Source organism: Microcoleus sp. MON2_D5 (assembly GCF_036701905.1).
Taxonomy (GTDB): Bacteria; Cyanobacteriota; Cyanobacteriia; order Cyanobacteriales; family Microcoleaceae; genus Microcoleus.
Genome location: NZ_JAUBRM010000010.1, coordinates 1 through 57,671, shown reverse-complemented (window position 1 = coordinate 57,671; position 57,671 = coordinate 1). Strand labels below are relative to the sequence as shown.

Annotated in this window: 46 protein-coding genes and 1 tRNA gene (1 of these 47 running past the window's edge); 29 read left to right on the top strand and 18 right to left on the bottom strand. The window is 45.6% G+C overall.

Features of this window, described 5'->3' with window-relative positions:
• Positions 1–182: the end of a hypothetical protein gene (locus QUA47_RS05755; RefSeq protein ID WP_333430025.1), read on the top strand. 403 nt of this gene lie to the left of the window's left edge; only the last 182 of its 585 coding nucleotides appear in the window; the start codon falls outside the window, past its left edge; its stop codon occupies positions 180–182.
• A 262-nt stretch (positions 183–444) separates the two neighbouring features.
• On the opposite strand, the gene mnmA is transcribed toward QUA47_RS05755, so the two are convergent.
• Positions 445–1,536 (bottom strand): tRNA 2-thiouridine(34) synthase MnmA, encoded by a 1,092-nt coding sequence (gene mnmA, locus QUA47_RS05750; RefSeq protein ID WP_333280780.1) that lies wholly within the window; start codon positions 1,534–1,536, stop codon positions 445–447.
• Positions 1,537–1,659: 123 nt separating this feature from the next.
• Between mnmA and QUA47_RS05745 the strand changes: the two genes are divergently transcribed.
• Entirely contained in the window at positions 1,660–3,312 is a 1,653-nt protein-coding gene (locus QUA47_RS05745) for an NAD(P)H-hydrate dehydratase (RefSeq protein ID WP_333430024.1), read from the top strand.
• Positions 3,313–3,580: 268 nt separating this feature from the next.
• Positions 3,581–4,111, top strand: coding sequence for a peptidoglycan-binding protein (locus QUA47_RS05740; RefSeq protein WP_333280774.1), 531 nt, complete (start codon positions 3,581–3,583; stop codon positions 4,109–4,111).
• A gap of 510 nt (positions 4,112–4,621) precedes the next feature.
• Here QUA47_RS05740 and QUA47_RS05735 read toward each other — a convergent pair.
• The 4 genes from QUA47_RS05735 to QUA47_RS05720 all read right to left on the bottom strand — a co-directional run bounded on the left by QUA47_RS05735 (position 4,622) and on the right by QUA47_RS05720 (position 8,834).
• On the bottom strand, positions 4,622–5,095 hold the full coding sequence (locus QUA47_RS05735; protein ID WP_333220319.1) for a TerB family tellurite resistance protein: 474 nt from the start codon (positions 5,093–5,095) through the stop codon (positions 4,622–4,624).
• A 114-nt stretch (positions 5,096–5,209) separates the two neighbouring features.
• Positions 5,210–7,111: a M61 family metallopeptidase gene (locus QUA47_RS05730; RefSeq protein WP_333430023.1), complete on the bottom strand. Its 1,902-nt coding sequence runs from the start codon at positions 7,109–7,111 to the stop codon at positions 5,210–5,212.
• A complete protein-coding gene (locus tag QUA47_RS05725) occupies positions 7,108–7,788 on the bottom strand; it encodes a Crp/Fnr family transcriptional regulator (RefSeq protein ID WP_333430022.1) in 681 nt (226 codons plus the stop codon). The genes QUA47_RS05730 and QUA47_RS05725 overlap by 4 nt, the downstream gene beginning before the upstream one ends.
• 161 nt (positions 7,789–7,949) lie before the next feature.
• On the bottom strand, positions 7,950–8,834 hold the full coding sequence (locus QUA47_RS05720; RefSeq protein ID WP_333430021.1) for an inositol monophosphatase family protein: 885 nt from the start codon (positions 8,832–8,834) through the stop codon (positions 7,950–7,952).
• A gap of 317 nt (positions 8,835–9,151) precedes the next feature.
• Between QUA47_RS05720 and QUA47_RS05715 the strand changes: the two genes are divergently transcribed.
• Complete coding sequence (locus QUA47_RS05715; protein ID WP_333430020.1) at positions 9,152–10,204, top strand: glycosyltransferase family 4 protein; 1,053 nt, start codon at positions 9,152–9,154, stop codon at positions 10,202–10,204.
• Between the two features lie 289 nt (positions 10,205–10,493).
• Here QUA47_RS05715 and QUA47_RS05710 read toward each other — a convergent pair whose 3' ends face one another.
• The 3 genes from QUA47_RS05710 to QUA47_RS05700 form a co-directional block, all read right to left on the bottom strand.
• Positions 10,494–12,419 carry an alpha-amylase family glycosyl hydrolase gene (locus tag QUA47_RS05710; protein WP_333430019.1) on the bottom strand — a complete coding sequence of 642 codons (1,926 nt, stop codon included), beginning with the start codon at positions 12,417–12,419 and terminating at the stop codon, positions 10,494–10,496.
• Between the two features lie 668 nt (positions 12,420–13,087).
• On the bottom strand, positions 13,088–13,951 hold the full coding sequence (locus tag QUA47_RS05705) for an Npun_R2479 family HD domain-containing metalloprotein (protein ID WP_333402929.1): 864 nt from the start codon (positions 13,949–13,951) through the stop codon (positions 13,088–13,090).
• A gap of 330 nt (positions 13,952–14,281) precedes the next feature.
• Entirely contained in the window at positions 14,282–14,491 is a 210-nt protein-coding gene (locus QUA47_RS05700; RefSeq protein ID WP_333430055.1) for a Mo-dependent nitrogenase C-terminal domain-containing protein, read from the bottom strand.
• A 461-nt stretch (positions 14,492–14,952) separates the two neighbouring features.
• Between QUA47_RS05700 and QUA47_RS05695 the strand changes: the two genes are divergently transcribed.
• On the top strand, positions 14,953–15,768 hold the full coding sequence (locus QUA47_RS05695; RefSeq protein ID WP_190663493.1) for a cobyrinic acid a,c-diamide synthase: 816 nt from the start codon (positions 14,953–14,955) through the stop codon (positions 15,766–15,768).
• Positions 15,769–15,927: 159 nt separating this feature from the next.
• Here QUA47_RS05695 and QUA47_RS05690 read toward each other — a convergent pair whose 3' ends face one another.
• A complete protein-coding gene (locus QUA47_RS05690; protein ID WP_006631735.1) occupies positions 15,928–16,971 on the bottom strand; it encodes an AI-2E family transporter in 1,044 nt (347 codons plus the stop codon).
• A gap of 419 nt (positions 16,972–17,390) precedes the next feature.
• Here QUA47_RS05690 and gshA point away from each other — a divergent pair, with 419 nt between their 5' ends.
• The 7 genes from gshA to QUA47_RS05655 all read left to right on the top strand — a co-directional run bounded on the left by gshA (position 17,391) and on the right by QUA47_RS05655 (position 28,155).
• A complete protein-coding gene (gene gshA / locus QUA47_RS05685) occupies positions 17,391–18,542 on the top strand; it encodes a glutamate--cysteine ligase (RefSeq protein WP_333430018.1) in 1,152 nt (383 codons plus the stop codon).
• Between the two features lie 240 nt (positions 18,543–18,782).
• Positions 18,783–19,244 (top strand): tRNA (cytidine(34)-2'-O)-methyltransferase, encoded by a 462-nt coding sequence (locus tag QUA47_RS05680; RefSeq protein ID WP_190663490.1) that lies wholly within the window; start codon positions 18,783–18,785, stop codon positions 19,242–19,244.
• 582 nt (positions 19,245–19,826) lie between these two features.
• Entirely contained in the window at positions 19,827–22,301 is a 2,475-nt protein-coding gene (locus QUA47_RS05675) for a peptidoglycan DD-metalloendopeptidase family protein (protein WP_333430017.1), read from the top strand.
• A gap of 138 nt (positions 22,302–22,439) precedes the next feature.
• Positions 22,440–22,512: transfer RNA gene (locus QUA47_RS05670), tRNA-Met, on the top strand.
• 127 nt (positions 22,513–22,639) lie between these two features.
• Complete coding sequence (locus QUA47_RS05665; protein ID WP_333430016.1) at positions 22,640–23,239, top strand: peroxiredoxin; 600 nt, start codon at positions 22,640–22,642, stop codon at positions 23,237–23,239.
• 112 nt (positions 23,240–23,351) lie between these two features.
• Positions 23,352–23,891, top strand: coding sequence for a redoxin domain-containing protein (locus QUA47_RS05660; protein ID WP_333430015.1), 540 nt, complete (start codon positions 23,352–23,354; stop codon positions 23,889–23,891).
• A gap of 214 nt (positions 23,892–24,105) precedes the next feature.
• Positions 24,106–28,155, top strand: coding sequence for a hypothetical protein (locus tag QUA47_RS05655; protein WP_333430014.1), 4,050 nt, complete (start codon positions 24,106–24,108; stop codon positions 28,153–28,155).
• Positions 28,156–28,259: 104 nt separating this feature from the next.
• Here the strand turns inward: QUA47_RS05655 and QUA47_RS05650 are convergent, their stop codons facing one another.
• Positions 28,260–30,728, bottom strand: a complete 2,469-nt coding sequence (locus QUA47_RS05650; RefSeq protein WP_190662089.1) for an ATP-dependent Clp protease ATP-binding subunit — start codon at positions 30,726–30,728, stop codon at positions 28,260–28,262.
• A gap of 436 nt (positions 30,729–31,164) precedes the next feature.
• On the opposite strand from QUA47_RS05650, the gene QUA47_RS05645 reads away from it, so the two are divergent.
• Positions 31,165–36,510 carry an AAA family ATPase gene (locus tag QUA47_RS05645; RefSeq protein WP_333430013.1) on the top strand — a complete coding sequence of 1,782 codons (5,346 nt, stop codon included), beginning with the start codon at positions 31,165–31,167 and terminating at the stop codon, positions 36,508–36,510.
• A gap of 134 nt (positions 36,511–36,644) precedes the next feature.
• Here the strand turns inward: QUA47_RS05645 and QUA47_RS05640 are convergent, their stop codons facing one another.
• Both QUA47_RS05640 and QUA47_RS05635 read right to left on the bottom strand, forming a co-directional pair.
• Entirely contained in the window at positions 36,645–37,283 is a 639-nt protein-coding gene (locus QUA47_RS05640; RefSeq protein WP_333430012.1) for a ThiF family adenylyltransferase, read from the bottom strand.
• 31 nt (positions 37,284–37,314) lie between these two features.
• A complete protein-coding gene (locus tag QUA47_RS05635) occupies positions 37,315–38,151 on the bottom strand; it encodes a hypothetical protein (protein ID WP_242718939.1) in 837 nt (278 codons plus the stop codon).
• Between the two features lie 224 nt (positions 38,152–38,375).
• Between QUA47_RS05635 and QUA47_RS05630 the strand changes: the two genes are divergently transcribed.
• Positions 38,376–38,744: a hypothetical protein gene (locus QUA47_RS05630; RefSeq protein ID WP_242718941.1), complete on the top strand. Its 369-nt coding sequence runs from the start codon at positions 38,376–38,378 to the stop codon at positions 38,742–38,744.
• Positions 38,745–38,986: 242 nt separating this feature from the next.
• Entirely contained in the window at positions 38,987–39,331 is a 345-nt protein-coding gene (locus QUA47_RS05625) for a hypothetical protein (protein ID WP_333280719.1), read from the top strand.
• A 169-nt stretch (positions 39,332–39,500) separates the two neighbouring features.
• Here QUA47_RS05625 and parA read toward each other — a convergent pair whose 3' ends face one another.
• Positions 39,501–40,085, bottom strand: a complete 585-nt coding sequence (gene parA, locus QUA47_RS05620; RefSeq protein ID WP_242718946.1) for a ParA family partition ATPase — start codon at positions 40,083–40,085, stop codon at positions 39,501–39,503.
• 122 nt (positions 40,086–40,207) lie between these two features.
• Complete coding sequence (locus QUA47_RS05615) at positions 40,208–40,774, bottom strand: hypothetical protein (protein WP_333430011.1); 567 nt, start codon at positions 40,772–40,774, stop codon at positions 40,208–40,210.
• Between the two features lie 122 nt (positions 40,775–40,896).
• Here QUA47_RS05615 and QUA47_RS05610 point away from each other — a divergent pair, with 122 nt between their 5' ends.
• The 3 genes from QUA47_RS05610 (at position 40,897) to QUA47_RS05600 (ending at position 43,972) form a co-directional block, all read left to right on the top strand.
• Positions 40,897–41,910 carry a hypothetical protein gene (locus QUA47_RS05610; RefSeq protein ID WP_333430010.1) on the top strand — a complete coding sequence of 338 codons (1,014 nt, stop codon included), beginning with the start codon at positions 40,897–40,899 and terminating at the stop codon, positions 41,908–41,910.
• 448 nt (positions 41,911–42,358) lie between these two features.
• Entirely contained in the window at positions 42,359–43,459 is a 1,101-nt protein-coding gene (locus QUA47_RS05605) for a glycosyl transferase (RefSeq protein ID WP_333430009.1), read from the top strand.
• 96 nt (positions 43,460–43,555) lie between these two features.
• The gene (locus QUA47_RS05600; protein WP_333216950.1) at positions 43,556–43,972 is read left to right on the top strand and encodes a secondary thiamine-phosphate synthase enzyme YjbQ; all 417 of its coding nucleotides are present in this window, start codon (positions 43,556–43,558) and stop codon (positions 43,970–43,972) included.
• Here QUA47_RS05600 and QUA47_RS05595 read toward each other — a convergent pair.
• Complete coding sequence (locus QUA47_RS05595; protein ID WP_333216952.1) at positions 43,959–44,474, bottom strand: heme-binding protein; 516 nt, start codon at positions 44,472–44,474, stop codon at positions 43,959–43,961. The genes QUA47_RS05600 and QUA47_RS05595 overlap by 14 nt on opposite strands.
• 421 nt (positions 44,475–44,895) lie before the next feature.
• Here QUA47_RS05595 and QUA47_RS05590 point away from each other — a divergent pair, with 421 nt between their 5' ends.
• Both QUA47_RS05590 and QUA47_RS05585 read left to right on the top strand, forming a co-directional pair.
• Positions 44,896–46,098 carry an EAL domain-containing response regulator gene (locus QUA47_RS05590; protein ID WP_333430008.1) on the top strand — a complete coding sequence of 401 codons (1,203 nt, stop codon included), beginning with the start codon at positions 44,896–44,898 and terminating at the stop codon, positions 46,096–46,098.
• A gap of 53 nt (positions 46,099–46,151) precedes the next feature.
• On the top strand, positions 46,152–46,997 hold the full coding sequence (locus tag QUA47_RS05585; protein ID WP_445302485.1) for a prohibitin family protein: 846 nt from the start codon (positions 46,152–46,154) through the stop codon (positions 46,995–46,997).
• 120 nt (positions 46,998–47,117) lie between these two features.
• Here the strand turns inward: QUA47_RS05585 and QUA47_RS05580 are convergent, their stop codons facing one another.
• Positions 47,118–48,047 (bottom strand): LysR family transcriptional regulator, encoded by a 930-nt coding sequence (locus QUA47_RS05580; protein WP_333430006.1) that lies wholly within the window; start codon positions 48,045–48,047, stop codon positions 47,118–47,120.
• Between the two features lie 391 nt (positions 48,048–48,438).
• Between QUA47_RS05580 and QUA47_RS05575 the strand changes: the two genes are divergently transcribed.
• The 9 genes from QUA47_RS05575 (at position 48,439) to QUA47_RS05535 (ending at position 55,809) form a co-directional block, all read left to right on the top strand.
• On the top strand, positions 48,439–49,941 hold the full coding sequence (locus QUA47_RS05575; RefSeq protein WP_333430005.1) for an APC family permease: 1,503 nt from the start codon (positions 48,439–48,441) through the stop codon (positions 49,939–49,941).
• Positions 49,942–50,153: 212 nt separating this feature from the next.
• Entirely contained in the window at positions 50,154–50,858 is a 705-nt protein-coding gene (locus QUA47_RS05570) for a cadmium resistance transporter (protein WP_333402893.1), read from the top strand.
• Between the two features lie 20 nt (positions 50,859–50,878).
• On the top strand, positions 50,879–51,541 hold the full coding sequence (locus tag QUA47_RS05565; protein ID WP_333402892.1) for a cadmium resistance transporter: 663 nt from the start codon (positions 50,879–50,881) through the stop codon (positions 51,539–51,541).
• Positions 51,542–52,081: 540 nt separating this feature from the next.
• Entirely contained in the window at positions 52,082–52,747 is a 666-nt protein-coding gene (locus QUA47_RS05560) for a hypothetical protein (protein ID WP_333402890.1), read from the top strand.
• A gap of 147 nt (positions 52,748–52,894) precedes the next feature.
• Positions 52,895–53,317, top strand: coding sequence for a DUF202 domain-containing protein (locus tag QUA47_RS05555; protein WP_333216968.1), 423 nt, complete (start codon positions 52,895–52,897; stop codon positions 53,315–53,317).
• Positions 53,318–53,356: 39 nt separating this feature from the next.
• Complete coding sequence (locus QUA47_RS05550; RefSeq protein WP_333430004.1) at positions 53,357–53,779, top strand: DUF202 domain-containing protein; 423 nt, start codon at positions 53,357–53,359, stop codon at positions 53,777–53,779.
• A 19-nt stretch (positions 53,780–53,798) separates the two neighbouring features.
• Positions 53,799–54,035 carry a hypothetical protein gene (locus tag QUA47_RS05545; RefSeq protein ID WP_333430003.1) on the top strand — a complete coding sequence of 79 codons (237 nt, stop codon included), beginning with the start codon at positions 53,799–53,801 and terminating at the stop codon, positions 54,033–54,035.
• Positions 54,036–54,207: 172 nt separating this feature from the next.
• Positions 54,208–54,711 (top strand): hypothetical protein, encoded by a 504-nt coding sequence (locus QUA47_RS05540; RefSeq protein ID WP_333430002.1) that lies wholly within the window; start codon positions 54,208–54,210, stop codon positions 54,709–54,711.
• A gap of 303 nt (positions 54,712–55,014) precedes the next feature.
• A complete protein-coding gene (locus QUA47_RS05535; RefSeq protein WP_333430001.1) occupies positions 55,015–55,809 on the top strand; it encodes a sulfite exporter TauE/SafE family protein in 795 nt (264 codons plus the stop codon).
• 228 nt (positions 55,810–56,037) lie between these two features.
• Here QUA47_RS05535 and cysK read toward each other — a convergent pair whose 3' ends face one another.
• Together cysK and QUA47_RS05525 are read right to left on the bottom strand one after the other, a co-directional pair.
• The gene (gene cysK / locus QUA47_RS05530; protein WP_333430000.1) at positions 56,038–57,018 is read right to left on the bottom strand and encodes a cysteine synthase A; all 981 of its coding nucleotides are present in this window, start codon (positions 57,016–57,018) and stop codon (positions 56,038–56,040) included.
• Between the two features lie 18 nt (positions 57,019–57,036).
• On the bottom strand, positions 57,037–57,474 hold the full coding sequence (locus QUA47_RS05525) for an Rrf2 family transcriptional regulator (protein ID WP_333280664.1): 438 nt from the start codon (positions 57,472–57,474) through the stop codon (positions 57,037–57,039).
• Between the last annotated feature and the right edge of the window lie 197 nt (positions 57,475–57,671).

The window sequence follows — 57,671 nt, the reverse complement described above, 5'->3', positions numbered from 1 at the left end:
CGGAATCGAGCGGACAAAGTTGGCCGAATACTTGTTTAGGACTCTCGAAAGCAGATGAAATTTGCGGTCAAATGATTGTCGAAGGTTGGCGGGTTGTGGTTTCTGATGGTAGGCAAACTTGGGTTTACCGTACTAATGCTAGGGGAAATATCTTGCGTTTGGAAAAAAAGTCAGCTAGGTAAATGTACCCCTGTGAAATGAAATATAAGTTTCATTTTGGGACAGGCTTTTGGGCCTGTTCCACAAAGAGTGAATTTTCTGGTGGGAAGTTTGTTGTGGGCTTCTGGGAACAGGCAAGATGCCTGTTCCACAAAGAGTGAATTTTCTTGTTGGAAGTGTCTTGTGGGGTGGGCTTCTGGGAACAGGCAAGATGCCTGTTCCACAAAGAGTTAGTTTTTTTGTGGGTGGTTTGTTGTGGGGTGGGCTTCTAGCCCGCCCCTTGCCTTAATTTGGGAGTTGGTTTCTTTCGATGATGCCGCCGCCCAAAAGCACGTCTCCGTCATACCAAACAGCCGCTTGTCCGGGGGTAATGCTCAACTGCGGTTCGTCAAAAATCAACTTAACTCTTGTACCGCCGGCTTTTTCCTCTGCTTGGGAGGGTTCCACAGGAATAATTGTAGCGGGGACGGGGTGCGATCGATATCGAATCTGTACCTGAGCCCGAATTGGAGCCGTGGGCGCAGCCACAGAAACCCAATTCACTTTCTGGACAGTACACTCAGATTCTACTGCCAACTGTCGATCGCCCACAATTACCCGATTGCCAGCAGCATCGAGTTCAATCACGTACAGCGGTTCCGGTGCAGCAATCCCGAGTCCCTTCCGCTGGCCGATAGTGTAGTGGTGTACGCCGTCGTGCTGTCCGAGCACCCGCCCAGACTTGTCCACAATGTCACCCTTTTGCGGCGCAATGTACTTGTCCAGAAAAGCCCGCATCGAACCGTTACTTTCCACCAAGCACAAATCCTGACTTTCCGGCTTATCAGCAGTTTTCAGACCAAATTCCGCCGCAATTCTGCGAGTTTCTGTCTTGGTAATTCCCCCCAAAGGAAACTCCGTACCCGCCAACAAATCCTGTGTTAGATCGTACAAGAAATAAGACTGATCTTTCGCAGGGTCGATCGCCCGCAGCAACTGATAGCGACCCGTAGCAGCATCGTAAGTAATGCGAGCGTAGTGCCCTGTAGCGATTTTTTCAATTCCGAGTTCTTCCCGAGCATACTTAAGCATTGGCCCGAACTTCACAGTTTTATTGCACTGCGAACAAGGCAGAGGTGTAACTCCTGCACTGTAACCCTCCACCAAATAATCGACAATACTTGCCTGAAAGACCTCGCGGCTGTCAACAATGTGGTGGGGAACGCCCAAATCTTCGCAAATTTTAGCGGCATCGACCATTCCCTCAGAGCAACACTGACCTTTGCCCTTCATCAACCACAGCGTTAAACCCACCACTTCATATCCCTGATGGTGTAAAATTGCGGCTGCTGCGGAACTATCGACCCCGCCGGAGAGGCCTACAACAATCTTGTTCATGGTTGGGGAGAAATTGCTATTTTACTGTTACTTTGTTCGATCGAGCTAATTCATTGTAGCACTAAAATACTACAAACTGCGACTGCTGCTGTTAGCTGAAAGCTTACCACCACTGTAATCGAAATGACTATTCAAAAATTTGTTGTGACCGCCGACCAAATGCGGCAAATAGAAACGAGAATCTTTGCTGCTGGAATGCCAGTCGCAGCTTTAATGGAAAAAGTCGCGGGACTCATTGCTAGACGCATTCAGGCGCTTTTGAAAGCGGAAGGAAGTTCGGCAACGGGCAGTGTACGGGATTTAACGGATAGAAGGAAAAGGGAAGAAGGAAAAAATCTTGTTAATTCTCAATGGCCAGTTATCGGCGTATTGGTTGGGCCGGGACACAACGGCGGCGATGCTTTGGTTGTTGCCCGCGAATTGCACTTTCAAGGATTCCAAGTAGTTATTTACTGCCCCTTTTCTAAACTCAAAGAACTAACAAAAAATCACGCTGATTATGCGCGTTGTTTAAATATTCCATTTTTTGACAAAATTGAACCGCTGAAAAACTGCGATTTGCTTGTAGATGGTTTATTTGGCTTTGGGTTAGAACGAGAAATTATTAACGCCACTGCCGCAGCCATTGACGAAATAAATAACTTAAATATACCAATTTTAAGTATAGATATTCCCTCGGGAATTCATACAGATACCGGAGAAGTTTTGGGAACGGCTATCCGGGCAAAACATACATTATGTTTGGGTTTGTGGAAAATGGCATTTCTGCAAGACAGAGCATTAGAATATATCGGCAGTTCCGAATTAATTGATTTTGATATTCCCGCAGCAGATATTGCAGCAATATTGGGCGAAACGCCAGCACTCCAACGCATTACAACAGCCTCGGCAACTCAGCATTTGCCGTTACCCCGATCGCCCATTTCGCACAAATACACCAACGGTCACTTACTAATTATTGCAGGTTCCCGCCGCTACAGCGGAGCAGCAATTTTGGCAGCATTGGGAGCAAGAGCTAGCGGCATCGGAATGCTGTCAATTGCTGTTCCTGAGTCGATTAAAGCGATGTTGAGCAGTCAGTTGCCAGAGGCATTAGTTATAGGATGTCCCGAAACCCAAAGCGGTGCAATTAGCGAGTTGCCAGTAGCAATTGATTTGAGTTCTTATGATGCGATCGCCGCAGGGCCAGGTCTGACATTGGAAGCGGCAATAGCTGTAGAATCTGTACTGGAGAGCGATCGACCTCTGGTTTTAGATGCTGACGGTTTAAATATCCTCGCTCAACTCGGCACAGTCCCGATTTTGTCCGAACGTTCAGCACTGACAATTATCACGCCTCACCCGGGGGAATTCAAGCGTTTATTTCCCGACTTAGCGGATCTAACGGGCGAGGATCGAATTGCTGCAACTCAAGCAGCAGCTCAGCTTTGCGGCGCAACGATATTGCTCAAGGGAGCAAAAGTTTGCATAAGTTGCAAGGAGGAGGGCGATTCCCTACCGGATAGCTACGCTTCACGTACCATCACCTACCTCAATCCCGAAAGCACCCCAGCCCTCGCCAGAGGCGGCAGCGGCGACGTTCTGACAGGCTTGTTAGGGGGACTATTAGCAACAGCGATCGCCCGCAAATCCCCCCTCCAATCAGTTGCTGCAACAGCAGCTTGGTGGCACGCCCAAGCCGGAATCATGGCTGCCAAAGAACGGACGGAATTAGGAGTAGATGCCTTTACTTTGACACAGTATTTAATTCCAACATTGCGAGAATTTGCTGAGTAAACAATCAACATGAGTTGGTAGGGTGCGTATCCCGCATCTTTGTATTGGGTAGGTGTCCACCGCGCAGCTTACCCCTTGGTTTGTATTGACAACGAAAGCCCTCATAAAAATATTACAACTTGCATTCCTTACGACAAACCAACGGGTAACTCAAACGAGTGACACTCACATGAGTGACACTCCAAGAAGTGACTGTGCATCCACAAATCCCACCAGTTATACCTGAAATATCAAAGACCAAAACTTAAATGTTGAGAGGAACCACATTATGTACACCGAAGAAAGAAGCTTGAACAATGAAACTATGGCTCTCGTCGCCGATACTACTGCTCAATCAAGTCTTGCATTTGCTGAAACCACGGGAGTAAACAAACCCACTTTACAAATGGGTTCAACAGGTCAAGCTGTCAAGGAACTACAACAGCTTCTATATCATTGGGCATATTATTTCGGGCCGATTGACGGTATTTTCGGCGTCCAAGTTCAAAACGCCGTCAAAGGCTATCAACACCGCGTCTTTTTAAAAGAAGATGGGATTGTGGGTTCTATCACTTGGGAAGCACTATACTCTGGTGCACCTGTGAATATGCCGATCGTCATGAAGGGCAGTTCTGGTAATGCTGTTAAAATTGTTCAGAATGTCTTGAAAATCAATGGATACTATTTCGGTTCCATTGACGGATTCTTCGGGGCGATGACAGATGTAGCAGTGCGGCAATTACAACTGAGCAACGCTTTACCGCAAGATGGAATTGTCGGCTATAGAACTTGGCACGCCCTCAGCAAGTTACCGCACTAATGACTGGTTGGATGAATATCTATTCCGGTTACACGAGCGAGATGACGGTTGACTAGGGGTCGAAAAACTGAATAGTTGAGTGTTGACTGTTGACTCGATTTTATTATTCCGATGCAACGGGAAACGATATTACTTTCAGTGAGCGCCCAAAATCGGTAGATAAATTAGGGATTTAGGCTTTGCCTAAGTCCCTAATTCTCGTTAAGGGGAAGGCAGTACACGGGAAGGGCGATCGCCAATTATATTACCGTTCCCGGCGATGAAAAATATTCTTAACCTTGCCGTGTTTTTTGTTAGTATACCCTAGGAAATTGGGAGTCACAATCCGGTTTATTTCCCTTCTGATTTAGTTGTAAATAGTTGCACTCAGAAAATTATTATTCCGATACTTACCTAACAAGACTTAGGCATGGGGGGCTTATTCCCGGTTTCTACGAAAAATTCCAGGTTGAGTAACGAGAAATTTAGGAATCAACCGGGTTTTTAAGCCAAGCGCGCGCAAGTCCAGAACTAGCCTTTGATGAATTTTTCTAATTTGTGAGCCATCTTCTCTACAATTCCCTCTGAAGTATCTGCAGCCGATGATTCAGCTTCAATACGCTTGACCGCATCCTCTGAAAGATTCAGCAACTGCACTAATTTTTGATAAGCAGCAGCTTCTTCAGCGTTAATTTTTGGTTCATCAGGAGTGCGAGAACTAGAAGAAATCACTTCATAGCCGAGTTGCAGGACTAATTCCCTTTCCTCTTGAGTTTCTAGTTGACCGATCAACTCGTCAAGGGGGATATTTTGCATGATGTAATCCCGCAGTTCTTGTTGCATTTGTTGTCCGTCGCTATCTGGGGCAAACAAACCGCAAAAGCGATCGAGCATTAAATCAACTTCTTCTGTCGCGAGTTGGCCGTCAGCCCAGGCCATAGAAGTAACAATCCTCAGCAGATTCATCTGGCGGGGTGTAATTGATGGAGGAGGTGGGGTTTGCATAATCAAAATTGGTAATTGGTAATTGGGAATTGGGAATTGGGAATTGGGAATTGGGAATTGGGAATTGAGCCTGATTCCTTCTTGTCTTTTCTTTCCCGTTCCTTTTTATTTATGTCACAATTTCGATAGAGGAACTCCCAGCCATCCAGTAAAGTTTTGTTTCTGAATAGCGGTGGGCTGTTCCACCGGCACGATCGAGTAACGCGTCGGCCGCGGCGGGGCGAGAGTAACACGACAAGTCCGCAGTTCGTCTTGGTGAAAAACCGTCACCTCTATTGTGTCCCCCGGCTGATAATCTTTAAGCCTCTCACTCGCTTGTTCTGCATTTACCCGAAAACCTTCGATCGCCAGCAACTCGTCCCCAGCATCAATTCCAGCCAATTGTGCCGGAGATCCTACTTCGACAAATTTCACCATTTCCCGCCCGTTTTCCGCTCCCAACATCCAACCCATGCGAGGCGTTTGGTCAATTTCGCCTGCGATGAGTTCGAGCCCGAAAGGTTCCAGATACTGGTTGTAAGGCAACTCTTCTGTGCCGTCAATATAGCGCGCGAAAAAGTCGCTCAAATCGATGCCGGCGACGGACTCGATCGTACTTTGCAACTCTTCGGGAGTAAAGCCTATTTCTGCCGGCAGCGAAGGAGAATTTAACTGTCCGTTTGATGTCAGATGCGCCGACGTGGCGTCTGTTTCCGGCTTCTGTTCAAAATCGTCGTTTTTACTCGAATTAGCATTGCCAAACTGCTGCCACATCAAACGCATCACATCGTCGAGCGATCGCTCGTTGCCGTGTTTGGCTCGAATCAACAAATCGAGCAAAAACGAAACAACTTCCCCTTTCAAATAATAGGAAACCTGCGAGTTGTCGCTGTTAGCATCCCTGCGATAAAGTTTAATCCAAGCATCCCAGCTCGACTCACTGACCGGCTGCACGCTCCGCCCCGGAGTCGTCTGCAAGCGAGTGATTTCCTTAGCCATACTTTGGAAATAACCTTTCACGCTGTAGATACCAGCTCGAAAAGGAATCACCAAATCGTAATAACTGGTCGTGCCTTCAGAAAACCATAAAGAAGGAGTGTAGTTCTCTTTTTCGTAGTCAAATACTTCCAGAGCTTTCGGTCGAATGCGCTTGACATTCCAGAGGTGAAAAAACTCGTGAGCCACCAACTGAATAAAGCGTTCGTACTTTTCCTTAGCCCGAAAATTAAAACGGGGATAGTTGAGAGTGCAGCACTGCTTGTGTTCCAAACCACCAAAACCCGAGCCGGACAAATGCAGGAAAAACACATAGCGTTCGTAAGGCAAACCGCCGAACATTTTTGCCTCGACTTCGATAACTTTTTGGATGTCTCGAATCGCGCGCTCGGGTTCTAAATTGCCTTTTCCCCAAACAACTAGCTGGTGGGATTTTCCCATCACTTCAAAATCGTAGACTTCGTGACAGCCAATCTCAAAAGGACTGTCTGCGAGAGTGTCAAAATCCGCTGCAGCAAAAGTAAGATTTTGCCCGGAAACAGGCGGCAAAGCAGTAACTGTGCGCCATTCCGGCTTCGGCGGCACAACTGTCACGGTGTAACAGTTGCGCTCAAAACCGGGCAAGAAAAAGCACAAAGCCGCCGGATTGAAATAACCGTGAGTCGAGTCTAAATGATTGGTTCGCACTGTCAGTTCGTTGGCAAAAATACGGTAGCGAACCGTGACATCTGACACCGAATCGGTCTCGATTTGCCAGTGATTTTTGCTGAGCTTGCGCCAAGGTAAAGCTCGATCGCCCGCCTGGGAGCTAAAATCTTGCAGGTGGCGGGCGTACTCTCGAACCAAGTAAGAACCGGGAGTCCAGACAGGCATTTTTAAATCCAGAACCGGCTCCGACCAACCTTGCACGCGCAAAGCTACTTCAAAGAGGTGGGATTCAGGATTGGGCATCGCCACCGAATATTGAATTGTCGGTGCTGTTAGTTGCCCCTGACAATTGTCGGCAGCGGACGAGGTATCCAAAGAAGTAACATCAGTCATTGACTTGCCAAATTAATCAAGTGCTTGAGGTTGATCAAATGGATAGTTTGGCGGTCTGGATCGATATTGATCCAACCTTTACTATCGAGTTTTTCCATAATTTTGCTGGTTTCATCTAGGGTGATATCTGTGACATCCGCTAAGTCTTCATAAGGAATATTGAAGATATCTTTGCCCTCAGCAGTTTTGTGACCGTAGTTTTCTGCCAGCTCGACTAAAGTATTTGCTAGTTTAACCGCTGGCTGGCGGTTGCGGAGTTGATAGCGGTGATTGGTTTGGCGGAGCCGCCGCACCATCAGTTGCAGCATCCGGTGGTGCAATTGCGGGTCTTTAAACAGGGTTTGGATAAATCGCTGAGCTGTGACGCTCAGCAGCCGCACCGGCGAGAGAGCAAGTACGTCATTTGAGCGGGGAGATTCGTCAAGAATTGCCATTTCGCCGAAGAACGCGCCCCGTCCTAAAATAGCCATTGATACAGCTCGATCGTTTGACAAGCGCCGGACTTTTACCCAGCCAGACACGACAAAGTAAATCGCGTTGCCCCAAGAATCCTCCATCACCACAGCTCGGCCCGGGGGATACTCATGCTTGACGGCATTTGATAGCAGCCCTCCCAAGGTTTCTGGGTTAGCACCCTTAAATAGAGGGAATAGCTCACTGAAAGCTTCTGTCTTCATGCAAACTCGCGGAGGTGGGAAATATGATTAGGCGACACCCAAGAGCTAGGGAACGATCGATGTTTGGGAACACAAACAATCTGTTGCTCCTTTAATTGATGATAAGGGTGCAGAGGCCCGGTTCACGTAACAATTGGCAGATTCTTTAATCTTAAACGGGTTTACAAGCCTGCCACTGCCTGTTGAACTTTGCCCAACAGAGGTTCTATGTATTCCGGCCAGCCGATCGCGATTGACTGCGTGTGAGCCAGAGTCTCCGGCTCGATCACATCTTTAGTCCACCTCAGCGGTTGACCTTGCATATCGCAACACACCAATCCGGCTGCTTTTGCTAAAGCCAGAGGGCCGGCGGTATCCCACACTTTAACTCTGCCGTTGAGATACAGGTACAAACCAGCTCGACCGAAGATAACTTCCATCACTTTTAAGCCAAAGCTGCCCAGCGAGTAAAATTCTGCTCCGGGGATGCTTTGGGCGATCGCCCGGGCGTAGTTTTTTTGGTCTTTGTCTCCGAGAACAATTTTACAATTTTCCGCTGTCGGAGCCGGGGGTTTGCACAGCGCGATCGGCTGCGGCGCTTGGGTTCCCACAGTTTGGAACAATCCCCAATCTTTGCCCCCAAAATACATTTGGTCAAAAGCCGGGGCGTAGAGCCAGCCGGCCACCGGTTCCCCTTCCAGCAGCAGCCCCACCATCGAAGCGTAGTGCAGTTTTCCCCGAATAAATTCTTCAGTCCCGTCGAGGGGATCGATGCACCAGAGGCGCTGGTAATTGGCCCCGTAAGCTGCTCTGGAGGTGGCGTTTTCCTCGGTGATCCTGCCGTCTTCAGGAAACAAAGCGCTAAATGCTGCCGATAGTTGTCGGTCTAGGTATTGATCGATACTCGTCACGTAGTCGTTGGGCCCTTTCTCGGAAACTTCAAAAGGTTCGGCTGCTAGCTTGTAAGCTTCTTGACCGCACTCGCGCATGGTGTAGCGAATTTTTTGATCTTGCTCTGGAGAAATATACATGAGGTTAAACATAAATTCTTTAGCTAACTTCAGCATAAAAGCTTAAGTCCTTGGAATCGATCGGTGCGTTTCACTGTTTTTGATTCGTACAGGATTTGCGCGCGGGTGTCCATAAACCCGGTTTCCTAACCGTGAGGGCCGTTGCTATACAAGCCCCAGACAGGATTCGTGGAACTCACAAAAATTTAGACATGAGGGAGAACCCCCCAGATTTATCTGTAGAGTCAAATCTAAAATCTAAAATCTAAAATCTAAAATTGATCGATCGAAGCAGCACGTTCAACAGCAGACGATAGAATCTTCTGAGGTTAGATAATTTGTGGCAGCACCTGCATAATTATAAGGAGAAGAGTTTGAAATACCATTTGGCATTAGGTCGCAAAATAGACCTAGATGGAATTGACCGCGATGCAAAACTCGGCAAATGCCCTCGCCACGTCCTGCGAGCTCTCAGAGACCGCTTAAATGCCACCGTTCATGCCCCAGATGCCGAAGCGATCTCGTTGAGCGACAAGCTGCGATCAAAAATTTCTTCTAAACCCGAACATTGGGCCGCGGCGCGCAAATTGTCCAAGCAAGTCAGCAGCGACGACGTGATATTTTGTACGGGCGAGGACATTGGGATTCCAGTGGCGGCGGTGTGTGGCCAATTGCCCAAGCGCCCGAAAATTGTAGTATTTTTCCACAATATCGATCGGCCGCGCGGCCGCGTCGCCCTGAAACTATTCGGTTTGGCTGAAAAAATTGACCTATTCATGGTCAACGCCCGCCCTCAAACTGACTTCGTCCGCAGCTATTTAGCTATACCTGAATCGCGCATTTTAGTGCTTCTAGAACAGACAGACACCCAATTTTTCACACCGGGTCCAGTTTCTGGCGATAAAAAACGGCAAACAGTTGTTAGCGTCGGATTAGAAAAGCGCGACTACCGACTCTTAGCAGCAGCAACTGCTGACTTAGATGTTGACGTAAAAATTAGCGGTTTTTCTAAAGATGCCAAGGCTTTATCGAAAGCTTTCCCCGATACTATGCCAGAAAATATGTCCCGCAAATTCTACGAATGGCCAGATTTACTGCAGCTTTACCGCGATGCAGACGTAATTGCAGTTTGTTTGGTAGACAATAAATATGCTGCTGGATCTACGGGTTTGCTGGAAGCAATGGCCTGCAAGCGACCCGTCGTCATTACTCGGACTCAAGGTATAGTCGATTATTTAGCGACCCCGGATATTGCCAAAGTTGTAGATGTGGGAGATGCAGCAGGTTTGCGCGAGGCGATCGTCCATTTGCTAAAAAATCCTCAAGAAGCTGAATCTCAAGCGCAGCGGGGCTACGAAATGGTTGTGAACCAGCACAGCAGCGAACCTTATGTCGATGTTTTAGCCCAGAAGTTGCGATCGCTTTAATAAAAATGTAGGGTGCGCCTCCGCGCACCATAACTCACGTCCGGAGGATGCACAATGCACACATTACTGCTATACATAGAAGGTCAAAATATTGATTATCTAAGTCATCTTTAAAAAGTAATGAGTTATGAGTTGCAATTAGGAATTCAATCTCACAGCAGTTATGCACCCCTACTCAATCAACTGGGTTTTTAAAACATAATCGAAAGCCTGAAACAAGTATTTTCGTCCATCCAACCCGGTTGATGCACCCATGACTATCTTACTCAACACTCAAAACTCAAAACTATTAAGACTCCCGTCCACTCGCCCACTTATCCCGCCATTTCACCGTCCCTTCCGAAACTAAAACCCAGCGGCGACAAACCAGATTTTCTCGCAGTGGCGACTGTCCTTCCCGTAGCAGCGCATACTTATAAGAAATTAATTTCCCCGCACTTTCATTAAAAGGAATTTCCCCAAACCAAGTATTAGTATTGATATACTCCAACGGGTAACCCTTACTAATATCCCAATTCCCCAACTCAGGACAATCTCCAATCACCACAATTCTTTCCCCAGGCTGAGTTCTAACGCTGTTAAGCTGCGCCCGCACAATAGTTTTCGCCTTAACTCGCTCTCCGACGCGACTAAAAATCATTACTTCCCGCGCACCCAGCTCTAAATTGTACAGCATCCCATCTTTAACTTCAAACTTACGGCGCGATAAAACTTCCGTATGCTCTCCATCAGGCAGCTCAGTATCAACCTCTGTAATTGTAACAGCATTGCCACGATTCATCGCTACAAACACCACCGAATCGCGATAGCGGCGCACGTAACAATAAACATCAGCAGTTAGATATTTTTGCCACTGACTCCCCATCGAAATAGCTGGATTCAGCCGCCGCAATCCCGACAGCAAACGCACAGCTCGGTAAATTGGCGAATCCGTATCCCACTTTTCCATCATCGGGCGGTTGTAGGGGTCATTTCCCCCATCTGTATCATCATGCAGATACTGTTCGGTGCCGTAATAAATGCAGGGAATGCCGCGAGTCGTCATAATTAAACATATCGCCAACAGCAGCATTTCTGGATCGGGATTCAACGACTGAAACCTCGGCATATCGTGGTTGTCAATAAAAGTAATCAACTCCGTCGCCCCGTAGTAGCGGTGATCCAAATTCAGGACATCTTGGATTAACTTAAATCCTGCGTCGGCACCTTTCCCCAATACTTCTCGAATTGCCACGCACAGACCAAAATCTAAAATAGTCATCCCCGACTCGTTGACAAATTCCACAGAACGATCGTTTCGAGGATCGCTGTAAATCCATTCGCCAAAAATGAAAACATCAGGTCTATGTGCTAAAATGTCAGCATTAAATTCTTGCCAAAACCAAATAGGCATATGCTTAACTGTATCAACCCGCAAAGCATCAACGCCTCTGTCGAGCCATTGTTTAATTGCTGACTTAATGTAATTGCGGTAGGCAATATTGTTTTCGTTAAAAGTTGCTAAACCCGACAGTTCGCAGTTTTGGACTTGCCATTCATCTTCCCAGTTTGTGACTTCGCCGTAGTGGTGATACCAGTTATCTTCATCGTCGTTAAAGTCAGCTATTTTTACGCCGTCGTCGTAGAGTTCCCCTTTTTTACCACTAAAATCTGGGTTGCTGTGATTGCAGACAATATCGAGCACGAGTTTCATGTTTCGCTGGTGCAACTCGTGTACTAACTTATCAAATACCGTATCTTTACTTTCTTGTGTTTGGTTAATAGAAGGATTGTCGTCTGTGGCAATGAAACGGGGATTTAGTCGCTTGAAATCTTTAGTCCAGTAGCCGTGAATAGCAGCTTGTTCGACAAATAATGCTTCTACTTGCTCAAACAGCGGAGTCAGCCAAACTGCGGTAACACCCATATCTTTTAAGTAGTCGAGTTTGTCGATAACTCCCTGCAAGTCGCCGCCCCAATATTTGCCCCAATCTTTCCCTTCTGGATCGTAAAGTTCTGGGTTTGGGCCTTCGTTATTTGCGGGGTCGCCGTCGTAAAAGCGATCGACTACAATGAAATAAATTGTTTCTTGGCGAAATTCAATGTCTCTGGTGTAGAGGAATTCTAAATCGATTTCGCTTTCGGGCTTCACTTCTTCTACCAGAGACTCAATTTTTTCTTCTGCTTCTGTAACTTCGTATTGAGAGGAAGTTTGATTGGGACTGACTGGTGTCATGAGATGTATTTTTTTATATTGTAAGATTGGTCAGTTATTGGGAGCTCAAGTCGGAAATAACTTTACCCTCGGACTGACTTTTACAGCATCATACGGAATTTACTCGTTTAAAGAAATCTTCCTTTAGAGGGAGGGCAGACTCATCCTTAAGCATTAGGTAGATGAGAGTTAATATTTAGCGGAATTATCAATCCAAGAGGCAGAGCCTCAAAAACCTGCGCTACCAGGCTAAGCCTGGTAATGAGAAAAGGTGTACTAATTGTGTGATCGTCCTTTTTTCCTTCCTTTCATTCCTCCCGCAAATTTGGGATATCTTCAACCCTCAAACCAGTTGTTTGAGTAATGCTTTGATTGTCAAGTAGATTGAGAAGTTGCCTAGAAATTTCCCGAGCATTTTCTCTCATTCCTTGCTGCATTACTTGCTACAATTCCTGTTGTAATCATTGTGCAAGTCGTTTATCCTCACATCTTGCACCATTCTGGCTCGCACAGGCTTTCGAGCCGGTTCGACAAAGAGTTGATTTTCTTGTGGGTGGGCAGGAGATCCCGCGCTGAAAGGATTATTGAGAATGGTGCAACATCTCAGCTATCCTGACTATGCAGCAGTATTTAACTAGAGCGATCTACTTATCCCAAAAAAGAGCGATCGCCCGGCATCTACCCAAGCCCTAGCTAACTACAGCCACCGCAGACTCTGGCACCTGAGAATGCTCCACCCGAAACACATTTGCACTTAAATTAGCAACTACTTGTTTCCCCTGCTGTGTCAGTTCCAAATAGCCGATCGCATCCTTCACATACCGATAAACCACATTCCAATAAAACTTCGGATAACCATCCCGCAACTCCCCCGGATTTTGATAGCCCAAAATCAGATTCTGCCCAGTTTCTTCAAACTCGTAAAACAGCGCAGCAATCTTTTGCAAATATCGCGGATCGCTCAACTGACCAATTAAATCAGCAGCGCGAACTAGGCCCGGATAATTTACCGTATCTTGATAATCTTTATCGGCCGGAACCGGGAAACGAGTTAGCTCAATATTACGCTTAACCAGCTCAGCATCAATCAGTTTATGACCGCCAAAACGCTCGTCAATAAACATTTTTCCGCGATCGACATGATAATTCATCAAACTAGCATCCGTCGCCCCCGGAGCCAGCGTTAATTTCAGGTCGCCTATTCCCGTCGCATACAGTCCCAAATCTGTTCTATCTTGTCTGCAAACACCTTTAACATACCCGATATCGTGACATAGCAAAGCAATGTGGAAGTGCAGCCAATCTTCGCAGGAAACACCCCCTTCGCGGATGTGCTTCCCACCCAGAATTGCTTGTCCCACCAAGGTTACTAAAATAGTGTGTTCGACATTGTGGTAAAGAGCATCGCTATTAGCAATATTTTCTAACGCCATACTCGCCACCCAAGCAATAATCTCTCCATAGTCAGATTTAAACCCGCCATAAGTGTGGCGGTAGCCTTCAATCAGGCGATTGACAAAAGCCTTAATCAGCAGTTCAGTTGCGTTAAACATATTCACTTCCCTGAGTCCACGTAAATTATTAAATTATTTTTATAGTTATTGTTTTTGCTGCTACCGTTTGATGTTATTTTTGGCTTAAGCGCCACAATGGATACCCGCTCCTATCGAGAGGCATCCATTGATATTATCAACAATTATGGCTTAAATTATGGCTCTCGCAACTACCAGAGCGACATACCCCATAAATAATTGATATCAAGGGGCGATCGAGGTATGACACCCCTCAATCAGCAGTACCGTGTTACATCTTCCGCGCATACCTCAGTCGATTTTAGATTTTAGATTTACTCCACAGATACATCTGGCGGCGGGAACTAGGATCTAAAATTTTGGGTTACTTACCACTGTTGTCGGAAACTTGTCTCTGTTTTGGCTGACCCCGCCCAAAAACGAGAGCGAGCGAAAGCTTAACCCCATTAATTCCTCATACACAGGATTAAGCTTGCACATAGGCGGTATGTAGAAAAGATGGTGTCCCCATAACGGAATATCTCTCTCACAAGAACAGCGGGCGAGTATAAGTTGGCACACCACGGAGTTGTTGATGGCTCTCCCACGGCAATGCTATCAAGCCACTGTCGCCCTGGTTGCACGAGGCGGGCGGGGCGAGCGCGAAAAGTTAAGTCTTGGCACTGATTTTTCGGGAAAATACTTGTAGTCAAATTCATGATCGATCTCAGTAATCATTACTAACAAAAACTTATGAATCACCCGACTTAATCATCAACGAAACCCGCTGTTGCTCCAGTGACGTGAATAAGTTTTATCCGTGACACTCGCCGCCCCCAAATGTGATGCGAAGAGCTAGCATTTGTGATTTAAAATCCGCAAAAGTGTGAGACAGATCACGCCCGCTATTCCATACATAATCTATATTTAGATAGATGGCAATAAAATAAGACACAATAACTTGCAACCCTCCGTCGCAGCTTCCCCCTCCCATAATCTGCGCTCTACTGCTCTTTATACTTACTAATATAAGGTTTCAGGCAATGATTAAACAAAAACATAAATATGCCGACCTTGCTCAACTCCCCCACACAGATACCGTGTTCCAAAAACTCCCTGTAGAAGTTAAAGATTGGGCCCAAAGCTTGCCCTGGAACCAACGGCGCTATGTCCTGTCCCTCTGCTACATATTGTGTGCATCTACTCCCGACTTGCAAGCAGAATTTTTAGATGATTATACCGCCGACGGTTTAGTCTCAAAAATGTTTGAAGATGTAGATACTCTACACCGAGTCAAAGAGTATTTAATCAGATTTCGAGTCAAAAAACAATTAAACGAATCAGATTTAAGAAGCTACATCAAACAATTTTATATCCACTCATCTCAACAATCGCGGCGAGAAACTGACCAATATTTAGAATCTGCACTCCGCTTCGTCTTGAGTACAGAAGAACGCAATAATGTTTTTAACTACATTTTGGGCTTTGAATTTATTAAAATTGTGTTTCAAATGAGCTGGTTGCAACACGAAAGATTAGCGAGACTGCAAAAAAATCAGTCCCAGTTTATTGAAACCTATATCAAGCCGATTCAACACGCACACAGAATTAATGGCATAATTCTACCGAAAGATGAGAGAATTTTTTTTGCCAGACGCACTTATTACGTTCAACTGCCTAACATTTCCTACAGAAAGCTCATTGAGTTAGTCATGGCAACTTTTACTACAGAAATGGTGAGTAATTGCGGATTTTCTATCAGCCGCCACTCTCAAGCTCTGCGCTTTGACTGCGATTACATTTACGATCCCGAACCAGAAGAAGAAAGATTTCCTACCGACTTGCAATTTATTCATTAATTTTAGGCAGTAAGGTGTACCCTACATTGCTTTTTTCTCTTTAGTTTTAGTGTCGCTTGCGGCACAGGAGAGTTTTTTTTGAAGCATGGGACTTCTACGGGGCAGGTTAAGACCGCATTTTTCAGCCGGATTTGATATAAAATACGATAGTGGTATCAATTAACCTTCCGCTTGCATTTCTTCAATGTCAAACCAGCTAACTATCACTCCCGCTAGGGGAATAGCCAGAAATATACCTAGAAGTCCTGCAGCTCTCGCCCCCACTAACAGTGCAAAAAATACTACTACCGGGTTGAGGTTAAGCGAATTTTGCATCAGTCTCGGATGAATAAAGTTGTCTTGAATTTGCTGCAAAACAATGCAAGCTGCCAATACTTTTAAAGATAGCCACACATTTTGAGACAATACAATAAAACAAACTAAGCTAATGCCCAGCGTCGCTCCGATCCCTGGAACTAAATCAAACAATCCGATAATAAAGGCTAAAATCAAGGGAAATTTCACATCTAACAGCAGAAAAATTAAAAAACTTGCTGTTGTCAAAAATAACATTAACAAAATTTGGGCCTGAAAAAATCCTAAAAAGTTTCGCTCTATTGTTAAACTTAAACGCCTGTGCAGGTGTCGGGGTATAAATTTGAGAACCAACACCCACAGCCTCTCTCCATCAAGTAACATGAAAGAAGCCACGACCATAATTAATATTAAATTCAATAAATTGGTTAAAAATACTTGTAAAAAAGCAATACTCGAAACAACTCCTGCCAAAGCTTGATTTCGCAGTTGTTCCTCAATAACTCGCAGGTTAACTTGCAGGTTTCTCGCCCGCAGGAATGTTTCCAGGCGCTCGGACAGAGGCGCCAGAGCATTCAGAAATTCAGTCATGCTGTCAATTAATTGCTGCCCCTGAGATAAAAGAGTGACGCCTACCGTGACGGTGAGACCGCCAAAAACTAAAATGGTGAGCAAGACAACGAAGGCGACAGCTAAACTTCGCGGTAAAAATCTCTGGAGAGTTCGCACCGGATAGTTGAGCAAAAAAGCCACGAGGGCAGCAATGGTGAAAACCGCGACTGCTGTTTCAAAGTAAGCTAAAAGTTGCAGTCCAGCCCAACCAGAAGCAAATAAAAGCAAAAACCGGACTAAGGCTAAATTGCTTAGCATATTCCAAAAATTGGGAGGGGTTCTTTCTTGCTCTTTCACAGGGATTTTTAGGGGTTAATACTAGAGCTCAAAAATATTGCAGAGCCCTCTTTTAGAATCGCACTTAAGATATATCTGCGGCTATCCCCCTCAAGGCAGAAAACAGATGTCGAACTGAGGTAGGAGTGGTTTCTATTCACCATAAGTTTGATCGTCACGAATACCCAATGAAACACGCTCGCGATCGAACAAACAGCCTTTCTGGGTCTAAAACGGCCTCGGAAACTCTTTGCGATGGCAGTATTGGTCGTGGCAGCCCGATCGCAACTAAAACACAAATGCTCAAAGTTGCCGGCCCCGAAAAACCGGGTTTCAGGGCCAGTCGCGAAAAATTTCAACTCTGCCTCGTGGAAGATAGTAGGAACAGGTCAATTTTTGGGATACTTGAAACTAGCACTCAACTTAGCTGAGGAACAAACGTGCTGCTATCAAAAGGCTTTGAAGTAGAAATGTATACCGGTACTCCCGAAGGTGAGGTTGTCGGTCTCTCCGATCGCATAGTTGCCGATCTAGACGGATTTGTCCGGGAGCCTGATAGCCGTAATGTGGAGTATACGACCGCCCCGCTGTGCAGCTACGATCGCCTGTTGTGCGCCTTAGTCAAGCCGCGAGTCCGGTTGCGCGAGTATTTAAAACAATTGGGCGACTATACTTTGCTGCCGGGAAGTACCCTGTCTCTCGGAGGTAGCGATCGATTTTACAGATCCGATCCCAACAACCCCTACCACACCTACATCGAGCAAACCTACGGCACCAAAGTCGTCACCGCCAGCATTCACATCAACATCGGCATCTCCCAACCAGAAATGCTGATGCGGGCCATCCGCCTCGCCCGCGTCGAAGCACCGCTATACCTGGCCTTGAGCGCCTCTTCCCCCTTCCTCGACGGCGAAGTCACGGGCTATCATTCCACTCGGTGGGGTTTGTTTCCCAAAACTCCCGCCATCGTTCCCCTGTTTGAAAGTCACAAGCATTACATTCAGTGGACTGAAGAACAGCTAGAACTCGGCACCATGCAAAACGTCCGCCATTTGTGGTCTGCCGTGCGGCCCAATGGCGATCGCCGCCCCTACTGTCTCAACCGCCTCGAACTGAGAATTTGCGACCTCGAAGTCAATCCTCTGGCTTTGTTAGCCATCACTGCCTTGCTAGAAGCTCGCATCTGGCAGATGATGGAAGACCCCAGCTTAGACCCTTTAGAACTCAGCACCTTGCCGGCGGCCACCCGTAACGAAGACTTAGTGGCCCTCACAGACGCCAACGAAATTGCTGCATCCCGGCAAAGTTTGGATGCGGAACTCACCCATTGGCAAGACGGCAGAACTATTCTGGCACGAGATTGGATTGAGGAAATTTACCGCGAAGTGTGGCCTATAGCCAAAAAACGCGGCTTTAGCTGCTTTCTCTCGCCACTCAAAAAGATTCTCCGGGAAGGCAACACGGCGCAGCACTGGTTGAAGCTACACGAGGGCGGTTCGGACACCCGCAGTATTATTCTCCAAGGAATTCAGGGGATGGCTCACCAAGAATGGGAGCTCGAAGACAACTTGTGCGCCCAGTTAGCTGCCTGAAGTACCCGCAGTTATTATAACGGGGGCTTTCACTAGCCCCCTGGCTATGCGTACTCAGCCAATAATACAAATAGCCCGAACCTCCCTGAAAAAAGTTGCAGAGCGACGCCCAAAAACAAATCAGAATATTTAATCAATGGAGTTCGACAAAGGTTATAAATAAAAGCTATAAGCTAGATCTACCTTTGGGTGGTTGGAGAAATTTCTCAAGAGCTGTATTTTATCCTTTTAATTAGCTTCATGCCCCAACTTGTCTTGATTCACCCGCAAATCCCCCCGAATACTGGCAATATCGCCCGCACTTGCGCTGCCACAGGCACGGAACTGCATTTAGTCGGCCCCCTGGGGTTTGAAATTAGCGATCGCTACCTGAAACGGGCCGGCTTAGATTACTGGCCCTACGTCAATCTCCACTGCCACGAAGACTTAGCGGCTTTTCAGGCCTGTCGGCAGCAGCGCGGGGGACGATCGATCGGATTCAGCACTGGCGGGCGATACAGTTACGCGCAATTCCAATTTCAGCCCAGCGACTGGCTGATGTTTGGCTCGGAAACTGTAGGCATTCCCCAATTCGTCTTGGATGCCTGCGACGCCACACTTTTTATTCCTATGAGCCAGCCTGGAGTCAGGAGTTTGAACCTCTCCGTCAGCGCCGCTGTGGGTTTATTTGAGGCTAAACGACAGTTGGGCGAGCTGGGATAAATCATTATCAACACATAAATATATAGATATTTAATAGCTGCCGCAGGCTGGCAAATCTTCTTTTAAATATAAGAAATTTGTATCAAAGGGGTGAAAATCTAGATAGCAGACATTAATATATTTTATTCATTCAAAAACAGATTGTTATCAGCAACACCAAATGACTGCCAAGAGGATTCAGCAACAAAAATAAAGAATTTTAGCGGTTTAGGGTGTGAGCGAGCGCCAGCTTAGGTCTGAACACTATATCTAGTAAATATACGGTTGTTGCCTGTCCGGAAATTAGCATAAAGTCGGATAATAGGTAAGAGTTCAGAGCCTTACGGGAACGAAGATTTTATATATTCGTTCCAGCTATTGCGGTGTAAGGCTTTTGGGGTTAATTGCAGCAGGTTTGACCGAGAATTTTAAAATTTCTGACGGTTTGAGCTTGTCTAAATTTAAAAAGCAAGGTAATCTGGCCTAAGCATGGTAGCTGTCAACAATCAGAATACTTTTGCTTGTTGATTTAAACTCAGCGTCATGCGATCCCCTTGAGTGTTTCCAAGGACAGTTAGCGCTTCTCAGTAGGAGGTCGTTTTTTTGAAACGAACATATCCCCAAATTAAGCCTGTTCAGGCTAGTGAAATCGACAGAGACGGTTCTGCGGAACCATCCAAACAGACAACGCTCAGCACAGGCAGAGTTCGCTCTCTCGCCACGATCGGGCTGGCAATATCGGTAGGTGCTTCTGGCATCCTGCTACCGAGAAATGGAGACAGCGCTCGCGCGTCTGAACTCGCACCGACATCCGAATCCACCGCTGAAGTACAGCCAGTATCGGCCAACGGGCCCGCTACGTCGGCACAAGTTGACGGTTCCAGGGCCGAACAGCCCGGATCACCTTCTGAACCCGCGACGGTTAAGGTGCAGGAGGGGCAAAGCCTTTGGGAGCTTTCTCGGGATTATGAAGTTGAACCGTTGGCACTAGCAACTGCCAACGACATCAAACCCGAGACTCTACTCCAAGTTGGCCAACAGCTCAGAATTCCGACTGCGACGGAAGCCACACCACAACAGAACGCCGGCTATAGCACATCGGCTTCGCTAGATCGCGCAGCGACGGTCAATCCCGAACAAGAGTTAAATCTGACTGGCTCCGAGCCATTGGATAGTGCAGCCATGACAGCGCTGCCATCAACCGCAGCGACCCCGCTGGCCACGACGGTACCGGAACAAAGTTCGATCGACATCCCGAATGCAGACGGGGCGATCGACAGTTTGAAAAAACAGGAAAACCGCACCACAGAATCGGGTCGAACTATGTTCGGGTCGGAGGGGGGAGCAAATTTATCTACACCTGCGGCATTTTTGCCCGAGTCAGCACCGACGCTGACCTCCCCCGGATATGCAACTGGGACAACTATTCCTGACCTCGATGCCACACCTGTAATTCCCAATTCCGGGGGAGGTCAAGCAGCATCGCCCGATCGAGCATTCGAGTCAATTGAACAGTCTTTGGCAACACCCAGTTTGCCCTCGGCTGTGGTAGTCCCCCCTGCGGGAAGTACCGCCGCGCCGGCTGAGGCTCTCTACAGCGTGCGTCCGGGAGATACCCTAGATGCGATCGCCAAAGGTCACGGCGTATCGCCCAAAGATCTGATCTCCGTCAACAAGCTCGGCAACCCCAACTTGCTGAATGTCAATCAACGGCTCAAAATTCCCCAAGTAGGGTTTAAAAATCCAGGGGTGGAGGCGGCAGCCTCTTATTCTGCATCCAACTCTACATCTGTCTGGTCGGCGACTTCGGTTCCCGCATCTTTGAACCCCAGCTCGTCTACTTCGGAAATAGCCGGTGCTGGCGTTGCAGCACCCGCTCCCACAGTGCCTGTTGTCTCTCCCCTGGAGAACCTGGAAGGTCTGAACAATATTTCAGCGCCGATGGTTCCTCAAATTAACAGCATTCCGCTCACTCAAGTTTCCCAAACGATTCGCGATCCAGGGAAGCTGGCTCTTCAAGGCGAACCAACATTTACAGGTGCAGTTGACACCAGTGCCCTGCCTGGGCCAGCCAGTGCAACTGCTACCGCCATAGCTACGGGAGAATACCCGCAGCCGATCAGCTTCGTGGCAAATACTAGCGCCCCGGCTTCAAATGCCGATCCAACTAGCGCTTTACCAGAGTCGAATTCGGAGGCTCTCCCTACCGCAGAAGCTCTCAACCCTTATTCCGAACGCTTGAGGGCAGAAGTTGTCAGGCTGCGAGAGGAATATCGCGCCTCGCGCAATTCGATCGGCGCCAATGCGGTGTCCCTGACTCCAACTGACGGGCCCTCGGTCAACCCGTCTGAGGATATGCCAAGTGTCAATCCATATCTCTACACCCCCGACTATACTGAGGCGGTGCAGAATGAAATCAGCAGACCGCCATCGAGAGCGTGGTCTGAGCAGGTTCAGAAGCAGCAGCAAGAGCGTTTAGACCCCGCTCGCGCAGCCGAAATGCAACCGATAAACCTGACGCCGACCTCTGCTCAGCAGCAGCCTATGGTAGCAACTGCTCCTTTGGGCTCTGACGGTTACGACCCCCTAAGCAACCCGTCTTTGGGACGCATGGTTTCTCCGGAATTGCCCCCGCTTTCGAACCCTGATACTTATCTGCCTAACGGCAAACAACAGTCGGCTAGCGGGTTTATTTGGCCATCTAAGGGCGTTCTTACTTCTGGCTACGGTTGGCGGTGGGGACGGATGCACAAAGGAATTGATATTGCAGGGCCGATCGGCACGCCAATTGTGGCAGCATCAGACGGGGTGGTTACCTATGCTCAGTGGAACGACGGCGGCTACGGGTATTTGGTGGAAATTACCCATCCTGACGGCACTGAGACTGTCTATGCCCACAACAGCCGAATTTTGGTGCAAAAGGGTCAGAGAGTTGCTCAAGGGGAACAAATTTCAGAAATGGGCAGCACTGGCTTCAGTACCGGGCCACACTTGCACTTTGAAATTCATCCCGCCGGACAGGGTGCTATCAATCCAATGGCTTTGCTGCCCGACGATGCGTCCAGCGCTTCTCGGTAACGACTGGTCGAAAGTTATGGGTTTTGAATGATTACCAAAACTCATAACTTTTACTGTAAGTCATTAGAAATAGTGTTGCTTGAAAAGAAGACATAGCTAGCCCTACCGTGCTACGATAGTAAATCGTGAAGTAGATTTGGCTCAGTGGCGCAGTGGTTAGCGCAGGGGACTCATAAGCCCAAGGTCGCAGGTTCAAATCCCGCCTGAGCCATTATTTAATCAAAAAAACTGCGCTCTCAAATTTGAGAGCGTATTTTTTTTGATTGAGCGAGAAGATACTTGTAGTCGTTATGAGTATGATATATTTGTAACAGTTCGTAAAACAGGAAACAAAATCTATGACCAGTGAATGCCTCCGGGTTGGTCAAGCTGCACCCGATTTCGCAGCAACAGCCGTAGTGGATCAGGAATTCAAGACAGTTAAACTGTCAGACTATAAAGGCAAAAAGTATGTAGTCCTGTTCTTCTACCCCTTGGACTTCACCTTTGTGTGCCCGACTGAGATTACAGCATTTAGCGATCGCTTCGAGGACTTCAAGAAAATCGATACCGAAATCCTCGGCGTATCCGTTGACAGCGAATTCTCTCACCTCGCTTGGATACAAACAGACCGCAAATCAGGCGGTGTCGGCGACCTCAACTATCCCTTAGTTGCTGACCTCAAAAAAACAATTAGTTCAGACTACAACGTCCTCGACCCAGAAGCAGGCGTTGCCCTCAGAGGTCTGTTCATCATCGACAAAGAAGGCATCATCCAGCACTCTACTGTCAACAATCTTGCCTTCGGCCGCAACGTGGACGAAACTCTCCGTACTCTGCAAGCTATCCAACACGTCCAGTCTCACCCCGATGAAGTTTGTCCCGCTGGCTGGCAGCCCGGTGACAAGACTATGACTCCCGATCCTGTCAAGTCTAAGGTATTCTTTGCTGCGGTTTAAGCAGATTATATTTGTAGGGACCCGGCAGGCTCGTGTCCCTACCCGCAGCGGCATTCATTTAACCGGATTTTTAATTAACAATTAGCAATTAGCAATTACCCAATTAGGACATATGCTGACTTCTACTAATTTTAGCGGCTTGTTAAATGAGCGGTTTTTCCAAAATTTATTGCCTGTTCCGGCGAGTAATGTTCTGAAGCTGGGACAGATGACGCCTGATTTTGAATTGCCGGATATTAATAATGGCAAATTGGTGCGGCTGTCGAATTATCGGGGCGATAAGCCGGTAATTCTGGCTTTTACGCGGATTTTTACAGAAAAGCAATATTGCCCTTTCTGTTTTCCTCACATTAAAGCTTTGAATGAAAACTGGGAAAAATTTGCCGATCGCAATATAGAATTACTGATGGTTGCCAGTACCGACGATCGCCAAAGCCAAATTGTGGTTAGAGATTTAGGCTTGAAAATGCCTCTGCTTTCCGATCCAGGCTGTAAAGTATTTCGGGCTTATCAAGTCGGTCAGGCTTTAGGTGCTCCTTTGCCTGCTCAGTTTGTTTTGGGTGCAGATGGAAAACTCCTCTTCAAACATTTGTTTTCTTTCATAGACCACAATGCTAGTGTGGACACTTTGCTGCAATATGTCGATCGGTAAGGACACCGCTACGGTGCCCTAATTTGAAGTTTTTCACCGCTGATGTACGCTGGTTTAGGCCCATCAGCGGGATTTTTTTATCGGTTGACACTGGCTGCAACAGATATTTAGTCATAAATACTTATTGTGCCAATTTCAATGGCGGAATGTTGCTATGTTCGCTCGACATTAATCTAGGCTATAGCTTGAAGGTACTTAGTACAAGTTTAAGCCAATGTCGTCTCCCAAAGATCGATCGAGCAAAATTGAATTGAGCGTCTTAGCATCGCATCCTGAGTTGTTGACAGGTTTAGATGCGTGGCTGCGGCTAGGTTTACTTTCGCCCGCTGAGGTTGAGGAATTGTGCCGACAGTATTTAGTCTGCCCACTCAGAGATCCCTCTGTAGACCTTTCTGAAATTGAGAACCCGCGAGCTCCTATTGCCGAGCCAAAAGTACCTGCCTTATCAACGCAAAAAGCAGTACCTAGCAGCAGAGAAAGCGTTGCTAGGCCGACAGAAACTACTCAAACCCCTAATTTTATCGGTCAAATTTTGCAGTCGCTAATGGCAGAAATTAGCGTGGTGTGGCTGTTGTTTTTAGGAGTGTTCATGGTAGTTGTGTCCTCTGGAGTCTTAGCTGCCAGTCAGTGGGAAAGATTTCCTGCCGCCGGACAATATGGAGTTTTGTTAGCTTATACTTTAACTTTTTGGGCGATTAGCAGTTGGGCCAACAGACAGCTTAATTTGCACTTGACTGCTCAAACTTTGCAAGAAGTGACCCTGTTGCTAGTGCCGATCAATTTTTGGGCGATGGATACTTTTGGATTGTGGCGGTATCCTTGGGATTGGGCGGTAGCAATCGCAGCGGCACTTATTTTGACTTGGATAACTGCCCGGATTATAAAAGATCAATATCAAAGCTTTTCAGGAAAAAACATCACTCGCTCGATCGCCTTAAATCACTTGGGATTGAGTTATTTGCACTGGGGGTGGGCATTGGCCGGCTTTTCCCTGGCTGCGGTTTATTTAGGTACAGTGGGAACTGCTGCTGCTAGAGTTTATCAAGTTCAGCAACAACGATTGCAATCTATCAAACGCGGAGAAAATACTGAAACATTCGCCGCTGCTTTTAGTTTGAGCCGAGATTTTCTGACTTACAAAAAAGCGGCTTTAGTAGCTTATTCCTTAGGAATTTTACTGGGTCGGGCGATATTTGTCAAGGAGGTAAATATCGCTGAAATGGGTTTAGCTTTGGCGATTTGTGGCGTGCTTTTAGCATGGCTAGATTGGCAGCAACCCCGGCAATCTGGAACTATTAAAAACAATATATCCGGCCAGCCAAATCCCAGCAACTTTTTTAACGGGCAATTAGCGGGAGGGGGTTTGTTGGGTTTGGGATGGCTGGTTTGTTTTCGCCAAATTCCGCTACAGGCGATCGCAGTTAGCGGATTGGCTGTTTGGTTTTTTTATAACCGTTTAGTGCGGTTTGGGCAAGAGTTTGATTTGCTAATGCTTGAGGCGGTGGGACTTCAGAGTATTTGGCTGTTTTGGCGAGTGCTTCCTTTAGGGATTAAAACACAAGTTGTGGCCTTTTTAACTCAGCTTACAAACTCTCAGGAAACTCCTTGGGCTTTTTGGGGTGTTCTGCTGTTGCCTTATTTAATTTTAATGGTAAGTGTGGCGCAGTGGCTCTACCGCAAGCGAAAGTTTCAACTTGCCAGTTTTGGCGAAAACCTTGCTCTCGGTTTGGGGAGTGCTTTAACTGTTATTAGTTTTGTCAATCCGTTTTGGCGATCGCTCAATTTATTAGTCTCTACTTTAATTTTAGGTTGGATCACTTGGAAATACGTAATTCCCGATAATTCCCGGCGAGTTTCGATGCCGGCTTTTGCGGCTGAACAACCGGGAAATCCGGCAATTTTGGTTCCCATAACTCACATTATGGGTTTAGGCGCGATCGCTTCGGCAATTGACTTATTTTTCCCAAACCTGACACCCAATATTTGGTCGGCAATATTATTAATATTCATGGCGAGTGAATGGGTATTTTTTGTCTGGATAAAAGCGGCGAATTTCCGAGAAAATTCTGCATTTTTCCGCTGGCATCCTGCATGGTTCCAAAGTTCCTGGTATCTGGGCTTAGTATTAGCAGGTTTCCGCTTTATTTTGTTGCAAAATTATGTAATTGCGGGTACTGCCACTCATCGCCCTCAGTGGAGTTTGCTCTGGCTGGCTACTCCTTTGGCTTTGACTGCTGTTGCTAAATATACTGAGGTTCCTCACCAACGAGTTGCCAGTACCTTTAGTATGATCGCCCTAATATTCGCACAATTTATAATTTTTATTTTTCCGGGATATCGGTTAATTGGTTTGGGGTTGGCAGCCGTATTAATGTTGGTTAATACTTACTATTTAGTCGAGTTACCAGCGGCTGCAATAGGAGTGGGATTTGGCTTTAGTTTCGTAGCTGCGGTGATTTATGAATTAGGTTTTGTGTCGGGTTGGGATTGGGCCATTGCTGGGGCGATCGCTCTTTTTTCTCTGTGGTTGCTTCGCAGCATAATAGTTCGTTTTTCCAACCGTTTGTCTGAGCCTTCTCCATTAGGTGAAATTTACGATCGAGCTTTAGATGGGTGGGCAATCTTACTGGCAGGCTTGCTGTTAACAACTATTACTTTTTATTCCTATGAACTCTACGCAGGCAGTACCTTGAGTTCCTCGCCCTCTGCTGAAGTTTTGGCTGCTATTTTGGTGATAATGGCTGCGATAATTTTCCGAAGTTTACGCCAACTTTCCCCTCTGGCAATTTATGCCTTGGCTTGGAGTTTGGAGTTGTTGACAGCAGTCGGTTTGAGTTTTGTCGATCGCACTACGATTAATTTAGCAGTTGCTAATATCGCTCTCGGATTGTTTACTCAATTGTTGGGGGATTGGTGGCGGCGCCGCCACCGCGCTCAAACAATTTTACCTAGCATTCATTTTATACCTTTGGTTTACGGGGTATTGGGTTTAACTTTCCGATCGCACACTTTGACGAATTGGACTGGTTTAACTGTGTTGGGGGCGTCTTTAATTGCGATCGGTATTGGTAGGCGGGAGCCAGAATTCAAACCTTTGGTTTATTTAGGATTAATTGGCGTGTCCGTTGCTGCTTACGAATCGCTACTATATCAACTTTTTCAAACACCAGGAGGAGCTTTTGGCGATGGCATAATTGTCCTGGCCACTCTCGGCACAACTTTAACATATATCTATCGCATTTTATCTCCTTGGCTCAGTAATTATTTACATTTAACCAATGCTGAACTAAAAATTTTTGCTCACCTGCACTGGGTTTTGAGCAGTTTGCTCCTGATTTGGGCTTCTGCCTATGATATTAAATCTGGCTTAAGTTTAGGATTAGTCACTGGTGCTTTATTAGTTCAATATGCTTTCTTGCAAGGGCGAAATAATCTCTATCGCCAATGGGGAGAAATTTGGATTTACTTGGGCTGGCTAGAAGCCTTTGGCATCCGGCTTTATTGGATCAATACGCCTTTAGTTAAGTATATTTCCGGGCCGCTGGGGCCTTGGAAAGTTGCCCTCGCTTCTCTATTAGCTTATTTCATTTACATTTTGCCTTGGGACAACTGGGGTTGGTCAAAAAAACCTTGGCAGGTAATTGCTTCGCTGATTCCAATAGTTACTATTTTGGAAAGTCCGTATAAGTTTTATCCGATCAGCTTGCTGATAGCTGCCGCCTTCTATGTTTTCCTAGCTTGGGAAAGGCAGGAAGTCCGTTTTACCTATGTGAGTGTGGCGATAATTGACTGGATAATGCTGCGGTGGTTCTGGCAAATAGGATTGACTCAGCCAGAGTTTTATGTTACTCCTTTAGGACTTTCTTTACTTTACATTACTCAGTTCGATCGTACTCTCAAATTACCAGCAGAAAAACCGCTGCGCCACACTCTGCGAATGCTTGCAACTGCGCTGATTTGCGGGATACCTCTTTTGACTCAGCAAAGCCACGGTTTGCTTGCGGGAGCTTTTAGTTTGGCGGCTATTGCAGCGGGTTTAGCGCTGCGAGTTCGGGCGTTTTTGTTTGTGGGAACGGCTGTATTTTTAATCAATGTTTTCTATCAGTTGGTGGTTCTCATATTCGATTATCCGCTGATTAAATGGGCGATTGGTTTGGCTTTTGGGATTGTGTTTATCTGGATTGCTGCTACTTTTGAAACTCGGCGCGGTCGCATTTCTGCTTTTGTGCAGCATTGGGTTGAGCAATTGCAATCCTGGGATTAGATTCATCGATAAGTTGCTTTTTTTTACTGGTATTTAATGAAAAACCCGGTTTCTCAGAGAAACCGGGTTTTTAATCAACAGTATTTATCCGTCTGTAGAGGGCATTAATGGCTCAAAGCGAATTCTGGCAATTTAGGCTCAGATGGACCATCGGGCACTACCTTAACCTGACCGTTTTCATCCACATCAACGATCGCCTTTTGGCCGTCTTTCAGCTTCCCAGACAGCATTTCCTCAGCCAGTACATCTTCCAACAACCGCATGATTGCGCGGCGCAAAGGTCGAGCACCGTAGCTGGGATTGTAGCCTTCTGTAACTAACAAGTCCTTGAACCGGTCCGTCACCGACAAAGTAATACCCTGTTCGGTTAAGCGGCTGAAGACTTGCTGCAACATGATGTCCGCAATCTGCTTGACTTCTTCCCTGTTCAACTGGCGGAAGACGATAATCTCATCCAAGCGGTTGATAAATTCGGGACGGAAAACCTGTTTCAGTTCTTCGTTTACCAAGCTGCGAACGCGGTTGTACTGACCGTCTGCGGCACTTTCAGCAAACTCGAAACCGAGACCGCCGCCACCTTTTTCAATCACTCGCGAACCGATGTTGGAGGTCATGATCAGCAGTGTATTCTTAAAGTCTACTGTTCGACCTTTAGCATCCGTCAAGCGGCCGTCTTCCAAGATTTGCAGCATCATGTTGAAGACATCCGGGTGAGCTTTTTCGATTTCGTCGAACAAGATGACCGTGTAAGGACGGCGCCGGACTGCTTCTGTTAGTTGGCCACCTTCGTCGTAGCCGACGTAACCGGGAGGCGAACCGATGAGTTTAGAAACCGTGTGGCGTTCCATGAATTCGGACATATCTAACCGAATCATGGCTTCTTCGGAACCGAAGAAATAAGTTGCCAATGCTTTTGTAAGTTCCGTTTTGCCGACGCCTGTGGGGCCGGAAAAGATGAAACTGGCGATCGGGCGATTGGGATTTTTCAAGCCTACCCGTGCGCGACGGATAGCCCGAGAAACTGCGCTGACAGCTTCTTCTTGACCGATCAAGCGCTGGTGCAAAGTATCTTCCATGTGCAGCAGCAATTCCGATTCGGATTCTGTCAGCTTGCTGACTGGTACTCCCGTCCAATTAGCCACGATGTGGGCGATGTCTTCTTCGGTGACGATGGGAGAAGTTTTGAGCTGACTTTTATTGATCGTAGCTTCGGCGATTTCGGCTTCAATTTCTAATTCGCGATCGCGCAATTTTCCAGCTTTGTCGAAGTCTTGCTCGCGCACTGCTGCATCTTTTTCTTTTGTTACAGCAGGCAGTTGCTTTTTGAGTTCTTTAACTTCGGGCGGGGTTTGTGAATTCATCACGCGGACGCGGGAACCTGCTTCGTCAATTAAGTCGATCGCCTTGTCTGGCAAAAACCGATCATTAATGTATCTGTCTGACAGTGTAGCCGCTGCTTCTAAAGCTGCGTCGGAAATTGTCAGTCTGTGATGCTGTTCGTAAGCCGATCGCAACCCGTACAATATTTCTATTGTTTCAGCCACGCTCGGTTCACCGACTTTGATCGGTTGGAAGCGGCGTTCTAAGGCAGCGTCGCGCTCGATGTGCTTACGATATTCCTCCAAGGTAGTTGCGCCGACACACTGCAATTCGCCTCTAGCAAGGGCTGGTTTGAGCATATTGGAGGCGTCCATGCTGCCTTGAATTGCGCCTGCACCGACTAAGGTGTGAATTTCATCGATGACCAGAATGATGTTGCCGGCAGCGCGAATTTCGGCCATGATTTTCGTTAGCCGTTCCTCAAATTCGCCGCGAAACTTTGTACCAGCAATCAGCGAACCCATATCGAGGCTGATTACTTGTTTGTCTTCTAAAATTTCCGGGACGTTTCTATTAACAATCCGCTGGGCTAGGCCTTCGGCGAGGGCGGTTTTGCCTACTCCCGGTTCGCCTACTAACACAGGATTGTTCTTCGTGCGGCGACCGAGCACTTGGATCACGCGCTCGATTTCATTTTCGCGGCCCACCACGGGATCGAGTTTGCCTGCTGCAGCTAACTTGGTCAGGTTTGTGCCGAATTCTTCTAAAGTCGGGGTTTTGCGATCGCCGCTATCTCCCCTACCTCCGGGTACCGCCGCGACTTCTCCCACGGCACGAATTACCTGTGTGCGGACTCTCTGGCGATCGATCCCCAAGTTTTGCAGCACCTTCGCCGCCACCCCTTCATCGTCCTGAATCAGCCCCAGCAGGATGTGCTCGGTACCGATGTAATTGTGGCCTAACTGCCGCGCTTCGTTGAGCGCCGTCTCAAAAATGCGCTTGACGCGGGGCGTAAAAGGAATTTCAGGCGGGAGGAACCCGGAACCTCTACCGATGATATTTTCGATTTCATTGCGCGCCTCTTTCAAGTTGAGGCCCATATCCAGTAATACTTTTGCAGCGATGCCAGTGCCTTCGCCGACGAGTCCCAGGAGGATTTGCTCAGTGCCTACAAAATTGTGGCCGAGGCGCCGCGCTTCCTCTTGGGCTAGCATGATTGCTTTAATGGCTTGTTCTGTAAAGCGTTCAAACATATTTTTTCTATCCTACTGTCTGGGCGAGGGCTGTATCGCTGCTGGTGAGGAGCGATTTGGAACACTACACAAATTATAGATGTAAATTTTTGTGTATTTCGTTCTCTAACAATGTATCTTGCTAAGGGAGGAGGGACAGTGGGGAGAGCCGAATAGTAGGGGTGTGGTTGCCGTCCGCTGTCGATCGGATATTAATTGAGAATAATAGTAGCAAAATGGCTTGATTGCATGAATACTATCATTTTATGTACAAATTGTATTCTTGTTCGAGCAAATAAAGCTTGATTTTTGTTGGCCTAAGTACATGGTTGAATTAAGCATATAACAGTTGCCATGTCAAGACTTTTGACGGTTGAGGGTGGTCGTACCGTCAGCCAACAGTCAACAGCGAACAGCGACTCGAATCAGATATATTTGCAACTCTCCGGAGAACTCCATGCAATTTCTCTCGCAATACCAAATCCACTCCACTCTCCACGAAGGTATCGAAACAATTATTTATCGAGGACAAATCCCCACCCACCAGGATACAACCGTACTCAAAATCCTGAAAGCTGAATATCCCACCCTTGATGCAATTACCCGGATCAAGCACGAGTATCGCATTCGCCAACATTTAGACCATCCGGGCCTCGTTAAAGTCATTAGCCTAGAAACCTTTGACAACCGTCTCGGCTTGCTTTTAGAAGACTTTGAGGGCGAATCTCTCGATCGCCTCATGTCGAGAAAAAAGCTCGAAGTCATCACCTGTTTGAGGTTTGGCATCCAACTCATAAAAACCTTAGAATATCTACACCTTCAAAAAATTATTCACAAAGATATTAAGCCGAGTAATATCATCATCAACAGCCAAACAGAAATTATTAAACTGACCGATTTCGGGATTGCTTCACGATTAACCAAAGAAAATCCCCAAATTAATAATATTAACTCGATCGTCGGTACTTTTGCTTATATGTCTCCCGAACAAACCGGGAGAATGAACCGCACCCTAGACTACCGCACCGACTTTTATTCTCTCGGTATTACCTTATATGAAATGCTGACAGGTCAATTACCATTTATGAGTAACGACCCGTTAGAGATAGTTTACAGTCACATAGCATCTCAAGCAATTGTACCCCATCAAATTAATTCAGAGATTCCACCAGCCATCTCACAAATTGTGATGAAACTGATTGCCAAAAATGCCGAGCAGAGATATCAAAGTGCGGGCGGATTGCTGGCAGATTTAGAAATTTGTTTAAATCAGTTAGAAACTACCGGCAAGATAGTCGATTTTACGCCGGGAAACTTAGATATATTGAGTCAGTTGTTGATTCCTCAAAAATTGTACGGTCGGGAAACACAAATCAGTCAACTATTAGCAGCATTTGAACGTGTAGCTAATCCTTGCGAGGAAATTTCTTCTGCTTCCCAAATTGAACTGATCTTAGTTTCTGGTTATGCAGGTATAGGCAAATCGGCCGTAGTCAGCGAAATCCAAAAACCCATAACCCGACAGCGGGGCTATTTTATTTCAGGTAAATTTGACCAATTCAAGCGGAATATACCTTACGCATCTTTAATTCAAGCTTTTCAATCTTTGCTCCAGCAGTTACTTGCTGAAAATAGCAAAAAAATACAAGATTGGCAACATCAACTTTTAGCCGCACTAGGCAATGCCGGACAAGTAATTATTGACGTGATTCCCGAACTAGAATTGGTAATTGGCAAACAGCCTGCCGTTCCCGAACTTGCCCCCACAGAAGCACAAAACCGCTTTAACAGGCTATTCAAAGAATTTATCCACGTATTCGCACAAAAAGAGCATCCATTAGTCATATTTCTCGATGACTTGCAGTGGTCAGATTCAGCGACCTTGAAATTAATGGAATTGCTGGCAACTGACCCAGACAGCAAATATTTACTATTAATTGGAGCCTATCGAGATCGTGAAGTTAGCTCTACCCATCCTTTAATGCAAACAGTAGAGTACCTTGAACAAACGGGGACGATTATCAACAAATTCGTGCTGGAACCTCTTTCTTTAGCCCAGGTAACTGAGTTAATTTCGGAGACGTTGAATGACTCAGAAAGAATTCACCCCTTAGCGGAGTTAATTTGGAATAAAACTGGTGGTAATCCTTTTTTCGTGACGCAATTGCTTAACACTCTTTATCAAGAAAAACTTTTGAAATTTGACTTTACCCGGCTGCTGCCTACCGGAATAAAAGGGCAGTGGCAGTGGAACATTGAGGAGATTCAAGCTATTGGTATTACAGATAAGAGTGTAGTTGAACTGGTAGCCAGTCGGATTCAAAAACTGCCCGACGTTACACGAGAAGTTTTGAAATTAGCCGCTTGTGTAGGGGACAATTTCACTCTTGATGTTCTCTCTACTGTCAACGCAAAATCTCCATCAGTCACTGCGACGGAACTCTGGGATGCTTTGCAAGCGGGGTTAATACTTCCATTGAATGAGAGTTACCTTATTCCTTTATTTTTAGAGCGAGAATCAGCCGTTAATTTAAATTTCAATTCTTCGCGAGTCGGCTATAAATTCTTGCACGATCGCGTCCAGCAAGCTGCCTATTCGCTGATTCCTGATGATGAAAAGAAAGCCACTCATCTTAGCATCGGTAAATTGCTACTTGAAAATACGCCACCCGATAAAGTAGAAGAGAGAATTTTTGATATAATTAATCAGTTGAATGTAGGAATTGATTGTCTCACCCGCCAATCAGAAAAAGATGAATTAGCAGGATTAAATTTAATGGCTGGGCATAAGGCAAAAGCAGCTAACGCTTACGAACCCGCTGTTAAGTATTTGAATGTGGGAATTTCCTTATTAGCACCTGATAGCTGGGTTCGCAACTATGACATGACGCTGCGGCTGTATGTAGAGACGCTGGAATCGGAATATTTAAACACCAACTTTGAGCAAGCAGAAGTTTTGGCAGAAGTGGTTTTGCGATCGGCTAAAAACCAGCTTGACATAGTGAAAGTGTATCAGCTAAAGATCCTCTTTTATCAGGCTCAAAGCCAGATGCTAAAAGCGGTTGAAACAGGTCTAGAAGTGCTGGAAATGCTGGGAGTAAACCTATTAGATCAGCAAACCATTGCAGTGCCAAAATTGCCGCGAATTGAGGAATTAGAAAACCTGCCAGTTATGACAGATCCTTATCAACTGGCAGCTATGGAAATCCTGACAGCCCTCTATCCTCCTGCTTATATTGCCAAACCAGAAATTGTGTCTTCCCTCGTCTTGACTATGGTCAATCTTTGTATTGATCGCGGTCATTCAGCATTAGCTACTTTTCCCTATACTCTTTATGGAACGATCCTATGCGGCAGCGAAGGCGACATCGAAGCTGGCTACTACGCTGGACTAATCGCTTTAAAGCTGCTAGAACAATTTAATGCTACCCAACAGAAAGCTAAGGTTTCTGTAATGTTTAATGGTCATATAAGAATCTGGAAAGAGTCTACTAAGAATACACTTGCTTCCTTTCTAGAAGGAAGGAGTTTTGGTTTGGAAAGTGGTGACTTAGAATGGGCAATTTATAATTCTAAGCACTATATTGCCAATTTATTCTTGGTAGGAGAACCCCTAGATTTTGTCAAAGAAAAACAAACCCTTTATATGGAATTTTTGATAAAAAATAAACACGAATTTGCCATAGGTTATGCTAAAATTTGGCAAATAATTGCTTCAAGTTTAAGAAGCAAAACAGCAGACCAATTACGATTAGTTAGCGGCAGGTTGGATGAACCTGCTGTGATGTCGCGTTGGCAGAAAGAAAATAATCGAATGTCGCTGTTTGCAGCTTATGTTGCTAAATTGATGCTGCTTTATTTATTTAAAGATTATGCTCCGGCTGTTGCCCACGGTAAATTAGCGGCAGAATACGCAGATGGGGCGATCGGCTTAATCACTGTTGGGGTACACAATTTCTACTATTCGCTGGCCCTCCTCGCTCACTATCCTCACAGTGACAATCAAGAAGCATCCCTAGCTATTGTTAACTCTAATCAGCAACTTATGAAAAAGTGGGCGTACCATGCGCCCATGAATTATCAGCATAAATACGAGTTAGTCGAAGCCGAAAAAGCGCGAGTTATTAACGATAAACTTGCCGCCATGGATTATTATGACTTAGCTATTAAAGGAGCTGCTGCTAACGGTTACATCCACGAAGAAGCATTAGCTTATGAATTAGCTGGAGAGTTTTATCAATCTTGGGATAAAGAGATAAGTGCTCGAGCTTATCTGACCAAAGCTTATTATGCTTACATCCGCTGGGGAGCTACAGCCAAAGTTAGAGACTTAGAATCCCGTTATCATTATTTAGCTGAGCGCCATCAAGACGCAATACATAAAAATGTTATCAGCACTGCCAAAACTACTATGAACAATAGTTTGGTGCTGGATTTTTCAACAGTTGTCAAAGCATCACAAGCTGTTTCGAGCGAAATTATTCTCAGCCGTTTGCTAGAGAAACTCGTACAGCTTGTAAAGGAAAACGCAGGCGCTCAAAAAGTATTATTTCTTGCCAAGACAGGTAATCAATTCTTCATAGAAGCTGGACTTACAGGTCAGTTTAATGATGTAAGCGTGTTACAATCTCTCCCGATTGCCGAATCCGAGTTCCTCCCACTTTCATTGATTAACTATGTAGAAAGAACCCAAAAATACTTGGTTTTAGATGATGCTACCCGAGCCGATCAATTCCAATCCGACCCTTATATTGTGACCAATCAACCCCTCTCTATCCTAGTATTGCCAATTATCCATCAAGGCAACCTTACGGGAATTTTTTATTTAGAAAACAATTTAACAAAAGGTGCTTTTACTAGCGACAGGCTAGAAATTTTGGGAATCCTGTCTGCACAAGCAGCTATTTCTCTAGAAAATGCTCGTTTTTATAGTATTCTGGAAACGCGAGTAGCCCAAAGAACTGAAAATTTGCATACTGCATTGGAAGAACTTCGCCACACTCAATTGCAGCTAATTCACAGTGAAAAAATGTCCAGTTTAGGGCAAGTGGTGGGGGGAATTGCTCACGAAATTAATAACCCGATTAACTTTATTTATGGAAATTTATATTACACCAACGAATACGCTGAAAACTTACTAAATCTACTACGTTTATACCAAAATAATTATCCAAATCCTGTGCAAGAAATAGTACATGAAACAGACCAAATAGATTTAGATTTTTTAATGAATGATTTCACTAAAATGATCGATTCAATGAGAGTGGGCGCTGCGAGAGTTCGCGATATTGTGCTGTCGCTGCGAAACTTTTCTCGGCTAGATGAATCAGATAGAAAATGGGTTAATATCCACGAAGGGATGGACAGCACGTTGATGATTTTGGATCACAAATTACTTAATATTCAAGTGATCAAGGAGTACGGCAATTTGCCTTTAGTGAACTGCTATCCGGGAGAAATTAATCAGGTATTTATGAATGTACTGACCAATGCGATTGATGCTTTTTGTCGCGAAAGAGGGAGTGAAGTTGACTCGAAACACACTCCGACAATTCAGATTTGCACACAAGTCGCCGAAGGAAATCAAGTAGCGATTCGCATTGTTGATAATGGTGTGGGGATGAATTCGGAGGTGCTGGGTAAAATATTCGATCCGTTTTTTACTACTAAACCGGTAGGTAAGGGGACTGGTTTGGGATTGTCTATCAGTTATCAAATTGTGGTAGAACAGCATGGAGGAAAGTTAATTTGCAAGTCGGAACCTGGAGAGGGCAGCGAGTTTACTATACTGTTGCCGTCTTGATGAATTAAAGCCATCGTGAAAGCAACTGTTCAATTACTTCCACAAAGCCGATCGCACATTTGGCTTGACGATTAACCTCAGTTTGCAAAAAATGCAAATCGCCAGTTAATACATTAGGTAACTAACTTCATAGTTTACAGTATAAGCGGCTTAATTGCAAAGTCGCCCAACGTTACCGTAAAACTCTGCTGCTGTTTAGCGGCGGCAAAATTAATAATAACTTCACAAGCAACAGCTACTGTTAGCATCACCAAGTTTCTCGCTAGCGGATAATCGCAAATGTCATCATTTGCAGGTGAAGGAACGCGATAGTGCTGGTTCCAAATTACTTCCCCATAATCAGCCGCTAAACCAACGTGGAGACAGGGTATTGATGTGCTAGCACACCAATCTTTCACCGCTTGCCGCCCTACGCTATTATCAAAAGTATCTACTATTAGTCCGCTGTTGGCAAGTAGTTGAGCTGCATTCGTCGCTGTTAGTTCTTTTGACTGTGCATCAACTTTAACCCCCAAAGCACGGTACAGGTTATTAGCGAGAATTTTTGCTTTGAATGCGCCGACATCTGAGCGATAATAAGGTTGAGTGGATAAGTTGCGCTCCTCAATGCGATCGCGCTCGATAACCTTTAAATTTTCAAACCCAGAACGCGCCAAATTTTCCGTAACATTCGCACCCAAAGCGCCAGCGCCGCATACGGTTACGGGCAACTTTTTCAACTGCGCCATAGTTGCGGGAGTGCGGTAAAGTTGCTCGTGAAAAAAGATAGACATAATGGCTAATTGCTAATGGCTAAATCCTGACTTATCTAGCTTCAATTACTCCCACTAATGATTGTAAATCAAAGTTTCTGTCTAGTCCGCTAAGACAGATGCCAGCGCTGACAACTGTGAGGTCATTTTTGGCGATCGCACTCGTATGGCGATCGCCATTTCCCGCCGTCCACTCGATCAGCCAATAATCATCGCGATCGCGAAACTCCCGCAACTCGCCGCCACCCATTTGTAACGCCTCCCGCAAGCGATTTTCATCCCGCCTTTGCTGAAACTTTTCACTAAACTCCTCCGTCTGCTGTGCCACCAACTCGTAGACAGTACGCATCTTTGGTGTCATCCCCTTAAAGCGGATTTCTTGAGGAGAAATCACCTTGTTTAAACCTTTTCTCAATTCCTCAGATGGCAGCGGATCGGCACGGCGATCGATATCCTCAAACCACCAAGATTGACCATCCCACCTAGCAATAATTGGCTCAAAACTAGCGCCGTCATTTACTAAATGCACAGGTAGAGGTTTAGCAACACCAAAGCGCTGTTTAGCATCGGATTCATTAACAGGATAAGCCAACCAAGTTTGACCCTGCAAAGCGCCAACCAATTGCAAGCGAATTGGCACCAGCAGTTGCAAATACTCTGTCAGTTGTGGCAAACTTGGTTCTTCCACCACCTCAGCAATCTTTTCATTAACTGGCTGAAAAATACCCCAACCTTCAAAGTTTCGGGGCTTTGGTTTGAAAGTACAAACCATTCCAGCTACCCTTGTCCGCACCCGCCCCCCGCGCGTACAAGGCGCGAGAAACTTAGTGTCGCACAAGTGTGTTTCCTGTGCAGCCAGTTGGCTTATGAGATTGCGGATATCTGCCACTGCGTTTACCTCCCGACTCCCTTAAAAAATTTCGTAAATCAAATGTTGATGTAAGTAATCCGGCATAAATAAAGTAAACAACCGAAAAACTGAAATTTTTGCCCCAAAAGGCTTTGAGAATTTTGGATTGTAACTTTATAAAAGTTCACATCCTTAGTAAAAGTTATATACTATAATAAAGATTAACACACTAAAAATATTAACTTTCAAGGAACAAGTGCATAATGTTGGTAAAATCTTTCCATCGCGGCATCCTAGCAGCAGCCCTATCGCTTCCAATCATTTCATTTAGTATCCAGAGTGCCCTAGCTGAATCTATTTCCTTTACTCTTATTAACAGAACCAGCCGCAATCTACTAGAGTTTTATGCTGGCTATCCTTCTGAACGGGAATGGGCGGACGATATTTTGGGAAGAGATGTACTCGCGCCCGGAGAATCGGCGACCATTACGATCGGGAATGCTCACGAAGACTGTCGCTACGACTTTCTAGGTGTGCTCGGTCCCAGTGATGACGGAAGCGTTGGTCGCGGAGAATTAATACAGACTAACGTCGAGGTTTGCGATGGCGGCACTTACGAATACACCGACTAAACGAAAACCACTATTAAGATGGGGGCATCATTGTCGCTTTAAGAGAAATTGCTAAGCGATTGCAACCCATCCACGCAGGTTTCTATAAAGAAACCTGTTTTTGTCACAGGAAATAATATACTGACCAAATTTCAATAAATTGAAAAATCAAACGATTGCATTCAGGAAATTTTTGTGTTAGGCTAGAGTTTAAAATCCTAGAAGTTACGACCAATCATCTCAATACAATGGAAAAACAGATTATGACTACTCCAATATTTTTAAAGGTGGCAGTTGCGATCGCAGGTGCAACTCTGAGCTTAGGGTCTATTCTCGCTAACCCAACTAAAGCAGAGGACTACAAATTTACAATTGAAAATAACACAGACGTAGCTATTAGCAAAGTGTTGGTAGCTCAAGACGGGGAGAGTTGGGTGCCCTTTCATATCGAAAGTAACATTCCTCCTCATGGTGACGGAGAGTTAATTTGGGGTAATGTCGCTGGCGAAGATTGCAGCCAGTGGTTAAAAGTAGGGTTTGTGGACGGCACTATGTCAGAGGCGGTGAAATTTGACTTTTGTGCCAATCCTGAGATAGTCATTAACTAAAGGTTAAGCTGTTAAGTGGCTTAAAAATCTAGTTTATGTGAAAGCTGAGGTGATGTAACTTCAGCTTTTTGTATTAATTTATTTATTGAAAATAATTATTTAAGCCTACAATCAATTCAAAGTTTTAGGATGTTGGAGTCCCCCTCTAATTTCTGGATAGGGCTTATTATTAAAGCTCTAAATTGAGCAATTCTTCTACTAGCAATTTGATTTCAGTGGCAGCTAGTCCTTTAGGCTCTGTTTCCAATACAGTACAGCCAATGCCTGCGGATTCTGCAAAGGCAACTCGCTGACAAATGGCTGATTTTAAAACTGGAATTTTATAGCCAGAAAGGGCTTCTACTACATCCTTAGCAATGGATGTATTGACTATTTTACGATTAATTAAAAATACTGACTTCAGCCAATTTTTATAGACAGAAGCTTCTTGGATCAGGCTAATAACTTTCTCTGTTGCCCAAACATCGTAAGCAGAAGGTTGAACGGGGATAAGTACCAGATTGGAGGCCATAATTGCAGAACGCGCTAGGTCTGAGACTCTGGGCGGCCCGTCAATGATCACATGATTATAACTTTTCGCGATCGCGGGTAAATCGCGGTGGATGGTAGGGCGATCTAAACCGACAACGGAGAAGGGTATTTCGCTGGTTCTAACGGCTGCCCAATGTACTTCATAAACCTGGAATACGCTGTAAGATAGCGAGCTTTCCGCGAACCCTCCAAAAACGAGATGCGAGCGTGCACAATGCCTCAATAGTCACGCACCATAGCTCTATCTTCACCTCTGGCTCACATACTTGCCGGAGAAATCATGAAAACTTAAAAAATGTACTTTTTGGGAGCGTTTGCCTTTTTAACTATTACAAGTTGCTACTTTTAAAGCCATCGTGAAAGCAACTGTTCAATTACTTTCACAAAGCCGATCGCAATTTGGATCAATGGCCAACCCACCAGACAAATTAACACAGCCCAGCGAGTTTTAATATCCAAACCTTGGCGAACCGCCACAATTACAGCTAGCAAACTCCAGACAGCTAATATCCGCTCTATTCCTTCTCCCAGCAAGGGAATTAACGTTAAGAAATTCAGCACTTGGGGGGCGTAAGCAAAGCCGATCGGAACCAACAACTCCCTATAAGTTACGTGACCCGGTTTCAGCCACCCTCCGATTTTAAAGATAGTGAAAGTCCAAAAATAATAACCCCCTGCGACTGCCAAACCATCTATCAAAAGTGCTAAAAATAACACTGATGGCTCAGTTCGGTTGATTAACAAGATGACGGCACTGCCCAACACGCGGGAAAGCGCTGCTAAAATTACAATCGTTAAAGCTATCCGCTTAGTTCTGCGAGTGTAGGGAGTTTTTTCGTAAAAATTGCCGTTCAAAGAAAGTGCGTTCCAAAGCGTTGCCCCCAAACCTGCAATTGAATCTTCTCCCTTCACGTTTAACTCCTGCTCCTCAAGATAGTTGACAACTTTTACAAAATAAGCTCTAATACAGCAGAATCACCGAACAATTTCTAGGTAATTAGGTAATTAATTGGCATTCTACCAGATTTTATTAAATGCTAAGATTGATTTTGCGGATACTTGCGTGGTTGCGCGGGGGAAGTTTAAATTTGCTGATCGTCGCAGGTGTAATCCTGATAATTTGGGGCATTCTTTCGCCGGTGGGGACTGTTATATGGTGGCTGAATCAAAGTGCCCAAACTTTGGGTATCAAGAAAAATCCGCCGGAGATATTGCCCTCTAAGAAGGGCAATCTAGAAGCGCGTAAGTCTTCGCAACTCAATTGTTATATCATCTTTTTACCGGGAGTTGGCGATTTTTCGGGGGATGAATTAACCCCTGGTGAAGAGTTGTTTCTCAAGCGTTTAGTTAAAAGTCACCCGCAGTGCGTAGCAGTGGGCGATGTTTTTCCTTATTCAGCGTCTAACAAAAGTTTAGGAGGAGAGCGGTGGCTAGCTCCTTTTTGGCGGTTTGCAGAACAGGCAAAAAGCGGGCCGATTGCGGGGGATATATTCATCAAAATTCGCAATCTCTGGAGGTTTGCAATTTCTCTAGATTATCGCTACGGCTTTGCATACAATCAGGGACTGGCTAATGCAATTATCGAGCGCATGAATGCTCAATCTCCCCTTTCAGTTAATTCTAAACAACCTTTGAAAGTTATTTTAATTGGCACTAGCGGCGGCGCACAAGTTGCTTTGGGTGCTACTCGCTATCTTAAAGAATGGCTGAAGGCAGAAATTACGGTTGTTTCGGTTGGGGGCGTGTTTTCGGGAGTAAATGGTTTTACAGAGGCCAATCGCATTTTCCACTTTCGCGGCACTCGCGATTCAATTGAGGATATTGGCGGCATAGTTTTTCCGAGTCGCTGGTACTGGTACGCGACTTCTCCTTTCAATCAAGCTCGTTTGCAAGGCCGTTATGCAGAAGCTTTGAGTGGCCCTCACAAGCACGACGGCGATGATGGATATTTTGGGGAAAACCTGACGGCGGACGGTAAAAAGTATGTAGATATAACCCTGGACAAGATTAATCAATTGCCTGTTTGGTCTGAGGGCGCGTCCGATTGATGGGTTCGGGCATATTCGATGCCTATACAATTATAATTAAGTTAGGAGGAAAAATTTTAGTTTTAATTTATTCATAAAGAGAGGAGTGGCGGCCATCATTAAAAACTAATTTTATTAGAGTCAATAATAATAAAACTCTTCTGGGCAGTTGCTCAGAGCAACGCCAGGAATATATAGCAATCCTTGCTGCAGTCGTAAATTTTTGACCCCACCCCAACCCTCCCCTTATCAAGGGGAGGGAGTAAGAAATTCACAAATGATTTAGGATGGCTATACAAGTTAAATACACAACCGCTTAGTCATTAGTCATTAGTTATTAATTGTGTCATTGTTCGTTGTGCGTCGCTTGAAGCTTCGCCTTGTTGGCTTCCCGTCTCTACCTCCAATTCCCGATGCCCGATGCCCGATGCCCGATGCCCGATGCCCAATTCCCCATTACTAATTATCAATGTCTCGACCAACATTATATATTGCCATCACGAATCATGGATTCGGCCACGCTGTCCCAGTCTCCTCCGTAGCTGCAAAAATTCAAGAGTTAAATCCAGATATTTTACTAATTATTACAACAACTGCACCTCGCTGGCTGCTAGAATCTTACATTGGCGGCGACTTTATCCACCGTCCCCGCGCTTTTGATGTCGGAGTCGTGCAAGCTGACAGTTTGAATATGGATAAAGACGCGACACTGGAAAAATTGCGGGAAATTCGGAAAAAGCAAAATTCGCTAATTGCAAGCGAAGTTAATTTTATCAAGCAAAATCGGGTGGGTTTGGTGCTGGCCGATATTCCTCCTTTGGCAACGCGAATTGCGGCATCGGCTGGGGTTCCTTGCTGGATGATGGCCAATTTCGGGTGGGATTTTATCTATAGAGATTGGGGCGGGGAGTTTGCAGAAATGGCCGATTGGATTGCTGAATGTTTCGGAATGTGCGATCGGCTTTTTCGTCTTCCTTTACACGAACCGATGCCAGCTTTCCCAAATATTCAAGATGTTGGCTTAACTGGCGGCAATCCTCGCTACAGTAACGAGCAAGTTCGGGAAGTATTCGGAATAGAAACACCGCTGGAAAAAACTGTATTGCTGACTTTCGGCGGACTGGGTGTAGAGGACATTCCTTATCAAAATTTACAGCTATTTAGCGACTGGCAATTTATCACTTTTGATGCTGGATGTCCCGATTTGCCGAATTTGATTAAAGCCACAAATCAGGAGTTTACAAAATCTCTCCCGAGTTTACCGCGTCCGGTTGATATTATGCCTGTCTGCGGGCGCTTACTTTCTAAACCGGGATACAGCACTTTTGCGGAAGCTTTGCGCTTGGAAATACCTATTATTTCTATAATGAGAGAAGGTTTTGCAGAATCTCCGGTGTTGCTGGAATGGCTTCAAAATTATGCGGAACATCAAATTGTGACGGCGGCGGAGTTTTTTGAGGGGGATTGGGAGTTTTTGCGACAACCGCTGCATCCGCCCCGTTTGTCGGATAAATTGGATAAAAATGGTACGGAGGCGATCGCCCAAGCTGTTGTAGACTATTTTTCATAAGTGCGATTAGAAATCGATCTTACACAAACAAAGTCTACCTCCGCCGACTGAAGACTTTTGCCTCAGTCTCATCCAAAATCTCAAATCTAAAATCGAATGAATCACTATCAACAGATACTCAAGATTCAAACTACAGGGAAATCTCTGTGCAAAATCACTCCTAAGATAGAAGAGGCGGTGGCGACTTCAGGTATTAAGACGGGACTTTGTAGCTTATTTTTGCGCCATACTTCTGCTAGTTTGGTGATTCAAGAAAATGCTGACCCAGATGTACTTAAGGATTTGGCTAACTTTTTGGCTAAACTGGTACCGGAGGGCGATCGCTACATTCACGATGCGGAAGGCCCAGACGATATGCCGGCACACATTCGCACTGCGCTGACTCATACTTCCGAACAAATCCCGATCGATCGCGGTAGGTTGCTGTTAGGAACTTGGCAGGGAATTTACCTGTGGGAACACCGCCAGCGGGGTCACATTCGCGAATTAGTTGTTCACGTCAGCGGCACTTGATCGGAATTTGTACCTCGCTGATTTTAGTTGCTTCCGGCGTCATCGGGGAATTGTAAAAAAAGCGGCGCGGCGGCCCGACTATTTCGTATTCGGGATGTTCTTGAAGCCAATCTTTGAGTTTCTGGAGGTTATTTTCGTAGCTTTCCCAAGTGTAGGCCCCGCGCACGCCGATGCTGACAACCGTCATCGGCGAAGTATCTGTGACTTCTACAGCGGAGTTAACGCTGCTGGGGGCGATATTTGGTGCGGGATAGAGGAACGAAACTTTTGCTTCGGGAACCGCATCGATTTGCCCGGAAGTTTCGGTGTAGCGCGCTTCTACTGGCGTTGTCATCGCAATTTGGTTGTTGCTGATGTGTTGAAATAAGGGATTGAAGGCGATGCCAGTTGCTTGTCGCAAATCGCCCGCGTGGGTGTAGGTGACAGCGCGGTAGTGAGGATATTGCTTAACTTCTATGACTCCAATCTGTGCGGGTTCAGGAAATCCAGTAGGTAATACCATTTGAGATTTAAAAGTTTAGATTTTACGTTGAAGAATGGGGAAAGACTGACTCCGCAAGGGTTTGGAAGTTGCTTGCAGTTGCATTATTTTTGACAACTGGTATAAATAGGCTGAGATTGTTTGCAGACAATCGTTCAGGCGGCACAATTAGTTTAGCAGTTATTTAAGGCGCTGCTAACTGTCCATCGCCTAGAATTAATTTAGAGATTATTAATTAACCTCGTAATAATACGGACGGCACCGAGTAAGCAGAGAAACATTAATCTAGTTGTGCTTGAAAAATTAGCGTTTTTCAGGTGTTTGCTATTTGTGTCGGAAAATATTCCGCTGTTGGGCCGATCGAGCTGTGCGTTCTCAGTTATTGGGACGCTTATGGCGTTCAGTAACGCCTATCAATTATACCGCTTTCAGGGAATGACGTATGAAAAAAATTCTAGTGATTGAGGACGAGCAACTAATTCGCGAGAATATTCTCAAACTCCTCAAAGCTGAAGGTTTCGACGTGACGGGTGCAGAAAATGGAGCACAAGGTTTATATGCGGCGGTGTCAAATGTTCCCGACGTGATTATTTGCGACGTGATGATGCCAGAACTTGACGGGTATGGGGTGCTGGTGGCCTTGCGATCTAATCCTGTTACTGCTACAGTACCTTTTGTTTTTCTCACCGGTAAAGCCGAGCGCTCTGAAATGCGGCAAGGTATGGAATTGGGAGCAGATGATTACCTGACTAAACCCTTTAGTAAAGCTGAACTTGTGGGCGCGATATCGAGCCGCTTGAAAAAACAAGAAGCTGTCGCCGAACAGTACAATACTTGGCGAGGGCAAGGCAGCGAATTTATCCAAAATACTGCCGACAAATTAGAGCCGATAAAAACCCGTTTGTGCAACGCACTGAAACGAGAAGAATTCCAAGTTTACTATCAGCCGCAAGTCAATGTCCAGACAGGTAAAATTATAAGTGCAGAAGCTTTAGTGCGCTGGCTGCATCCAGAAAAAGGGCTGATTTCGCCCGCAGAATTTATTCCGGCGGCCGAAGAAACTGGCTTCATTGTACCGTTAGGCGAGTGGGTGTTGCAGACAGCTTGCAGACAAATGCAAGTTTGGCAAAATGCTGGTTTTCCGCTCCGAATAGCGGTAAATCTGTCGGCGCGCCAATTTCGCCAACCGGATCTCAGCAGCAGAGTTGCCCAAATTTTAGCAGAAACTGGTTTGGAAGCGAACAGTTTGGAATTAGAGCTGACAGAAAGTTTGATGGTGGAGGATGCCGAAAGTGCGATCGCGACTTTGCAACACTTGAAAAATTTGGGAGTTTGTATATCTCTTGACGATTTCGGAACTGGTTATTCTTCTTTAAGCTATCTGACGCAATACCCATTCGATACTTTAAAAATAGACCGCTGTTTTATCAGCAAGATCACCGACGGTTGCACAAATGCAGCGATTGTAAAAGCTATTATTGAAATGGCCCACAGTCTCTGTCTTGAGGTAATTGCCGAAGGAGTTGAGACGGAAGCAGAAAAAGATTTTCTCTGGCGCTATAAGTGCGATCTGATGCAAGGATATTTGTTCAGTCCTCCTTTGACAGCAGCGGATTTTGAACAGTTGTTGCTCGAAGGCAAATAGAATATCGGTTAAGTCAATATTTGTCCTCTAATTAACTTCATTTGGGGTGGAATATGGTTTTAGAATCCAGCAGTAATGTTGACTCACTCAAATCAAGCACTAAAAAAAATAAGGAGTTTTACATAGCTGTTCAACTAGCTATAGTGATAGTTTTTTTAGCTATATTGTCCAAATTTTTTATCATAGTTAACGCTGGAGAACGGGGAGTGCTGATGCAGTTTGGGAAAGTGCAACAACAGGTACTAGGAGAAGGAATTCACGTAATATTCCCCACAGTTTATACTGTAAAAAAGTTGAGCGTTAGGGTGCAAAAACAGGAAAGTTCCGCTGAAGCTTCCTCAAAAGATTTGCAAGATGTTTTCACGGATGTAGCGCTCAACTGGCACATTATCCCAGAAAAAGCCAATGCTATTTTTCAACAAATAGGTGACGAAAAAGAAGTGGTCGCTCGCATTATCGAGCCGGCCGTTCAAGAAGTATTAAAAGCAGTTATGGCAAAATACACTGCTGAAGAAATTATTACTAAACGCGGAGAAGTTAAAGCCGCAGTTGATGATTATTTGACCTTGAGGCTGGTTACATATTACATTGCCGTTGACGATATCTCTTTAGTACACGTTCACTTTTCTGAGCGATTTAGCGAGGCGGTGGAGGCGAAACAAATTGCCGAACAGGAGGCAAAAAGAGGGGAGTTTTTAGCGCTGAAGGCAGTAAAACAAGCCGAGGCTAAGGTGAATTTAGCTAAGGGAGAAGCCGAAGTGCAAAGGTTGCTGCGGGACAATTTGACTCCAGAACTTTTGGAAAGGCAGGCTATAGAAAAATGGGATGGGAAATTGCCACTGATTGTTGGTGATGGGGGTAAAAATTTATTGGACTTGAGGAAATTAGTTGAGAGATAATTATAATCCTGGACGCACGGGGGGCCAGAAACCGGGTGTACGACACAATACACGGGGTTTAGCTTCTTATGTCGGTAAAAAACCCGCTTTCTTGAGTATTGGTGCGTAAGCCCTGAATTATTAATTAGCAGCACTTTGAGTTAATATCTGTTCAAAAGCTTTAGTAATTCCAGTTTGAAAACGCTGTCGGTGCTTCAGTTTTAAAACAGGTTTAATTATTTCCAGACCTACATTAGAACTTAATTGGCTATCTATAATTTTAATCGATCGCAGTGTAGATAGCTGCAATTCTTTTTTTACCATCAATTCAGGAATAGCCGCTGCACCTGTGCCGCTTTCCACCACGGCTTTTACCATTTCACTGCTGTTCAACACTAAAGTTACATTCAATTCCTGGGGATTAATGCCCCAACTTTGCAAAGCTTGTTCCAACATTTGCTGAACTCCAGAACCAGCTTCTCGCATCACCCAATCCGTTTTCGCAATTTCCGCTAAACTCACCTCTGCACGTTCAAACCAAGGGTGAGATTTGCCAACTACAATCAGCAAGCGTTCGCTGCCTACAACTTCTTCCTCCAGAGTGCTCTTAAGCGAAGCTTTGATGTCTCCCGTCACTAAACCCAAATCAAATGTTCCCGTCGCCGTCCCCGCACAAATTTCTTCGGCATTTGCAAGAGTACAATTCACGCAAATACCGGGGTATTGCTGTTTGAACTTGCTAAGTTTATCAGGCAACCAATAATTGCCAATGGTCAGACTGCAACCCAAGTTTAAATCGCCTCGCTGCAAGTCGTTCAACTCCCGCAAACCTCTTTCAGTCAAAGCAACTTGGTCGAGAATTTTCTGAGTTTCAACTTGCAGCAACTTCCCAGCATCTGTGATTTCGATGCGGCGGCCGATGCGGTGAAATAGTTTTACTCCGTATTGCGCCTCTAAGCTTTGGATTGTCGCGCTGACAGCGGGTTGGGTGATGTAAAGTTCCTCGGCTGCGCGGCTGAAGTGCAGGTGTTCCGCGACAGCTAGAAAAACTCGCAGTTGGTCAAGTGTCATTCCGGCCATGCTGAGTACCCTTTTACTAAATACAGTTATTTTTTGAGATTAAAATCTCTGGCGGCTCAGCTTTGACCTGAACTTTTCGATCTGCTCTATTGTAGAGGTTGGAATTACCAAAAAAGCACGGTTGCCAGCCGCTATTTAAAGTTTCCTTTTAACGTCAAGGGTTTGAGCTTGTGGCGACAGATACGTCTGGTATTCCAACAGTTATTTTGCGGCGGCACTGCATCACTTGCATTTATTAATTCGATAAAAAACAACATTTGATTCTACCCCAGAAGAGCCTTAAGGTGATAATTAAGCTTCTCATGCAGGGCCTGATGCTGAAGCAGCAACGACAATTTTAAGCCGATCGCCAAAAGTCGATCGACAAAAAGAGAGAAGATAAATGACTAAGAAAACGCCAAAAAATCAGAGTGCACACGGCTTAAAGCCGGACTGCCTCTCATTCGGGGAGGTTTTAGCTCAATCCTTTGCCGTCATTGCACCTACAACGATACCAGCATCTAATATAGGGTTAATTGTCGCTCTTTCGGGTAACGGGGCATGGCTGAGCTTTCTCATCGGCTTGATAGGCCTAGTATTTGTCAGCATCAATATCAACCAATTCGCCAGCAGATCGGCTTCTGCAGGTTCTCTTTATTCTTATATTGTTAAAGGACTAGGCCCGACTGCCGGCGTAATTTGCGGCTGGAGTTTGGTACTCGCTTATTTATTTACTGCGATGGCCGTTTTGTGTGGTTTTGCCAACTTTACGGGTATTTTCATCGGTCATTTAGGCATCCATCCGTCACCGATTACGCTGTTAGCGATCGGGGCCGGCGTTGCTTGGTATGCAGGTTATAAAGATATCCAACTCTCAGCTATGGCGATGCTGTGGCTGGAGGGAGCATCAGTGGCGGCGATCGCACTTTTAGGAATGATTATCTGGGCGCACAAAGGTTTTGCCCTAGATATGTCGCAATTAACTTTGGAAGGCGTAACTCCGGGGAACATAGCGACGGGACTTGTCTTAGTAATGTTTGGTTTCTCTGGTTTTGAAAGCGCTACATCTCTGGGCGACGAAGCGAAAAAACCCTTAAAAAATATCCCCAGGGCTGTCATTGGCAGCGCTGTCATGGCAGGCTTATTCTTCATTTTGATGACCTATATAGAGGTTTTGGGTTTTAGCGGTACTGGAGTTTCTATTACTAATACTGAAGAACCTCTGAGTTTTCTGGCGCAACAAGTGGGCATGGGTTGGCTGGGAGAGTTAGTGGCTTTCGGCGCTTTATTTAGCTTTTTTGCTTGCGTGCTCGGCAGCATCAACCCAGCGGCAAGAGTGTTTTTTATGATGGCGCGCCACGGTTTGTTTCACTCTTCATTAGGTGTAGCGCATTCGTCTAATAAAACTCCCCACGTTGCAGTAACGATGTGTACATTTCTGACATTTTTGGTGCCGGCTCTGATGTCTATGTTTAACATCAAACTGTTCGATTGTATGGGTTATTTGGGGGCCATTTGCAGCTACGGATTTTTAACGGTATACATCTTGATTTCGATCGCGGCTCCAGTTTACCTGCACAAAATTGGTAAATTGCGCCTGCGGGATGTGGTGTTCTCGGTTGTGGCGCTCGCATTTATGATGATTCCGATTGCGGGCAGTGTGGGCATTCCAGGCAGCACTATGTTCCCAGTTCCCGAAGCTCCTTACAATGCGTTTCCTTACTTGTTCTTGATATATTTGGTTGCTAGTTGCGGATGGTTTGTCTGGCAGCGGCGGCGCTATCCTGGACTTGTTGGTTCGATGGAGCAGGGTATTAACGCAATTCATGCAAAATTCGACGAAGAAAATGCAATTTACGGCGGTGTTCGATTCAAACCAGTCCCCTTTGACAGCGATCGTTTTTGATTAGCAGTTACCAGTTCCCAGTCTGAACGAAGAGTTTTTAGCAACGGGGTTTTTACTGAGCTCTTGCAGCATTGTCAATAAGCATTTCAAAGGCGTTGCTCTGATCGACAGCCCACAATAAAATTTAATTTTTGTGGAACGGGCATCTTGCCAGTTCCGAAGATACGAACCCAGCAAGTACAACGAAATAAAAAATCGGAGGAGACACAGAAATGAACGAATTACTAACAGCAATTTCTACGGGAATGACAGCTTTTACGGCTACGAATCTAGACGATATTCTGATTCTGCTGCTGTTTTTCTCGCAGGTAAATGCAGTATTTCGGCACAGGCATATCGTCTTCGGTCAGTATCTGGGTTTTACTGCACTGGTGTTTGTTAGCCTTCCCAGCTTTTTTGGCCGCTTAATCTTTCCCCCAGATTGGATCGGAATGCTGGGTTTGCTGCCAATTGCGATCGGGCTTAGCCGCTTGTTGAATCCAGAAACTGACGATTCGGAAGCTGAGGCAGAATTAGAGCAATCTGAGAAATCTTTTTTTAGCAGTTTTCTGTCTCCTCAAACTTACAGCGTAGCAGCGGTGACGGTGGCAAATGGGGGCGACAATATCGGGATATATGTGCCGCTTTTTGCTAGCAATACTTTAGAAAGTTTGGCGGTGGTTCTCACTGTATTCTTCGGGATGGTGGGCGTTTGGTGCTACGCTGCTTATCGGTTAATTCAGATGCGGGCGATCGCAGATACTTTGACTCGCTACGGCAATCAATTAGTACCTTTTGTTTTGATCGGATTGGGAATGGCGATTCTGGTTAAAAGCGGCACTCTGGCAAGCCCAACTTTAAGTATAATATCTTTAGTCGGTTGTGCTTTCTGTTTGATAACTATGAGCAGAGGTAACGCCAGGGAAACGGAAGTCTAGAAAAATTGCAGGGACAGCACATGAATTGGATTGCAGCAGCGATTATTGCCGGGATTACATCTTTTGCCGCAACCAATATCGACGATATGGTGCTTTCGATGCTGTTCTTCGCCCAGGTAAATGATACTTTCCGCCCCCGGCATATCTTTGTGGGTAAGTACCTGGGATTTGCAGCACTCATCGCTGCTAGTTTGCCCGGTTTTTTTGGCGGTTTAATTGTGCCGAAAGCTTGGATTGGCTTGCTGGGTTTGGTTCCGATCGCGATCGGCATCAGTCACTTAGTCAAGAGAGAAAATGAGGAAAATGACGTACAAGCGGTATCCGGCGAATTTAACCGTCAATCTAATTCATCTGCTTTGTCAAAATTAGCAAATCTTTTTAATCCCCAAACTTTGAATGTGGCTGCGGTAACAGTGGCAAACGGGGGAGACAACATCGGCATTTATTTGCCGCTGTTTGCTAGCAGCGATTTGCCGAGCTTGGTGGTGATTTTGGCGGTTTTCTTCGTGATGGTAGGTGTTTGGTCTTATGCCGCTTACCTGTTAACTCGCCAAAGGGCGATCGCCCATATTTTGACTCGCTATACCAAGGCTGTTGTCCCTTTTGTCTTGATTGGCTTGGGAATATTCATTCTGATTGAAAGCGGTACTTATCGCCTGCTCCCGGCATTTCAATCTAACTAAGAATTAGCCCCTGTTTCGCTACTTACATCCCTCTATAGGTAGATAGTTTTTCCTAACTTCATAAGTTCTAATTTATCATTTTTACCTTACCAATTGTTTTCTTAAAAGCGTGTCTAAATTACTTGCCATATATCACTAAATATGCTAAGTTAATAATGAACTAATTGACCGAGCTAAAAGCAGCTTCAAACTAATTTAGCCTCGAATTTTTACGAAAGTTCAAGCCATATTGTGAGCTAGCCAGTTGCCAGACTTAGGCAAGAATATACCTGTCATTTCACTAAATCCTGTAGTGGTGAATCCAACTCAGCTAAAAACTTGAGGAGGAATCCTTAAAATATCGCCCGAACACTTCGCCACTACCCCACGCCGCTCGACTTTGACAATAGGTCTAATCCTAAAAAACCAGAATTTTCGATTCTGCTAAATTTGGTTTCTGTGGCCAATCAGTTAAAGAGAGTTCGTTTTTGCCTAAGTCCTAAGATAGCAAGCAAACAGAAAGTTGGAAAAAACCTGACAACCTAGAAAAGGACAAAAATTGTGAAAATCTTCAAATTTCTTTTAGTGCTCTTGGTAATGGTCGCCAATTTAGTATTCGTTCCCCCCTCCTGGGCCGACGCTCCAAAAACGCCGAGATATGCGAGCAATCCCGACTACATAGAGGTGAGTGAAGCTCTGAACACTCTCAAGGCAGCGAAAGACTCACCCGATACCGCCCAGAATTATACCCCTGAGGAACTCAGGAAAAAAATCGCTCAATTGGAGTTTCAAAAATACACTTTAGAAACGGGAAAACCTTGGGGTCAGTGCCGCAACGAAACTGGAAAAACCCTGGCTGTCTACGGCCCGAAACGCAAAAAAGCAGCGGAGTCTTCTTACGAGAATGCCCTTTATTTTCTAGCTGACGGCCAAACAACTGAACATAAATGGGATTGCGATGGCATTTATCTGCCCAGCGATGTCAATGCAACCGATTTAAGGTCAGCAGATCAACCTTCACAACAATTGACTGGCGGTCTAGCTGTTAAGATAGTTGACGGAACTCAAGTTGTAGCGAGAGCTAATCCCGATACGGCGGCTGTAGAATTCAACGTTCCTACTGCTAAAATTTTCCAGCCTGGGGATGCGAATTGGTTTGTTCCTGATGTGACTCAGGCTTATATAGATTCGCAACTTCCCAACGCACCTACTGAGGAAAATGATTAGTTTTGGTGAAGTTGTAATGCGATCGCCTGTGTAAAGCCCGTTGCAACGCCAGAACCCGCCGGGGATCGATCCCCGGCGGATAATCGTCCCAGCGAAAATATATCGCTTTCCCTTCTTAATTTGGCGTTAAAATTAAAAGGTTTATCTATGCTATTAAATTGGAAATCCACGAAAGTAAATACAGAAAAGATTAAGCGACCCAATCCGTCGCGGGTGCGGGATCACTTGGCCAACGAGCGCACTTATTTAGCATGGATGCGGACAGCAATATCGCTGATGGGTTTTGGCGTAGTTATCGTGCGCCTTCGCGCCTTTCATCCCCCTCTGCTGCCAACTCCCGGCAATGGTTGGAAGTTAGGTTTGCTTTTTTCAATAGTGGGTTTGCTGACGGTGCTATTATCAACTAAGCACTACTTCGGCGTCCGCGAGGATATCGATTACGATACTTATGAACCTACCGATCGCTGGGTAATTCTTTTCAGCCTCGCGATCGCCATCCTAGGGGCTGGGGTAATTTATTATATGTTCACCGTTCCTTCTAGCTTAGAAGGTTTGATGGCACCAGAATAAGGGCGCCGGTTTTATATTAATCTTAAAGAGTTCGATCGCGTGCAATTATCGTTCCAACCGATGCAAGTAGATGATGAGAAACCACAGCAGCAAAATCTGTCGCGGGCGATCGATCGATCGGCAAATGAGCGAACCTTCTTAGCATGGATGCGGGCGGCGGTCGCCCTCATGGGTTTTGGCGTCATCATCGTCCGACTTCGCGTCGTGCAAATGCCCGTACAGTACCGCCAGGGGATTGGGTGGAAGTTGGGTTTAATCTTCTCTCTAATAGGTTTGGCGACAGTCTTAATCTCAACTAAGCACTACTTCACCGTTCGCCGCCAAATTGACGAGGATACCTACGAACCGTCAGATTGGTTGATATTCGTCTTCAGTTCCGCTGTCGCCTTATTGGGGATGGGAGTAATTTATTTTATTTTTGCAGCCGCCGTCAGCCCAAGTAGTTCTGTAATACCCGATTGATTGTCAACAGGAGTTAACCATGAACAGTGATACAGTTGCCACGATCGCTTCCATTATCATCTTAGCTGCTGCTATCTGGGCAGCATTCGTAGTGCTGGAGACTGTCGCGAAAATAGTCCCTAAATTGCTCGGCGTGACAGTGGCGATCGGGCTTTTGCTCGTTTACCTGCAATTTTACTGGGGCATCGACACCGCATATCTTTGGCAAACTGTCAAGCAGTTGCCTGAAACTTTCAATTTATCGATCGGCGCCTAAAGTAACACTAGCCAGCATTCTCAACAACCTCTCCCGGATAGATATTTTTGTACTGGAAACAAAGTATATTTAGCCGAACACCCACAAAATACGGTAACTAGATTGACTTACTAGACATAACCGATTTGGGCTGTTAAACTACGGTTAGTCGATCGAGTAATGAGTTATTAACGTGGAAAACGCTAAAAAAGTCAGTGAAGAGTACCAGCTTGCAGGACAACTGACCCAACAGTTGCCACAAGCTAAGGGCTTTAAGGAAGTCTGGTTTAAAAAGCTCAGAGGCGGGTTGTTTCTGGCAATTGGATATTTGCTATCACCGCTGTGTTGGTGGAACGACATATTTTTCAATCTGCCCATTGCCTACGCCTTTGGGTATATCTTTAGTTGGCTTTCCCCAGATTTACTGTTTCCTTGCACAATAGTCGGCTACTGGCTTTCTAATATTGCGGGAATTCTGTTGATGCAGCTAGGAACTTTAGATGTTTTGGCCGACAAACCCAAGGAAAAAAACCTCAAAAAAGAGTTATTGACGGGTTTAGTATCATCAACGGCTTTCACAGTTGTCATTGTGGCATTGATTCATTTTAATGTTCTCGATACTCCCGATTTCTTTGCCGGCAAGCAGTCGGTTAACCTCAGCTCTACTTTACCTATGACGATCGTCACTTCAAGGTAGAAGACAAAATTAAACCCCATAAATCAATCCAGGGTTTTTGATCAGTTACACAGGTACCTTTAAGAAAATCAGGGAGCTTTTACACTACAATTTTTGTAGTCTTGTTTATTTGCATTTACTTACTTTTACCAAGAATATTGTTGCTGAGAACGCGGCAGCTCTAAAGCCTTGAAGAGACAAAGTTTTGGTAAAAAATATTGAAATGCAAGTGAGATTTAGCCTGTGTAGCTGTGTTGCAGGAGCCGCCCAAGTTATCTATTTGTTGGTTGGCAGCGCTTAAATACACAGTTTTTGGGCATAACAGTGAACTACTTATTACTATCCTTTCTCAGCTTTTTCGTGGGCATTATCGTTGGTTTGACCGGAGTTGGCGGAGCCTCGCTCATCACCCCAATGTTAATTTTTGTTTTCCAAATTCCAGCATCAATTGCTATTAGTTCGGATGTCGTAGCTGCCACACTGATGAAAGTTGTTGGCGGCTTCAAACACTGGCAGCAAAAGACCCTCGACTTGCAAATAGTTAAGTGGCTGGCTTTGGGCAGCGTGCCCGGTTCGCTGACTGGCGTGTGGATTTTACACTGCATCAAATCCAGCGGAAGTCACGACTTAGACAGCATATTGCTGCGCTGTCTCGGAGTAGGGATCGCACTAATTGTCGCTTTATCGCTGACCCAATTAGTGCTCAAAACATTTTTCCCTAGTTTTAAATTGCCTTCGCCCGCTAAATGGGACTTAAATACTAATTATGGCCGTATTTGTACTGTGAGTGCGGCAGCAATTTTAGGCTGCATAGTGGGAATCACTAGCGTGTCTTCTGGTGCGATGTTTGCACTGTTGCTGATTGCTTTTTTCCGCCTGGATACTTCTAAATTGGTGGGTACAGATATTTCGCAGGCGGCAATTTTGTTGATGTTTACATCTCTGGGACACCTCAGCCTCGGAACAGTAGACTGGAGTTTAGTTTTGCCAATTTGGTTGGGTTCGGTGCCGGGAGTTTTGGTAGGTGCTAAATTCTGCCAAATTATGCCTCAACGCCCGCTAAAGTTTGTTATTTACGGAATGTTGGCGATGGCGAGTTGGAAGTTGTATCAAGTCTGAAAATTAGGGTAAGGTCAGGAGTATTGCTGTCAACAAATATGCGCTTTCGGTGCAGTCCGGCAGGGGTTTAAACCCCTGCCTCAAAGCTGAAGTCCTCTGAAGAGGACTATTAACTCATTAGTCTTCTTCAGAGGACTTTCGCTTTGAGCCAAGGAATTAATTCCCTGGCGGTCTTTCGGGTTAAGCTGATAGCAATGTCGCTGTAATGACGCTCGCCCCTACTACTATTTAATAATTGCTGACTAATGCTTCGAGTTCCCTGACAGTCGGCAATTCTAAATCTTTGAACAAGACTGTACTGAGGTAGCGTTCGCCGTAAGAAGGCTGCACAAAAACTATCAATTTTCCAGCATTTTCCGGGCGCTTGCCGACTTGAATTGCGGCATACAAAGCGGCGCCTGCAGAAATTCCTGACAACAATCCTTCTTCTCTGGCTAGTCGGCGACTGTAGGCGATCGCATCTTCGTCGCTAACTGCGATCACCTCATCAATTAACTCGGGTTTCAACACTTCCGGGATGAATCCTGCACCAATCCCTTGAATTTTGTGAGCACCAGATTTACCTCCAGAAAGCACGGGGCTGGTGGCGGGTTCAACTGCGATCGTCCTAAAACTCGGTTTCCGCTGTTTAATTACCTCACCAACTCCAGTAATCGTACCGCCGGTGCCAACTCCCGCAACTAAAAAATCTACTTTACCCTCTGTATCTTCCCAAATTTCCTCGGCCGTGGTTTCCCGGTGAATTTTCGGATTAGCGGGGTTGCGAAACTGTTGCAGCATGAAAGCGTCGGGGGTTTCTTCTACAATTTCTTCCGCACGGGCGATCGCGCTTAACATCCCTTCATGTCCCGGAGTTAATTCCAACTGAGCTCCGTAAGCTTTCAGCATCGATCGGCGTTCCGTACTCATCGTATCCGGCATAGTTAAAATCAGACGGTAGCCTTTCGCCGCCGCGATCATTGCCAAAGCAATTCCAGTATTGCCTGAAGTCGGTTCAACTAAAATAGTTTTCCCGGGTTGAATTAACCCCGCCTCTTCTGCAGCCTGAATCATGCTGGCTGCAATCCGATCTTTCACCGAAGCAGCCGGATTCATCCCTTCCAATTTGGCCACAATTTGAGCAACTACTCCTTCGGCTTGGGGAATTTTATTGAGCTGAACTAAAGGAGTTCTGCCAATTATTCCTGTAACATCCTTAGCAATTCTCATGGCTTAATTTCTCTCCATTTAAATGTAGTACATGGGATGTGCTTGTTTGCGAATATCCCGCTGTTCGCACAAATCTTGTAATGTGTATTTGCCCAAAACCGCCAAAGATGCCTGTTGAGCTTCCTGCCAGATTTCTAGCACCGCAGTTTTTTCTATTGTTGCAGATTCCGAAACTTTTTGGGTCTGGCCGCTGCCGTCGCCTTCGAGAGTCGAAAACACCTCTAGCAAAGTAATCTGCCAAGGCTCTTTTGCTAGCAAATAACCGCCTTTAGCGCCCCGCAGACTCTGGACAATACTTGCACGCCGCAGCACGGCAAGAATTTGGTCTAAATAACGTTCCGGTATCTCTTGAGAAGCAGTAATTTCGTTTACTGTTAGGGGCGAATCCTTCGGATGGTGGCTCGCCAGTTCCAAGAGCGCTAACAGGGCGTATTCTACTCTAGAAGATAGTTCCACATTCCCCACTGGCGATCGAGTTTAAATTGTACATTATATAATAGTACACAATTCCGGTAGGCGTACAGGGGTTAGTATATTTTTATTACAAAAACGGTTGGAGGAATCCCGTGAGCAACGTATAGCACTTCCGGATGTTATGAGGTACAGTAGCAGCAATTAGTAAACCAGTTTTTAAGATGTTTCGGATTAATTAA

What these genes read in the sequence shown, in the direction of transcription:
- mnmA (WP_333280780.1), bottom strand. Translation starts at nt 1,536, where the DNA reads ATGAACAAGATTGTTGTAGGCCTCTCCGGCGGGGTCGATAGTTCCGCA.
- QUA47_RS05745 (WP_333430024.1), top strand. Translation starts at nt 1,660, where the DNA reads ATGACTATTCAAAAATTTGTTGTGACCGCCGACCAAATGCGGCAAATA.
- QUA47_RS05740 (WP_333280774.1), top strand. Translation starts at nt 3,581, where the DNA reads ATGTACACCGAAGAAAGAAGCTTGAACAATGAAACTATGGCTCTCGTC.
- QUA47_RS05735 (WP_333220319.1), bottom strand. Translation starts at nt 5,095, where the DNA reads ATGCAAACCCCACCTCCTCCATCAATTACACCCCGCCAGATGAATCTG.
- QUA47_RS05730 (WP_333430023.1), bottom strand. Translation starts at nt 7,111, where the DNA reads ATGACTGATGTTACTTCTTTGGATACCTCGTCCGCTGCCGACAATTGT.
- QUA47_RS05725 (WP_333430022.1), bottom strand. Translation starts at nt 7,788, where the DNA reads ATGAAGACAGAAGCTTTCAGTGAGCTATTCCCTCTATTTAAGGGTGCT.
- QUA47_RS05720 (WP_333430021.1), bottom strand. Translation starts at nt 8,834, where the DNA reads ATGCTGAAGTTAGCTAAAGAATTTATGTTTAACCTCATGTATATTTCT.
- QUA47_RS05710 (WP_333430019.1), bottom strand. Translation starts at nt 12,419, where the DNA reads ATGACACCAGTCAGTCCCAATCAAACTTCCTCTCAATACGAAGTTACA.
- QUA47_RS05705 (WP_333402929.1), bottom strand. Translation starts at nt 13,951, where the DNA reads ATGTTTAACGCAACTGAACTGCTGATTAAGGCTTTTGTCAATCGCCTG.
- QUA47_RS05695 (WP_190663493.1), top strand. Translation starts at nt 14,953, where the DNA reads ATGATTAAACAAAAACATAAATATGCCGACCTTGCTCAACTCCCCCAC.
- QUA47_RS05680 (WP_190663490.1), top strand. Translation starts at nt 18,783, where the DNA reads ATGCCCCAACTTGTCTTGATTCACCCGCAAATCCCCCCGAATACTGGC.
- QUA47_RS05665 (WP_333430016.1), top strand. Translation starts at nt 22,640, where the DNA reads ATGACCAGTGAATGCCTCCGGGTTGGTCAAGCTGCACCCGATTTCGCA.
- QUA47_RS05660 (WP_333430015.1), top strand. Translation starts at nt 23,352, where the DNA reads ATGCTGACTTCTACTAATTTTAGCGGCTTGTTAAATGAGCGGTTTTTC.
- QUA47_RS05655 (WP_333430014.1), top strand. Translation starts at nt 24,106, where the DNA reads ATGTCGTCTCCCAAAGATCGATCGAGCAAAATTGAATTGAGCGTCTTA.
- QUA47_RS05650 (WP_190662089.1), bottom strand. Translation starts at nt 30,728, where the DNA reads ATGTTTGAACGCTTTACAGAACAAGCCATTAAAGCAATCATGCTAGCC.
- QUA47_RS05645 (WP_333430013.1), top strand. Translation starts at nt 31,165, where the DNA reads ATGCAATTTCTCTCGCAATACCAAATCCACTCCACTCTCCACGAAGGT.
- QUA47_RS05640 (WP_333430012.1), bottom strand. Translation starts at nt 37,283, where the DNA reads ATGTCTATCTTTTTTCACGAGCAACTTTACCGCACTCCCGCAACTATG.
- QUA47_RS05630 (WP_242718941.1), top strand. Translation starts at nt 38,376, where the DNA reads ATGTTGGTAAAATCTTTCCATCGCGGCATCCTAGCAGCAGCCCTATCG.
- QUA47_RS05625 (WP_333280719.1), top strand. Translation starts at nt 38,987, where the DNA reads ATGACTACTCCAATATTTTTAAAGGTGGCAGTTGCGATCGCAGGTGCA.
- QUA47_RS05610 (WP_333430010.1), top strand. Translation starts at nt 40,897, where the DNA reads ATGCTAAGATTGATTTTGCGGATACTTGCGTGGTTGCGCGGGGGAAGT.
- QUA47_RS05605 (WP_333430009.1), top strand. Translation starts at nt 42,359, where the DNA reads ATGTCTCGACCAACATTATATATTGCCATCACGAATCATGGATTCGGC.
- QUA47_RS05600 (WP_333216950.1), top strand. Translation starts at nt 43,556, where the DNA reads ATGAATCACTATCAACAGATACTCAAGATTCAAACTACAGGGAAATCT.
- QUA47_RS05595 (WP_333216952.1), bottom strand. Translation starts at nt 44,474, where the DNA reads ATGGTATTACCTACTGGATTTCCTGAACCCGCACAGATTGGAGTCATA.
- QUA47_RS05590 (WP_333430008.1), top strand. Translation starts at nt 44,896, where the DNA reads ATGAAAAAAATTCTAGTGATTGAGGACGAGCAACTAATTCGCGAGAAT.
- QUA47_RS05585 (WP_445302485.1), top strand. Translation starts at nt 46,152, where the DNA reads ATGGTTTTAGAATCCAGCAGTAATGTTGACTCACTCAAATCAAGCACT.
- QUA47_RS05580 (WP_333430006.1), bottom strand. Translation starts at nt 48,047, where the DNA reads ATGACACTTGACCAACTGCGAGTTTTTCTAGCTGTCGCGGAACACCTG.
- QUA47_RS05575 (WP_333430005.1), top strand. Translation starts at nt 48,439, where the DNA reads ATGACTAAGAAAACGCCAAAAAATCAGAGTGCACACGGCTTAAAGCCG.
- QUA47_RS05570 (WP_333402893.1), top strand. Translation starts at nt 50,154, where the DNA reads ATGAACGAATTACTAACAGCAATTTCTACGGGAATGACAGCTTTTACG.
- QUA47_RS05565 (WP_333402892.1), top strand. Translation starts at nt 50,879, where the DNA reads ATGAATTGGATTGCAGCAGCGATTATTGCCGGGATTACATCTTTTGCC.
- QUA47_RS05555 (WP_333216968.1), top strand. Translation starts at nt 52,895, where the DNA reads ATGCTATTAAATTGGAAATCCACGAAAGTAAATACAGAAAAGATTAAG.
- QUA47_RS05545 (WP_333430003.1), top strand. Translation starts at nt 53,799, where the DNA reads ATGAACAGTGATACAGTTGCCACGATCGCTTCCATTATCATCTTAGCT.
- cysK (WP_333430000.1), bottom strand. Translation starts at nt 57,018, where the DNA reads ATGAGAATTGCTAAGGATGTTACAGGAATAATTGGCAGAACTCCTTTA.